The 56,272-nt window shown below is 72.6% G+C and carries 55 protein-coding genes and 1 pseudogene (1 of these 56 running past the window's edge); 32 read left to right on the top strand and 24 right to left on the bottom strand.

Annotated features, from left to right (window positions below):
- The 5 genes from R2740_RS15085 to R2740_RS15065 form a co-directional block, all read left to right on the top strand.
- Positions 1-158, top strand: partial view of an AAA family ATPase gene (locus tag R2740_RS15085; protein WP_371303511.1) — the final stretch only. It extends 1,726 nt beyond the left edge of the window; only the last 158 of its 1,884 coding nucleotides appear in the window; its start codon lies beyond the left edge, outside the window; it ends in the stop codon at positions 156-158.
- Complete coding sequence (locus R2740_RS15080; RefSeq protein ID WP_371303510.1) at positions 86-1,366, top strand: LuxR C-terminal-related transcriptional regulator; 1,281 nt, start codon at positions 86-88, stop codon at positions 1,364-1,366. The genes R2740_RS15085 and R2740_RS15080 overlap by 73 nt, the downstream gene beginning before the upstream one ends.
- A gap of 94 nt (positions 1,367-1,460) precedes the next feature.
- On the top strand, positions 1,461-2,306 hold the full coding sequence (locus R2740_RS15075) for a sucrase ferredoxin (protein WP_371303509.1): 846 nt from the start codon (positions 1,461-1,463) through the stop codon (positions 2,304-2,306).
- Positions 2,307-2,355: 49 nt separating this feature from the next.
- Positions 2,356-3,744: a cytochrome P450 gene (locus R2740_RS15070; protein WP_371303508.1), complete on the top strand. Its 1,389-nt coding sequence runs from the start codon at positions 2,356-2,358 to the stop codon at positions 3,742-3,744.
- Positions 3,741-3,983 carry a DUF2007 domain-containing protein gene (locus tag R2740_RS15065; RefSeq protein ID WP_371303507.1) on the top strand — a complete coding sequence of 81 codons (243 nt, stop codon included), beginning with the start codon at positions 3,741-3,743 and terminating at the stop codon, positions 3,981-3,983. Before R2740_RS15070 ends, R2740_RS15065 begins: the two co-directional genes overlap by 4 nt.
- Before the next feature lie 7 nt (positions 3,984-3,990).
- On the opposite strand, the gene R2740_RS15060 is transcribed toward R2740_RS15065, so the two are convergent.
- The gene (locus R2740_RS15060) at positions 3,991-4,263 is read right to left on the bottom strand and encodes a GNAT family N-acetyltransferase (protein WP_371303506.1); all 273 of its coding nucleotides are present in this window, start codon (positions 4,261-4,263) and stop codon (positions 3,991-3,993) included.
- Positions 4,264-4,315: 52 nt separating this feature from the next.
- Positions 4,316-4,699 carry a VOC family protein gene (locus R2740_RS15055; protein ID WP_371303505.1) on the bottom strand — a complete coding sequence of 128 codons (384 nt, stop codon included), beginning with the start codon at positions 4,697-4,699 and terminating at the stop codon, positions 4,316-4,318.
- Between the two features lie 172 nt (positions 4,700-4,871).
- Between R2740_RS15055 and R2740_RS15050 the strand changes: the two genes are divergently transcribed.
- On the top strand, positions 4,872-6,173 hold the full coding sequence (locus R2740_RS15050; RefSeq protein WP_371303504.1) for an MFS transporter: 1,302 nt from the start codon (positions 4,872-4,874) through the stop codon (positions 6,171-6,173).
- 392 nt (positions 6,174-6,565) lie between these two features.
- On the opposite strand, the gene R2740_RS15045 is transcribed toward R2740_RS15050, so the two are convergent.
- Positions 6,566-7,696 (bottom strand): EamA family transporter, encoded by a 1,131-nt coding sequence (locus R2740_RS15045; RefSeq protein ID WP_371303503.1) that lies wholly within the window; start codon positions 7,694-7,696, stop codon positions 6,566-6,568.
- A 39-nt stretch (positions 7,697-7,735) separates the two neighbouring features.
- Between R2740_RS15045 and R2740_RS15040 the strand changes: the two genes are divergently transcribed.
- From R2740_RS15040 to R2740_RS15025, 4 genes are all read left to right on the top strand, one after another.
- Complete coding sequence (locus tag R2740_RS15040) at positions 7,736-8,236, top strand: MarR family winged helix-turn-helix transcriptional regulator (protein ID WP_371303502.1); 501 nt, start codon at positions 7,736-7,738, stop codon at positions 8,234-8,236.
- Positions 8,237-8,954: 718 nt separating this feature from the next.
- Entirely contained in the window at positions 8,955-9,260 is a 306-nt protein-coding gene (locus R2740_RS15035; protein WP_371303501.1) for a hypothetical protein, read from the top strand.
- Between the two features lie 20 nt (positions 9,261-9,280).
- Complete coding sequence (locus R2740_RS15030) at positions 9,281-9,430, top strand: hypothetical protein (protein ID WP_371303500.1); 150 nt, start codon at positions 9,281-9,283, stop codon at positions 9,428-9,430.
- Between the two features lie 4 nt (positions 9,431-9,434).
- Positions 9,435-10,943, top strand: coding sequence for a hypothetical protein (locus tag R2740_RS15025; protein WP_371303499.1), 1,509 nt, complete (start codon positions 9,435-9,437; stop codon positions 10,941-10,943).
- Between the two features lie 15 nt (positions 10,944-10,958).
- On the opposite strand, the gene R2740_RS15020 is transcribed toward R2740_RS15025, so the two are convergent.
- The 3 genes from R2740_RS15020 to R2740_RS15010 form a co-directional block, all read right to left on the bottom strand.
- On the bottom strand, positions 10,959-11,423 hold the full coding sequence (locus R2740_RS15020) for a hypothetical protein (RefSeq protein ID WP_371303498.1): 465 nt from the start codon (positions 11,421-11,423) through the stop codon (positions 10,959-10,961).
- A gap of 4 nt (positions 11,424-11,427) precedes the next feature.
- A complete protein-coding gene (locus R2740_RS15015; RefSeq protein ID WP_371303497.1) occupies positions 11,428-15,357 on the bottom strand; it encodes an SGNH/GDSL hydrolase family protein in 3,930 nt (1,309 codons plus the stop codon).
- A 63-nt stretch (positions 15,358-15,420) separates the two neighbouring features.
- Entirely contained in the window at positions 15,421-15,891 is a 471-nt protein-coding gene (locus tag R2740_RS15010) for a peptidoglycan-binding protein (RefSeq protein WP_371303496.1), read from the bottom strand.
- A gap of 278 nt (positions 15,892-16,169) precedes the next feature.
- On the opposite strand from R2740_RS15010, the gene dnaK reads away from it, so the two are divergent.
- The 4 genes from dnaK to R2740_RS14990 are packed head-to-tail and all read left to right on the top strand — an operon-like array spanning position 16,170 to position 20,340.
- Positions 16,170-18,020, top strand: coding sequence for a molecular chaperone DnaK (dnaK, locus tag R2740_RS15005; protein ID WP_371303495.1), 1,851 nt, complete (start codon positions 16,170-16,172; stop codon positions 18,018-18,020).
- A complete protein-coding gene (gene grpE, locus R2740_RS15000) occupies positions 18,017-18,670 on the top strand; it encodes a nucleotide exchange factor GrpE (RefSeq protein ID WP_371303494.1) in 654 nt (217 codons plus the stop codon). Before dnaK ends, grpE begins: the two co-directional genes overlap by 4 nt.
- A 60-nt stretch (positions 18,671-18,730) precedes the next feature.
- Positions 18,731-19,900, top strand: a complete 1,170-nt coding sequence (gene dnaJ / locus R2740_RS14995) for a molecular chaperone DnaJ (protein ID WP_371303493.1) — start codon at positions 18,731-18,733, stop codon at positions 19,898-19,900.
- A complete protein-coding gene (locus R2740_RS14990; protein ID WP_371303492.1) occupies positions 19,900-20,340 on the top strand; it encodes a heat shock protein transcriptional repressor HspR in 441 nt (146 codons plus the stop codon). The genes dnaJ and R2740_RS14990 overlap by 1 nt, the downstream gene beginning before the upstream one ends.
- A 15-nt stretch (positions 20,341-20,355) precedes the next feature.
- Here R2740_RS14990 and R2740_RS14985 read toward each other — a convergent pair whose 3' ends face one another.
- The 7 genes from R2740_RS14985 to R2740_RS14955 all read right to left on the bottom strand — a co-directional run bounded on the left by R2740_RS14985 (position 20,356) and on the right by R2740_RS14955 (position 26,444).
- Positions 20,356-20,646: a hypothetical protein gene (locus tag R2740_RS14985; RefSeq protein WP_371303491.1), complete on the bottom strand. Its 291-nt coding sequence runs from the start codon at positions 20,644-20,646 to the stop codon at positions 20,356-20,358.
- A gap of 9 nt (positions 20,647-20,655) precedes the next feature.
- Positions 20,656-21,153, bottom strand: coding sequence for a hydrogenase maturation protease (locus R2740_RS14980; protein WP_371303490.1), 498 nt, complete (start codon positions 21,151-21,153; stop codon positions 20,656-20,658).
- Positions 21,154-21,214: 61 nt separating this feature from the next.
- Positions 21,215-22,672 (bottom strand): Ni/Fe hydrogenase subunit alpha, encoded by a 1,458-nt coding sequence (locus R2740_RS14975; protein WP_371303489.1) that lies wholly within the window; start codon positions 22,670-22,672, stop codon positions 21,215-21,217.
- A gap of 25 nt (positions 22,673-22,697) precedes the next feature.
- Positions 22,698-23,321: an NADP oxidoreductase gene (locus tag R2740_RS14970; RefSeq protein WP_371303488.1), complete on the bottom strand. Its 624-nt coding sequence runs from the start codon at positions 23,319-23,321 to the stop codon at positions 22,698-22,700.
- The gene (locus R2740_RS14965) at positions 23,318-24,019 is read right to left on the bottom strand and encodes a 2Fe-2S iron-sulfur cluster-binding protein (protein WP_371303487.1); all 702 of its coding nucleotides are present in this window, start codon (positions 24,017-24,019) and stop codon (positions 23,318-23,320) included. Before R2740_RS14965 ends, R2740_RS14970 begins: the two co-directional genes overlap by 4 nt.
- Positions 24,016-25,860 (bottom strand): NAD(P)H-dependent oxidoreductase subunit E, encoded by a 1,845-nt coding sequence (locus tag R2740_RS14960; protein WP_371303486.1) that lies wholly within the window; start codon positions 25,858-25,860, stop codon positions 24,016-24,018. The genes R2740_RS14965 and R2740_RS14960 overlap by 4 nt, the downstream gene beginning before the upstream one ends.
- A gap of 128 nt (positions 25,861-25,988) precedes the next feature.
- Positions 25,989-26,444, bottom strand: coding sequence for an aromatic ring-opening dioxygenase LigA (locus tag R2740_RS14955; RefSeq protein WP_371303485.1), 456 nt, complete (start codon positions 26,442-26,444; stop codon positions 25,989-25,991).
- Between the two features lie 220 nt (positions 26,445-26,664).
- Between R2740_RS14955 and clpB the strand changes: the two genes are divergently transcribed.
- Positions 26,665-29,256, top strand: a complete 2,592-nt coding sequence (gene clpB, locus R2740_RS14950; RefSeq protein ID WP_371303484.1) for an ATP-dependent chaperone ClpB — start codon at positions 26,665-26,667, stop codon at positions 29,254-29,256.
- A 61-nt stretch (positions 29,257-29,317) separates the two neighbouring features.
- A complete protein-coding gene (locus R2740_RS14945; RefSeq protein WP_371303483.1) occupies positions 29,318-29,776 on the top strand; it encodes a hypothetical protein in 459 nt (152 codons plus the stop codon).
- Between the two features lie 107 nt (positions 29,777-29,883).
- Here the strand turns inward: R2740_RS14945 and R2740_RS14940 are convergent, their stop codons facing one another.
- Positions 29,884-31,041: a pyridoxal phosphate-dependent aminotransferase gene (locus R2740_RS14940; RefSeq protein WP_371303482.1), complete on the bottom strand. Its 1,158-nt coding sequence runs from the start codon at positions 31,039-31,041 to the stop codon at positions 29,884-29,886.
- Between the two features lie 31 nt (positions 31,042-31,072).
- Here R2740_RS14940 and R2740_RS14935 point away from each other — a divergent pair, with 31 nt between their 5' ends.
- On the top strand, positions 31,073-31,777 hold the full coding sequence (locus R2740_RS14935) for a class E sortase (RefSeq protein ID WP_371303481.1): 705 nt from the start codon (positions 31,073-31,075) through the stop codon (positions 31,775-31,777).
- Between the two features lie 233 nt (positions 31,778-32,010).
- A complete protein-coding gene (gene pyrE / locus R2740_RS14930; protein WP_371303480.1) occupies positions 32,011-32,550 on the top strand; it encodes an orotate phosphoribosyltransferase in 540 nt (179 codons plus the stop codon).
- Positions 32,551-32,553: 3 nt separating this feature from the next.
- On the opposite strand, the gene R2740_RS14925 is transcribed toward pyrE, so the two are convergent.
- A complete protein-coding gene (locus tag R2740_RS14925; RefSeq protein ID WP_371303479.1) occupies positions 32,554-33,240 on the bottom strand; it encodes a DedA family protein in 687 nt (228 codons plus the stop codon).
- 136 nt (positions 33,241-33,376) lie between these two features.
- On the opposite strand from R2740_RS14925, the gene R2740_RS14920 reads away from it, so the two are divergent.
- Entirely contained in the window at positions 33,377-34,024 is a 648-nt protein-coding gene (locus R2740_RS14920; RefSeq protein WP_371303543.1) for a TrmH family RNA methyltransferase, read from the top strand.
- 16 nt (positions 34,025-34,040) lie between these two features.
- Here R2740_RS14920 and R2740_RS14915 read toward each other — a convergent pair whose 3' ends face one another.
- Positions 34,041-34,793: a septum formation family protein gene (locus R2740_RS14915; protein ID WP_371303478.1), complete on the bottom strand. Its 753-nt coding sequence runs from the start codon at positions 34,791-34,793 to the stop codon at positions 34,041-34,043.
- A gap of 253 nt (positions 34,794-35,046) precedes the next feature.
- Between R2740_RS14915 and fbaA the strand changes: the two genes are divergently transcribed.
- Both fbaA and R2740_RS14905 read left to right on the top strand, forming a co-directional pair.
- Positions 35,047-36,081 (top strand): class II fructose-bisphosphate aldolase, encoded by a 1,035-nt coding sequence (fbaA, locus tag R2740_RS14910; RefSeq protein WP_371303477.1) that lies wholly within the window; start codon positions 35,047-35,049, stop codon positions 36,079-36,081.
- Positions 36,082-36,308: 227 nt separating this feature from the next.
- On the top strand, positions 36,309-37,343 hold the full coding sequence (locus R2740_RS14905; RefSeq protein WP_371303476.1) for a hypothetical protein: 1,035 nt from the start codon (positions 36,309-36,311) through the stop codon (positions 37,341-37,343).
- Between the two features lie 164 nt (positions 37,344-37,507).
- On the opposite strand, the gene R2740_RS14900 is transcribed toward R2740_RS14905, so the two are convergent.
- Complete coding sequence (locus tag R2740_RS14900; protein ID WP_371303475.1) at positions 37,508-37,921, bottom strand: DUF3151 domain-containing protein; 414 nt, start codon at positions 37,919-37,921, stop codon at positions 37,508-37,510.
- 167 nt (positions 37,922-38,088) lie between these two features.
- Here R2740_RS14900 and R2740_RS14895 point away from each other — a divergent pair, with 167 nt between their 5' ends.
- On the top strand, positions 38,089-39,486 hold the full coding sequence (locus R2740_RS14895) for a DHA2 family efflux MFS transporter permease subunit (protein WP_371303542.1): 1,398 nt from the start codon (positions 38,089-38,091) through the stop codon (positions 39,484-39,486).
- A 16-nt stretch (positions 39,487-39,502) separates the two neighbouring features.
- Here the strand turns inward: R2740_RS14895 and lysS are convergent, their stop codons facing one another.
- Positions 39,503-41,203, bottom strand: a complete 1,701-nt coding sequence (lysS, locus tag R2740_RS14890; protein WP_371303474.1) for a lysine--tRNA ligase — start codon at positions 41,201-41,203, stop codon at positions 39,503-39,505.
- A gap of 131 nt (positions 41,204-41,334) precedes the next feature.
- Positions 41,335-42,249 carry a diacylglycerol kinase family protein gene (locus tag R2740_RS14885; protein ID WP_371303473.1) on the bottom strand — a complete coding sequence of 305 codons (915 nt, stop codon included), beginning with the start codon at positions 42,247-42,249 and terminating at the stop codon, positions 41,335-41,337.
- A gap of 81 nt (positions 42,250-42,330) precedes the next feature.
- On the opposite strand from R2740_RS14885, the gene R2740_RS14880 reads away from it, so the two are divergent.
- Positions 42,331-43,614, top strand: coding sequence for an adenylosuccinate synthase (locus R2740_RS14880; protein ID WP_371303472.1), 1,284 nt, complete (start codon positions 42,331-42,333; stop codon positions 43,612-43,614).
- A gap of 62 nt (positions 43,615-43,676) precedes the next feature.
- Positions 43,677-44,930 (top strand): phosphoribosylamine--glycine ligase, encoded by a 1,254-nt coding sequence (purD, locus tag R2740_RS14875; RefSeq protein WP_371303471.1) that lies wholly within the window; start codon positions 43,677-43,679, stop codon positions 44,928-44,930.
- A gap of 2 nt (positions 44,931-44,932) precedes the next feature.
- On the opposite strand, the gene R2740_RS14870 is transcribed toward purD, so the two are convergent.
- Positions 44,933-46,354: an MFS transporter gene (locus R2740_RS14870; protein WP_371303470.1), complete on the bottom strand. Its 1,422-nt coding sequence runs from the start codon at positions 46,352-46,354 to the stop codon at positions 44,933-44,935.
- Between the two features lie 45 nt (positions 46,355-46,399).
- Positions 46,400-47,056 (bottom strand): nitroreductase family protein, encoded by a 657-nt coding sequence (locus R2740_RS14865; protein WP_371303469.1) that lies wholly within the window; start codon positions 47,054-47,056, stop codon positions 46,400-46,402.
- Positions 47,057-47,075: 19 nt separating this feature from the next.
- On the opposite strand from R2740_RS14865, the gene R2740_RS14860 reads away from it, so the two are divergent.
- Positions 47,076-47,357 (top strand): acylphosphatase, encoded by a 282-nt coding sequence (locus tag R2740_RS14860; protein ID WP_371303468.1) that lies wholly within the window; start codon positions 47,076-47,078, stop codon positions 47,355-47,357.
- 16 nt (positions 47,358-47,373) lie between these two features.
- Here R2740_RS14860 and R2740_RS14855 read toward each other — a convergent pair whose 3' ends face one another.
- The gene (locus R2740_RS14855; RefSeq protein ID WP_371303467.1) at positions 47,374-47,934 is read right to left on the bottom strand and encodes a TetR family transcriptional regulator; all 561 of its coding nucleotides are present in this window, start codon (positions 47,932-47,934) and stop codon (positions 47,374-47,376) included.
- A 23-nt stretch (positions 47,935-47,957) separates the two neighbouring features.
- On the opposite strand from R2740_RS14855, the gene R2740_RS14850 reads away from it, so the two are divergent.
- From R2740_RS14850 to R2740_RS14840, 3 genes are read left to right on the top strand one after another with little or no spacing between them, the layout of a single operon-like run.
- On the top strand, positions 47,958-48,401 hold the full coding sequence (locus R2740_RS14850; protein ID WP_371303466.1) for an SRPBCC family protein: 444 nt from the start codon (positions 47,958-47,960) through the stop codon (positions 48,399-48,401).
- 48 nt (positions 48,402-48,449) lie between these two features.
- Complete coding sequence (gene purB, locus R2740_RS14845; protein ID WP_371303465.1) at positions 48,450-49,868, top strand: adenylosuccinate lyase; 1,419 nt, start codon at positions 48,450-48,452, stop codon at positions 49,866-49,868.
- Positions 49,865-50,530 carry a hypothetical protein gene (locus tag R2740_RS14840; RefSeq protein ID WP_371303464.1) on the top strand — a complete coding sequence of 222 codons (666 nt, stop codon included), beginning with the start codon at positions 49,865-49,867 and terminating at the stop codon, positions 50,528-50,530. Before purB ends, R2740_RS14840 begins: the two co-directional genes overlap by 4 nt.
- Positions 50,531-50,536: 6 nt before the next feature.
- Here the strand turns inward: R2740_RS14840 and R2740_RS14835 are convergent, their stop codons facing one another.
- Entirely contained in the window at positions 50,537-51,154 is a 618-nt protein-coding gene (locus R2740_RS14835; protein WP_371303463.1) for a hypothetical protein, read from the bottom strand.
- Between the two features lie 22 nt (positions 51,155-51,176).
- On the opposite strand from R2740_RS14835, the gene R2740_RS14830 reads away from it, so the two are divergent.
- On the top strand, positions 51,177-52,298 hold the full coding sequence (locus R2740_RS14830) for a glutamate--cysteine ligase (RefSeq protein WP_371303462.1): 1,122 nt from the start codon (positions 51,177-51,179) through the stop codon (positions 52,296-52,298).
- A 216-nt stretch (positions 52,299-52,514) separates the two neighbouring features.
- Here R2740_RS14830 and R2740_RS14825 read toward each other — a convergent pair.
- A pseudogene (locus R2740_RS14825) lies at positions 52,515-53,555 on the bottom strand (aminotransferase class III-fold pyridoxal phosphate-dependent enzyme); the annotation flags it as partial.
- 152 nt (positions 53,556-53,707) lie between these two features.
- Here R2740_RS14825 and R2740_RS14820 point away from each other — a divergent pair.
- The 3 genes from R2740_RS14820 to R2740_RS14810 all read left to right on the top strand — a co-directional run bounded on the left by R2740_RS14820 (position 53,708) and on the right by R2740_RS14810 (position 55,834).
- A complete protein-coding gene (locus R2740_RS14820) occupies positions 53,708-54,607 on the top strand; it encodes a phosphoribosylaminoimidazolesuccinocarboxamide synthase (protein ID WP_371303461.1) in 900 nt (299 codons plus the stop codon).
- A 61-nt stretch (positions 54,608-54,668) separates the two neighbouring features.
- A complete protein-coding gene (locus tag R2740_RS14815; RefSeq protein ID WP_371303460.1) occupies positions 54,669-55,076 on the top strand; it encodes a hypothetical protein in 408 nt (135 codons plus the stop codon).
- 68 nt (positions 55,077-55,144) lie between these two features.
- Positions 55,145-55,834, top strand: a complete 690-nt coding sequence (locus R2740_RS14810) for a hypothetical protein (protein WP_371303459.1) — start codon at positions 55,145-55,147, stop codon at positions 55,832-55,834.
- Positions 55,835-56,272 lie beyond the last annotated feature (438 nt).

Raw genomic sequence — 56,272 nt, 5'->3', positions numbered from 1 at the left:
GGCGCGCATCCTGGCGGCCCACGGCCACCCCGAGGCCGCCCGCGAGGCCGGGCTGGAGGCGCTCGGCCTGGCCGAGAAGCTCGACATGCCGCGCCTGGTCACCGACGTCCGCACCACCTTCGCCGGCCTCGACCGCGACCGGCCACCGGCCGAGGTGACGGCCACCCTGACGGCCGCCATCGAGCAGGCGCAGTCGGCCGGTGCCGACGGGGCCGAGCTGCGGGCGCGCTACGCCCTGGGACGCCACCTCCAGGACGTGGGCGAGTTCGCTGCCTCGGCGGAGGTCTACGCCGCCGGGGCGGCGCGCGGGGTGGAGCTCGGCACCCCGTGGGCGCCCTACGCCTTCGAGAACCGGCTGATGCGCGGCGTCGTGCTGTTCGCCGCCGGCGAGTGGGACCAGGCGCTCGACGAGCTCGACGCGACCGGTGAGCAGGCGCCACCGGTGTCCGCGGCGCTGCTCGACGCCCAGCGCGCGGTGGTCCTGGCTGCCCGCGGCGAGCCGGAGGCCCTCGACGTGGCCCGGCGGACCGGTGCCCATTGGGACGTCGAGGGGCTGGCCGCGCTGTTCGCCTTCGGCGCCGAGCTCGCGGTCCACGAGCACCGGCTCGACCCCGACGCGGCGATCGCGGCCTACGACGAGGCCGTCTCGGTCATCACCCGGCTGTGGCGGCCCTGGTTCGCCGCTCGGCTGCGGCTCGCGACGACGACCGTGGGGGTGTTGGCCAGCGCGGCCGGGCGGCTGCCCGCGGAGGAGCGGCACCGGCTCGACGCCGAGGCGACCCGGCTGCACGCCGACGGACGCCGCGTGCTCGACGAGAGCCGCGAGGCGGGGGTGGTGTTCGGCCTGGAGGGCCAGGCCTGGGCCGTCCGGCTGGAGGCCGAGCACCTGCGGTGGCGCTGGGCCGCCCAGCTCGACCCGCCGACGCTCGAGGAGCTGACCGACGCGTGGCGGCGGGCCGAGGAGGCCTTCGCCACGCTGGGTCACCTGCCCGAGCTGGCCCGCACCCGGCTCCGGCTGGCCACCGTGCTCCGAGGCGTCGGCGACGCCGCCGGGGCGCGGACGCTGCTCGACGGCGTGCGCCGCGACGCCCACGCCTGGCGGGCCGTCGCGCTGCTCGACGAGATGGTCGCGCTCGGCAGCGAGGCCGCGCCACGGGCCGAGGGTCCGGCCGGCGAGCTCACCCCCCGGGAGGCCGAGATCCTGGCGCTGGTCGCCGAGGGCCGCACCAACGGCGAGATCGGCAAGCAGCTGTTCATCTCGACCAAGACCGTGTCCGTCCACGTCTCACGGATCCTGGCCAAGCTCGGCGCCTCCGGGCGCACCGAGGCCGCCGCCATTGCCCGCCGGCGGGGTCTCGTCGGCTGACCGCTGGTTGCCGCCCCCTGGTTGCCGCCGGTCGACCGTCCCTCCGCGGGAGTGGCCGAAGGGCGACGACCCAGGCTCCGGCAAACTGGCGCATGTGGACGACTTCCGCTGCGCGGCCGCCAGCATCGACGACCGAGAGCCGCTGGCCGGCACCGCGCCCACGGAGACCGCGTGGCTGTTCGTGGAACACCCCGGGCCATGGGGTCGGCAGGCGGTCGCGGAGGCCCGCTGGCCCGAGTCGGTACGGGCGGCCCTGACGGGCCGGGACGACCTCCGGGTGCAGCTGGTCCGACGACCGACCCGCTCCACGGGTGGGCTCCGGGTGTTCGCAGCGACCGCCTCGTCGACCGGGTTCGACGTCGGCGCCACGGTGCTCGGCGATCCCGAGGAGCTCCTCGGGCTGGAGCTCGACTCGGCGCGGCCGGCCCTCGGCCTGCCGGCGTACGCCGACCCGCTCTGGCTGGTGTGCACCAACGGCCGGCGCGACCGCTGCTGTGCCGAGCTGGGCCGGCCGGTGACCTCGGCGCTGGCCGCGCGCTGGCCCGAGCACACCTGGGAGACCACGCACCTGGGTGGACACCGGTTCGCCGGCACCCTGCTCGCGTTGCCCAGCGGCGTGACCCTCGGCCGGCTCGGCGCCGACGACGCGGTCGGGGCCTGCGAGGCCGTCCTCCGCGGCGACCTCCCGCCCGAAAGGGTGCGCGGTCGGGCCGGGCTCGCCCCGGCGGCCCAGGTCGCGGAGCTCGCGGTGCGTGCGCTGCGCTCGGGGCCGACGTCCGTCGCCGAACGCGGCCACGGCCGGTTCGAGGTCGCCGCAGGCGCCGAGACCTACGACGTCTCCGTCGCCGCCGCGCCCGGCCCCGCCCGGAGGCAGAGCTGCGCCGCCGAGCGCACCAAGGCCACCACGTTGCTGAGCGTGGAGTCGCTACAGGTCCGGTGACCCTGGCGGCAGGTTCTACCCTGGTAGAAACCCGCGCCAGGAGGTGGCCATGCCCGACGACGAGATCGCCCGGCTCAGCCAGCAGCGCTTCGCCCGGATGCGGCCGTTCGGCGCGGGGCGGTCACGGTCGGTCGACACCGCCGGTCTGCCACCCGGACCGCGCTGGCCGGCGCTCGTGCAGAGTGCCGCCCTGCTCCGCTTCCGGCACCGGTTCGTGCCCTATCTCCGGCGGCGCTTCGGTGACACCTTCACGGTGCGGCTGATCCCCGAGGGACGCCCGCTGGTGATCTTCACCCGCCCCGAGGCGATCAAGGAGATCTTCGCCGGCGACCCCGACCTCTTCCATGCCGGCAAGGGCAACGGCATCCTCGGGCCGATCATGGGCGAGCACTCGCTCCTCCTCGTCGACGGCGCGGAGCACAAGCGGGCCCGCAAGCTGCTGATGCCCGCGTTCAGCCCGCGGGCGTTGCAGGACTACCAGGACCTCGTCACCGGCGTCGCCAAGGCCGAGGTCGGCTCCTGGCAGACCGGGCGGCCCTTCCGGTCACTGGACCGGATGAACGCGCTCACCCTCGAGGTGATCCTGCGGGTCGTCTTCGGCGTCACCGACGAGGGCCGGCTGGCCCGGCTGCGGCCGCTGGTCAACGCCACCGTCGACGTCAGCCCGACGGTGCTGCTCGGGTGGGGGATCCCACGACTGCAGCGGTTCGGCATGTGGAAGCGCGCCGTCGAGACGTCGTACTCCCTGGACCGGCTGATCTATGCCGAGATCGCCGAGCGGCGCGCCTCGCCCGACCTGGAGCACCGCACCGACGTGCTCTCCCAGCTGATCCGGGTCGACGACGGCGGCGACCGGCTGAGCGACCCGGAGCTGCGCGACCAGCTGGTCACCCTGCTGCTGGCCGGGCACGAGACCACGGCGACCGCCCTCGCCTGGGCGCTCTACGAGGTCGGCCGTGACCCTGCCCAGCGGGCCCGGGCCCGCGCGGCCGCGGCGGCGGGTGACGACGAGTGGCTGGAGGCCATCGCGCAGGAGTCGATGCGACTCCATCCGGTGATCCCCATGGTGGTCCGCACCCTGATGGGGCCGGCCACGGTGGCCGGCATCCACCTGCAACGTGGTGCGACCGTCGGGGCCTCGATCCTGCTCTCGCACGCACGCGCCGACAACCACCCCGAGCCGGAGCAGTTCCGGCCGGAGCGGTTCGTCGGCCGGAGTCCGGCGCCGAACACCTGGATCCCGTTCGGCGGCGGAGTACGACGGTGCATCGGTGCCGGCTTCTCGCTGATGGAGGCGGTGGCGGTGCTCCGCGAGGTGTTCACGACCTATGACGTCGAGGCGGTCGGCGACGACGAGCCGCGGGTCCGCAACATCACCAGCGTCCCCCGTCGCGGAGCCCGGATCACGGTGCGCGACCTGGTCGGCTCCCCGCGATGACGACCTATGCCGGCGGCCGCCGGATGACCGAGCTGATCCGCAGCAACGACCACGTGCTGCTCAGCTTCGTCGCGGCGCTGTGCGAGGACCACGGCATCGTCACCGCACTCGTCGACTCCAACATCTCGGTGATGGAAGGCTCGATCGGCGCTTTCCCGCGCCGCCTGCTCGTCGACGCGGAGCGTCACGACGACGCGCGGGAGCTGCTCGCCGAGGCCGAGGCGGACCCGGTCGGCTGAGGCGTCGTCACCGAGCCAGCTCGTAGAGGTGCTCCACCACCTCGCGGCCCGCGCCCGCGGCGAAGCCCGCGTCGCTCCCGACGCGGACGAAGCCTGCCCGCTCCAGGACTCTCGCCGAGCCCAGGTTGTGGGCCGCGACCCGCCCGCACAACGGTCGCGTGGTCTCGATCTCGAGGAACGCCCGCAGGGCCGCCGAGGCGATGCCGCGCCCCCAGCGCGACGGCGGCCGGGTGCTGCTCCCACCCGAACATCCGGTCGAGGTCGGTGGTGTGGAGCTCACGCAGCGTGACAGCCATGCGGGCCACGAGTCCCCCGACAGCAGGCAAGGTCGGTCAGGCGCTCTCCCAGAGCCCCATCAGGTTGCCCTCGGTGTCGGTGAAGTAGCCGGTGAAGCCCATGTCGCCGACCTGCATCCGCGGGGTGACGACCGCGCCGCCGGCTTCCTCGACCTTGCGGAGCGCCTCGTCGATGCTCGCCACGTCGATGACGATGTTGGGGCCCTTGCCGGGGAACTGGTCGGAGCGCTCGAACATGCCGCCGTTGACGAAGCCGGCCTCGGTCGGCCCCTGCTCCGGGTCGGTCGGTCCGGTCATCACGATCGTGTAGCCCATCTCCGGCATGGCCATCAGCTGCCAGCCGAACACCTCGCCGTAGAAGCCTCGCGCGCGGTCACCGTCGTCGAACGGGATCTCGAAGTGCACGACCTTGCCTGACATGGGAACCTCCCTGGCCTCGGACCGGATCCTCCAGTCAACGACGCGGCCGGGCGCCCGTCAATGGGTGCGCCGTCGGTGGGGCCGCCGACCGCGGGACCCGCGCTCGCTCGACGCGACCGCCCCTCGATAACCAGGTGACCCGTCGGGCGTTCGCCTGCGACGATCAGCACTCGTGACCTGGCGCGACCGACTGCGGGCGATCCGCGTGGACGTCACACCGCTGCGCACCTCGCGCGACTTCCGGCTGTTGTTCAGCGCCGGGACGGTGTTCTACCTCGGCGGGATGGTCAGCTATGTCGCGATGCCGTTCCAGGTCTACCGGCTGACCGGGTCCAACATCGCCGTGGGTGCGCTGGGGGCGGTCGAGCTGGTGCCGCTGCTGGTCTTCGGGCTGTACGGCGGCGCCCTGGCCGACCACGTGGACCGGCGTCGGCTGCTCGTGCTGACCGGCATCGCCCAGCTCGTGCTGACGGCCGGGCTCGCGGTCAACGCGTTCCTCGAGGACCCCCAGGTGTGGGTGATCTTCGTGCTGGCCGGGCTGCTGGCCGCCGCAGGCTCGATGCAGCGGCCCTCGCGCGAGGCACTGATGCCGCGCACGGTCCGGCACGACGAGATCCCGGCGGCCAACGCGCTGACCAGCCTCGGCATGCAGCTCGGTCTGCTCGTCGGTCCGACGATCGGCGGGCTGCTCGTGAGCCTCGTCGGCGTCGGCTGGTGCTTCGTCGTCGACGTGGCGGGCCTGGCGGTCGCGTCCCTGCTGTTCGCGGCGATGCGGCCCTACCCCCACCAGGAGGAGACGACGCCGCCCAGCCTGCAGGGCATCCGCGAGGGCCTGAGCTATGCGCTGGGTCGTCGCGACCTGCTGGGCACCTACCTCGTCGACATCGCCGCGATGCTGCTGGCCTTCCCGGTCGTGCTGTTCCCCGCGCTCGCCGAGAAGGTCTTCCAGCGGCCCGAGCTGCTCGGCCCGCTCTACTCCGCCGAGACCGTCGGCGCCCTCCTCGCCACCGCGCTCAGCGGCTGGACGGCTCGGGTGCACCACCACGGACGCGCGATCGTCGTCGCCGCGTCGGCGTACGGCGCGTGCATCGCGCTGGCCGGTCTCAGCCCCAGCTGGGGCCTGGTGCTGCTGTTCCTCACCCTTGCCGGCGCCGCCGACATGGTCTCCGCGGTGTTCCGCGGGATCGTCTGGAACCAGACCATCCCCGAGCGGATGCGAGGGCGGCTGGCCGGGATCGAGATGCTGTCCTACTCCCTCGGCCCGCTGGGCGGACAGGTCCGGGCCGGCGTGGTGGCCGACCTGTGGTCGGTGCGCGGCTCGATCGTCAGCGGCGGCGTGGCCTGCGTCGCGGGAGTGGTGGCCACGGCGGCCTGGCTCCGCGACTTCTGGGCCTACGACGTCCGCACCGACGAGCACGCCCGGGCGGAGCGGACCGCGCGTGCCGCCCGAGGGGAGCCGTCCGCCGACGCCTGACGGACGGACCACCCTTTGGGGCGATCGGCGACCATGGCAGGGTTCGTGGTGGTGGACAGTTCGGCGTCGACCGAGAAGGGGGAGCGGTGGCCGATCGCAAGGAGCATCCTGTGCTCTGGGGGATGGTGGCCCTGGTCGTCGTCTCCGCGCTGCTCGGGCTGCTGGTCGGCGTCGGCACGCTGGCCGGGTCGCGGTTGGTGGGTCTCGGCGGGAGCACGGGCGACAGCACCGGCGACGGCGGGGACACCCTCTATCTCCCCGACGTCTCGCTGTCGAAGACCCCGGTGTCCGACAGCTCGTCCGGCTCCGACGGCAGCAGTCAGCCGGGCACGCCCACGAAGACCAAGAAGCGCAAGGCCAAGACGGCGATCTCGCTCACCGCGGGACAGCGGTCAGTCGCGCCGATGCAGCAGATCGACCTCACCGGCACCTACCCCGGCGGCGACGGCGCGATCCTGCAGGTGCAGCGACTCGACGGTGGTCAGTGGGTGGCGTTCCCGGTGACCACCCAGGTCTCCGGCGGCAGCTTCTCGACCTACATCCAGACCGGTCGCCCGGGGCCCAACCGGTTCCGCGTCGCAGACACCGCCAAGGGCAAGTTCTCCAACCGCGTCACGGTCACCATCGGCTGAGGTCGTGCCGCTGCGGGTCCACCGCGGCCGCGAGCGGAGCATCGACGTCGCGGCGGGCTGTCCGGCGAGCACGCCTCCGAGCACCATCGCCATCCCCGCGAGCTGGCTCCAGCCGAACGCCTCTCCGGCGACGGCCACGCCGAGCAGCGTGCCCACGACCGGGTTGACCAGCCCGATCAGGGCGGTCGGCCCCGCACCGAGCCGGCGTACGCCGGTGAACCAGGCGAGGTAGGCCAGCCCGGTGCCGACCAGGCCGAGGTAGGCGAAGCCGACCAGTGCCCGGCCGTCGATCTCGGGTGGCGCGCCCTCCACCAGGAGCGCGACCGGCAGCAGCACCAGGCCGCCGGCGACCAGCTGCCACGAGGTGAAGGTGAGCAGGTCGGTCGGTGGCGTCCAGCGGCGCACCAGCGTGAAGCCGACCGCGGAGGTGGCCACCGCCCCGAGCGCGGCCGCCACGCCGACCGGGTCGGCCGCGAAGCCGGCCTCGCGCACCAGCAGGGCCACGCCCACCAGGCCCACGAGCCCCCCGAGCAGGCCGGCGGGGCGGGGCCTCTCGGCCGCCCACCACCAGGCGAGCAGCATCACGACGATGGGGGAGACGGCCGTCATCGTCGCGGCCAGCCCGCCGGGCAGGTGGTAGGCCGCGAGGAAGATCAGGGCGAAGAACGCGCCGATGTTGAGGACGCCCAGCAGCCCCGCACGCCACCACCACGAGCCGCGCGGGAGCTCGCGACGCCAGGCGAGCAGGAGCAGCCCGACCGGCAGGGCCCGCACCAGCCCCGCGAACAGCGGCCGGTCGGGCGGCAGCAGGGTCTGGGTGACCAGGTAGGTCGAGCCCCAGGCGATCGGGGCGATCATCGTGAACAGGGTGACCCGACGAATATCTTCCATGGAAGATATAATACCTTCCGGAGAAGATATATTCCAGACATGGCCACCGAGAACCTCGACCACGTGGGACGGATCATGGCCCAGTGGGCGGTCGAGCGTCCCGACCTCGACGTCTCGCCCCAGGGCATCATCGGCCGGCTGCACCGGCTCTCCCAGCATCTCCACGACGAGCTGCGCCCGGTGTTCGCCGAGGCCGGGCTGAGCGATGGCGACTTCGACGTGCTGGCCGCGCTGCGGCGCTCGGGCTCGCCCTACGAGCTGTCCCCGGGCGCCCTGGGTGCCACCACGATGGTCACCTCCGGGGCGGTGACGAAGCGGGTCGACCGGCTCGAGTCGGCCGGCCTGGTGCGCCGCACCGTGGACCCCGACGACGCCCGGGCGCGCCGGGTGCGACTCACCGACGACGGGGTGGCGTTGATCGACCGGCTGTTCGGGGTGCACATGGCCAACGAGCACCGACTGGTGTCCGGGCTGACCGACCTCGAGCGCACCCGGCTGGCCGGCCTGCTCGAGCACTGGGGTCGTCAGCTGGGCGTCTGAGCCCGCGTCGACCAGCCCCGCCCGCGAGCTCCCCCCGTTGCCGTTCGGCGGGAGATGGGCGAGGATCGTCGGCGGCGGCCGCTCTCGGACGGCAGTTCGGACAGCGACACGGACATGGGGAAGGGACGCGCTGTGGGCGGCGATCCGAGTCACGACCCTGGGCTGAGTGCCTCGCCCTGGGTCTCGGTCGAGCTCACGGCCGGGGCGGTGTCCGTGGACGGCGTACCCGTCCAGGCGGACGGCACCGCCGAGGGTCGCTACCTCGCCGCCCTGCAGCAGGTCGCCGACGAGGTCGCGGCTCCGCTCGGCCGCCAGGTCGGCGTGACCGTGACCGGCGCCGGCGGCGTCGTCAACCACCTGGCCGTGCACCCCGACGGCACGGTCGACTCGATCGAGGAGCTGGTGCGCGACGCGCATGCGCCCGCGGCCGTCGTGGTCCCGATCGCCCGCAGCGAACCCGGTCCGGCCGCGTTGCCGCTCCCTCCCGCCCCACCCGCCCCGCCCGCCCGCCGTCGCCGCAGCTCGCTGGTGGCAGCGACCGCCGTGCTGCTGGCCGCCGGCGCGGTCGTGGCCGCGCCGCTCCTCAACGGCCGTGACGGTGAGCTGGCGGCGTCGAGCACCGAGGACCCCGGCGCCGGCGCCGCGGTCGACGAGGCCGCGGCCCCGGTGGTGCCGACGCCGCGCCGAGGCAGCGGTGCCGGAGGAGGCGGCCCCGGCGGTGGCTGCCCTGCCGGCCCAGGAGGTGCTCGCCGCGCCGACGCTCCTGCACCGGCCGGTCCTGGCCGCGGCCGCCGCGTCCACGGCGCCGTGCGAGGTCACGCTCCGGGTCGCGGCCCCGTCCAGGGTGGTCCACGCCGAGGTCCGGGTGCGCACGGCCGACGGCAGCAGCGTCGTACGCCGGCTCCGGCTGCGCCCCGGCCACCCGGCCGTCGTCGTGCTGACCGACCTCTACCCCGGCACCGCCACCTGGGTCGTTCGCGGCCGTCAGGGGCTGGCGATCGCCGACCGGGGCGGCTCGAGGTGATGCCACCGCCGCCCGAGCCGATGAGCCCGCCCGCGACCTCCACCGGGTCCAGCACGTCGACCGCGCCCAACAGCGGTGGTCAGACGTCCGGAGGCGGCGGCAAGTCCGGCGGCAAGTCCGGAGGGTCGACCATCGGCCCGATCGTCCCCATCGACCCCGACGACCAGTGAGCCGATGACCCCTCCACGCCGGACGGCGCTCGTCGTCGCTGCCCTCCTCGCTGCGGTCTCGCTGGTCGCCCTCACCCCTGGCCAGGCGGCCGCCGACGGACCCCGCACCGGCTATCGGCTCCGCGCCGACGGCACCGCCGCCGGTGGCTGGTTCGGCTCCCGCACGGCGTCCCACCGCGCGGTCTACCGGATCGACCCCGCAGCCCGGCCCCGCACCGGCGGCTTCCGCGACGGACACTGGGCGAGCACGCTGCGCGGCAGCGGTCCCGTGACCGTGGATCGCTCCCGGGTCCGTCGGGCGGCCTGGCTGGTGGCGAAGTACGGCACCTACGACTCCGATGCGCAGGCCGCCGCCGTCGAGGCCGCGCTCGACCACCTGCTCCACGGCGGCCGCTACCGGCTGACCGGTCGCGGCACCGAGCGGCGGCTGCGACAGACCGGGCGCGCGACACGATCCTCGGGATGGCGCGCTACATGCTCGACACCTCGCGAGCTGGCCGGCCCCTATCGGGTCCGGGTGACCACGACGGGCGCGGTGCTCGGAGGCAGCGTGCAGGTGCAGGTGCGGGTGACCACTCAGAGCACCGGACAGCCGGTCGCGCACCTGCCGGTCCGGATCGGCTTCGACGGGCGCACCCTCGCCGGCACGACCGACGCCGACGGGACCGTCGTCGAGACCGCGGCCGCCCGGGTCGCCGGCCCGCGCCCGGTGGTGGTGCAGGTGCAACGGGTGCCCTCCGACCGCCTGTTCGTACGCCGGCCGGTGCGACCCGGCGGGTCGCGGGTCGTCGTCGCGGGCCGCAAGATCGTGCTGACCGCGCGCTCGCGGGTCGCCGTCCAGGCCACCCCGCGCGCGTGGGTGACCACGCCCGACCAGCGCACCACCTCCTCTCCGGTGCCGGGCGTGACCCACCTCGCCGATGGCTACGCCTCGCCCCGGGTGGCCACCCTCAGGCTGCACGGGCCGTTCGCCCCGGGGGAGCAGCCCACCTGTGACACTGCCTCGGAGGTCGCTCGGGTCACCGAGCAGGTGGCCGCGGACGGCAGCTATCCCGTGCCCGAGACGCGCGTCGACGTGGCCGGGGTCTACCGCTGGTCGGTGCGCGTCCCGGCCGACGCCTACAACGTGGCGGCCGGCGGCTGCGGGCAGTCGGTGCTCCTCAAGGCGGTGCCGACGCTCTCGGTGCGGCCCACGAAGACGCCCGTGGCCCGCGGTCAGGCGGTCTTCGCCCGGGTCGCGGCGGCGGGCCTGCCCCCGACGTTCTCGCGTGACGCGATCGCCAGGCTCTACGGCCCGTTCGCCTCGCGTGACGCGGTGCGGTGCACCACCGCCAAGCAGGCGCGCTGGCGGTCGGTGACCCTGACCGGCCCCTCCTCGTCGGTGCGCACCGACTCCGTCAGCCTCGGTCAGAAGGGGTTCTACGGCTGGCGTGCCGTGCTCCCCGGCACTCCCCTCACCACCAAGGTCAGCACCCGCTGCGGAGCCTCCGGGACCATCCTCCGCATCCAGTAGCCGCCAGCCGGACCGTCAGTAGTCGACGGTGGCGTCGACGTCCATCCCCGAGGGATCCGGGATGTCCGGGCAGGCACGTCGCTCGACGGTGACCTCGGGGTCGGCGGCTCCCTCGGCCACCAGGGTGACGCACATCCGGATCGTCCAGTGCCCGAAGGGGTCGCCGTCGCGAGACCCGCCGGCCTCGCTGTAGACGGCCATCCCGATCTCACCGCTGGTCGGCGTGGCGTCCCGGGACAGGACGACGACCTGGAGGCTGCCGGAGTCCTCGGTGGCCAGGCGGTCGGCGAACTCCTCGACGCCCCGGCGGCCCGGCGCGCCTCGGAAGGCGTCCGCGAAGCCCGACGCGGCCTCGTCGACATAGCTGCGCGCGGTCGCGGCGGGCGCGTCGAGCCCCTGCTCCTCCGGGGTCGAGCATCCGGTCGCGGCGAACAGTGCGGTGACCGTCGCCAGCCCCGCCGCTCGTCCCGCGATGCTCACCCGGTCATTGTCCGATGCTCCGCAAGGCACGGTTCAGTGCATCGGCATACAGTCCCGTGCCGTCGTAGTTCGGATGGAACGACTGCTGGCTGACCGGACTGCTGGTGCCGAACGGCTCGTCGCCCTCGGTGCGGCTGAGCACCTCGTCGGTGATGGCGGCATCGGGGGCGCACGCGCCGCGACCCGCGAAGTCCCCGATCGGGTCGGCGAACGTGGTGGGGGCTCCGGCGGCCGTCGCGTGCTGCGCTGCCAGCGCCATCTGGTCGCGCATCACGTCGGTCATGTCGCTGATCCAGTTGACCTCCGCCATGGTGACGTCGACGGTGCAGCTCCCGTCCTGGATCAGCCGGGGATAGCCCATCAGCACGATCTTGGCGTTGGGCGCGAAGTGGTGGATCTCGGCGAGGGTGGTCTCGATCGACAGCCGAACATCGGTCTGGATGATGCTCGGCTCGGCCGTGGTCAGCGGCCCGCTGTCGCCGTCGAGGGTGGTGTCCTGGCAGCTGGTGAGCGGGTTGTGCACCGGGTTGTCGCAGACCGCCATGATCGGCCCGAAGCGCGCGTCGTTGCCACCGATGCTCATCGTCACCAGGGTGGTGTTCTCGTCGAGGTAGCCCTGGTCGAGCTGCGGGAGCGAGTTGGCCGCCTGGCCCTCCCGTTGGCCCTTCTGGCCCCACTCGTTGGTGGCCGCTCGGGACGCCGAGAGGATGTTCTCGGTCTGGGCCCCGCTGCAGGCGATCAGGTGATAGTCCAAGGTGGGGTCCCATCGGTCCTCGCGGCTGCCGATGGACTCGTTGAGGTTGCCGGCCAGGACGGCGCGCCGGGACCAGGCGAAGCGTGACCGGTGGCAGGCGTTGCGCCGCAGCGGGTTGCTGCCATCGACGTTGGTCTCGTGGAAGTAGTCGCTCTCGTCGTTGACCCCCGCCTCGCCCGAGGAGTAGGAGTCGCCCAGGGCCACCACGAACTTGGTCGGCTTCTTGGACAGCGGCACGATCGCCACCGCGTCCCAGGCGATGTCGTTGTCGCCGACGCCGTACTTCGTCAGGTTGCTCAGCTTGATGTTCGGCTTGCCGGCGAACTGCAGCACCCCGAGGGACACCCAGCCGTTGCGCCCGATCCGCTGGGCGGCCACGCGGGTCTTGGTGCGCGTGCCGCCCTGGAGCGTGCCGGCGCCCCGGTAGATCTGGTACGACGCCTCGCTGGTGTGCGCACCATGGTCGGGCATGTGCACCAGCACCCGGCCCCAGCCGTTGACCGCCGTCGTGAACGTCCACTTGCCGGTGACCCCCAGCGCCGGGTTGGCGGTCTGGGAGCGGGTGTGCGCGAACCAGAAGTGACCGTTGAAGCCCCCACCGATCTGGTGGGTGTCCACCTTCGACGGGAACAGGCCCGCACTGTCGCTGGCGAAGGTGAAGCCGAACGTGCCGGCGGAGGCGGCGGCTCGGGTGCACCCGTAGAAGGACGCCTGAGGGGTGACACCCGAGGCGGCGACATCGTCGATCACCAGGGCGCCGGCCGGCAGGTCCGACAGCGAGCAGTGTGGTGGGTAGGCCCAGCCGTCTCCCTGCTCGGGATAGGTGGTGTTGAACCGGGAGTAGCCGTTGCCACAGCTGTAGGAGCAGTCGGACTTCCAGGTGGCGGAGTAGTGGACCCAGCACTTGGAGCCGACGAAGCTGCACGTCGCCTCGCTCGCCCCCGAGGCCATCCCGCAGGAGTTGCGCGAGTCGCAGAAGGTCAGCAGCGGCGGCTTCTGCGCCGTGCGCGCGTAGACGTCGTTCCACCAGGCGACCCCGGTGAACGCCACGCCGTAGGTGTCGTGGACGACGACGCCGCTGGCGTTCTTGTAGTCGTACTCCGGGACGCCGAGCGACTGCGAGGCGAACCCGAGCACCTTCTCGGGGTAGGGCCACCGCGCGGGGTCGGCCGCGTCGGCGGGGCTGCCCCCGCTGTTGGCGTCGAGGAAGGTCCAGCGGTTCTCGTCGTAGCGCGGGTTCGCCGGGTTGTTCAGCCAGCCCAGGCCCCAGGCGCCGTCGGGGTCCGCACCCTGGGCGTGGAAGCCGGTGTTGTAGGCCCACACGGCGTAGAACCAGTTCTCCAGCTTGGTGGAGTCGCCGTTGTTGATGGTCAGGCCGGCGGCGCTGACCTCGTTCCACTTCTGGGCGAGCAGGCGGACGCCGGCGGCGATGTTGCTGGCGTAGTCGTGGGCGATGGCCCGCTGCTGGTTGATCGGGAGGGCGGCCACCTGGCCGGGCTGCTCACGACCGGCGAGCACCATGCCGTCGGTCATCTGCGAGATCCCGTAGCCGCAGTCGGCGTCGTCCCACACCACGTCCCAGTCGTTGGCGGAGCTGGCGTCGTAGATCGGCCGGCCGTAGTAGTTGCCGACCAGCGGGTTGCCGGTCTGGCCGTAGACCGCGTGGTTGGACGCCTGCCAGAGGTTCGACTCCTGGGCGAAGACGCCGAGCACCAGCGGTGCCGGGATCGTGGTGCCGCCGGTCAGCGTCGGCAGTGGGAACATCCCCTGCGGTGTCCAGGAGGCGGTGGTGTGGGAGTCCTTCCAACCCGCCGGGCGGGTCATCTTCAGGTTGTTCTGCACCGCCTGGTCGACGGCCCACTCCACCTGGCGCGGCGTCGGCTGGTAGATCTGCTGGGTCGGGTCGTTGCGCGGGATCGAGCAGCTGCGCTCGGCCTCGACGGTGGCGGTGGCCGTGCCGGCGGGTCGCGCGAGGAGCGGGGCCGCGGCCCGGGACCCGGTGCGGGCCGCGCGGCTGACGGATCCGCTCGTGCCGACCCTCCCGCGGAGGGTCTTGCCGGTGTCGCGCACCGCCACGGTGGTGGCGACCCGCAGCGAGGCGTCGAGGTCGGGCGAGGAGGCTGCCGGGGTCGCGGCGGCCGTGGCGACCGTGCGGTCCAGCGCCGAGAGGGCCTTCGTCACGGCGGCCTCGCCGGCGCTCGAGACGACCGACCCGGCCTTGACGGCCCAGGTGCTGACCGGGGCGGGCATCGGCCTCAGCGCCGTCACCTCCGTCCCGGTGATCACCGCGCCGCCGGTCAGCGGTGTCCGGCGGACGTCGATGCGGCCGACCGGCGCCTTGGCCAGGGCGGTCGTCCGGCCGCGCGCGAGACGGGACACCCGGCTCCTGGTCGCCGTCGTGTCCATGAAGACGATCGACCCGTCCGGCAGGGGGCTCACCCGCGAGATCCGGCCGGCGCTCGTCGCCAGCGTGCGGGGCTTGGCGCCGGGGCGGAACGCCAGGACTGCCGAGCCGCGCACGGCGGCGAAGCCGTTGCCGTAGGGCACGGCGGAGGTGACCTGACCCTTCACGACGCGGGTCGTCGTCACCCGGCCGCGGACGCCGTCGACGGTCAGCAGGCGGGTCTTCCGCGCGCCGCCCTCGGCGCCCTCCTGGGTGAACACCGCGGTCTCGCCGGTGCCGCAGCCCGGGCTGAAGTAGGCCAGCGACGCGTGCTCGGGCAGCGTCCGGACCCGCCCGGTCGCCATGTCCACCACGGCGGTGAACCCGCCTCGGGTGGTCAGCGTCTCGTCGTTGGTGAAGGTGCGCGGTGCGTAGACGACGAACAACCGCGTCCCCGAGCCGCTGAGACACGCATTGCCGATCCAGCGGTCGGTCTCGATCGAGGAGTCACCCAGCGTGGCCAGCGTCGACCACCCGTAGCCCTCGGACTTCCGGGCGACCAGGACGTGCAGACCCGACGCGTCGCCCCGGACGGTCCACGCGAGGTCGCGCGAGCGCTGCCAGTCCGGGCCGAGCAGCTTGGTGCGCGACGCCACCGCGACCCGGCCGTTGGGGGCGATCCGCCGAACCCCGTCGCCGGCGCTCGTGGGCGGCGGGCCCGCCGCCGCGGGTGACGCGCCCGCGCCGAGCGGGGGCGAGGCCAGCAGGATGCCGACCACGGCGATCGCCGCGACCATGGCTCGTGCGTGGGCCTGGTGGAACCTCCGGCCAGGCCGGACCCGCTCCATGCTCGACACGACCTAGTCGCAGCGGTTGTCGTAGGTCCGCGAGCCTCCGGCGCGGTAGGGATAGGCGTAGACCGGCCAGGCCATGGCCGTCCGGGTCTGGTTGCCGTAGGCCCCGTCGACGGCGATCTTGAGCTTGCTCTGGACCTTCTTCAGGGCCGACTCGGTGAGCGGACCGAAGCTGCCGTCGACGACGAGCGGGGTGCCGATGGTCGACGCGTAGCAGCGGTTGAGCGCCAGCTGCAGGGCCTTGACATGGTTGCCGGACGCGCCTCGCGACATGTAGCAGTTGGTCTGGTAGTCGCCGTTGGCGATCGGGAAGTACTTCTCGTAGCTGATCCAGTAGGTGGAGTAGTACGAGATGTACATGGCCCGCTGGCACGGACCGGCATAGGCAGCGGCCTGGGCCGGCGGCGCCGGTGTCAGCATCAGGCCCGCCAGCATGGCGATGGCCACCAGGGACGCGCGCGCAGATCGGTGGTGCATGTTTCCCCCTTGCCCGAGATCGGGGCAGCAGCACCTGCCCTCGGAGCGCACGCTAGCGCCGCGCGGTCACGCCGTAAACCCTTGACTTCTGCCGGGCGTCGGCGGCGGGAACAACCCCGGATCCTCCTGCGTTGAGCACCATGAATAGACTTGAGCGCAAGCGACTCAACTTCGCCCACAGTCACCCCGGCCGCGGCCCGCGGCCGGTCGTCAGCAAGGTCCGCGCGAGCGGGCACACCCCAGGCCCCGCAGGGCCGATCACCGGAGGTATCACACACATGGCACGTGCGGTCGGCATCGACCTCGGTACGACGAACTCCGTCGTCGCCGTCCTCGAGGGCGGCGAGCCCACCGTCATCGCGAACGCAGAGGGCTCACGCACCACCCCGTCGGTGGTCGCCTTCGCCAAGGCCGGCGAGGTGCTGGTCGGCGAGGTGGCCAAGCGTCAGGCGGTCACCAACGTCGACCGGACCATCCGGTCGGTCAAGCGCCACATGGGCACCGACTGGACCGTCGCGATCGACGACAAGCAGTTCACGCCCCAGCAGATCAGCGCGTTCGTGCTGCAGAAGCTCAAGCGCGACGCCGAGGCCTACCTCGGCGAGCCGGTGACCGACGCGGTGATCACCGTGCCGGCGTACTTCTCCGACGCGCAGCGCCAGGCCACCAAGGAGGCCGGTGAGATCGCGGGCCTCAACGTGTCCCGCATCGTCAACGAGCCGACCGCGGCCGCCCTGGCCTACGGCCTCGACAAGGGCGAGGACCAGACGATCCTGGTGTTCGACCTCGGTGGTGGCACGTTCGACGTGTCCCTCCTGGAGATCGGCGAGGGCGTCGTCGAGGTCAAGGCGACCTCCGGTGACAACCTGCTGGGCGGCGACGACTGGGACGCCCGGGTCGTCGACTGGATGGTCAAGAAGTTCAAGGACAACAACGGCGTCGACCTCGCGGCCGACAAGATCGCCAAGCAGCGCCTCCAGGAGGCCGCGGAGAAGGCCAAGATCGAGCTGTCGTCCTCGAGCGAGACCACGATCCACCTGCCCTACATCACCCACGGCGAGTCCGGCCCGCTCCACTTCGAGGAGAAGCTGACCCGCTCGGAGTTCCAGAAGATGACCTCCGACCTGCTCGACCGCACCAAGGCGCCGTTCCAGCAGGTGCTCAAGGATGGTGGCGTCGAGGTGGCCAAGATCGACCACGTCGTCCTGGTCGGCGGCTCCACCCGGATGCCCGCTGTCACCGACCTGGTCAAGGAGCTGCTCGGCGGCAAGGAGCCCAACAAGGGCGTCAACCCCGACGAGGTCGTCGCGGTCGGCGCGGCCCTGCAGGCCGGCGTCCTCAAGGGCGAGGTCAAGGACGTGCTCCTGCTCGACGTGACGCCGCTGAGCCTCGGCATCGAGACCAAGGGCGGCGTGATGACCAGCCTGATCGAGCGCAACACCACGATCCCGACGAAGCGCTCGGAGATCTTCACCACGGCCGACGACAACCAGCCGTCGGTGGAGATCAAGGTGGCCCAGGGCGAGCGGCCGATGTGGGCGCAGAACCAGCCCCTCGGCAACTTCGAGCTCACCGGTCTGCCGCCGGCACCGCGCGGCGTCCCGAAGATCGAGGTGACCTTCGACATCGACGCCAACGGCATCGTCCACGTCTCCGCCAAGGACCACGCGTCCGGCCGCGAGCAGTCGATGACGATCTCCGGGGGCTCGGCGCTCGGCAAGGACGAGATCGACCGGATGGTCAAGGAGGCCGAGCAGTACGCCGCCGAGGACGCCAAGCGTCGAGAGTCGGTCGAGGCCCGCAACCAGGCCGACCAGCTCGTCTACACGACCGAGAAGTTCCTCGACGACAACGGCGACAAGATCCCCGACGACGTCAAGACCGAGGTCCGGGCCGATGTCGATGCCCTCAAGGCCTCCCTGGCCAACGAGGAGGCCACGCCCGAGGAGCTGCAGGCCGGTGTGGCCAAGCTCAACGAGTCCAGCCAGAAGATGGGCGCCGCGATGTACGCCGCCGCCGAGGCCGACTCGGCCGCGGCGGGCGGCTCCACGGGCTCGACCGGCGAGGCCGACGACGACGTGGTCGACGCCGAGATCGTGGACGAGTCCGGGGAGGGCGGCGAGCAGTGACCGACCAGCCTCGCGACCCCCAGGAGCTCGACGAGGCGACCGCTGCGGAGGTGGGCTCCTTCGGCGACGCTGCCGGGGAGTCCACCGACGCGACGGAGGTCGAGGCCGGGCTCGGGACCGGTGCCGTCGACGGTGCGCAGGCGCCCGTCGGCGCCGAGATGGGAGACGACCTTGCTCGCGCCCAGCGCGACGTGGCCGCGCTGACGACCGACCTGCAGCGCCTCCAGGCCGAGTACGTCAACTACAAGCGCCGCGTCGAGCGCGACCGCGAGCTGGTGCGTGAGAACGCGACCTACGCCTCGCTCGCGCCGATCACCGAGGTCCTCGACACCATCGACCGCGCCCGCGAGCACGGCCCTCTCGACGAGGGCCTGCGCGCGGTGGCCGAGCAGCTCGAGCGGATCGTCTCGACCCTCGGGCTGACCAAGTTCGGCCAGCCCGGCGACCCGTTCGACCCGCGCATCCACGAGGCCCTCTCCCACGTGGGCGAGGACCCGACGGTGCTGGTCACCACCTGCAAGGTGGTCGCCAAGTCGGGCTACCGGCTCGGTGACCGGGTGCTGCGGGCCGCGCAGGTGCTGGTCGTCGACCCGGCCCCGCTGCGGGAGGAGCGGGCCGCCGCCGAGGCGCCCGCCGAGGACGCCGACTAGCGCCGGCTGGCACCACCGCGCCGCCCCGGCGCCCGACGACGAGGAAGGGAGGGGAAACGGATGAGCACCACCGACGGCTTCCGGGCCGACTGGGCGACCAAGGACTTCTATGCCGAGCTGGGCGTCGGCAAGGACGCCTCGGCCGAGGAGATCAAGAAGGCCTACCGCAAGCTCGCCCGCGCCAACCATCCCGACTCCAACCCGGGCGACGACGCCAAGCACGAGAAGTTCAAGGCGGTCGCCGAGGCCTACGACGTCGTGGGCGACCCCGAGAAGCGCGCGAAGTACGACGAGATGCGCTCGCTCTACGGCAGCGGTCGCTTCCCCGGCGGCTTCGGCGGTGGGGGTGGTGGCGGCTTCGACCTCAACGACCTCCTGCGCGACCGCGCCGGTGGCGGGGGTGGCGGCTTCGGCGACATGTTCGGCGACCTCTTCGGCGGGGGCTTCTCCCGCGGCCGCGCCCAGCCGCGACCCAGCAAGGGCCCCGACGTGGAGACCTCGGCGACGATCAGCTTCACCGACGCCATCGACGGCGTCACCATCTCGCTGCGGCTGACCTCCGACTCCGCCTGTCCCGACTGCAAGGGCAGTGGCGGCAAGCCGGGCACCAAGCCCAAGGTCTGCCCCGAGTGTGACGGCGCCGGGTTCGTCGTGGCCTCGGTCGGCGGAGCGTTCTCGCTCAACGAGACCTGCCCCGCCTGCGGCGGCCGGCAGCTGATCTACGACGAGCCCTGCCCGACCTGCCACGGCAGCGGGCGCGGGATGTCCGCGCGGACCATCTCCGCCCGCATCCCCGCCGGCGTCAAGAACGGCCAGAAGATCCGGCTTCGCGGCAAGGGCGGCGCGGGGGAGAACGGCGGCCCCGCCGGCGACCTGTTCGTCACGGTCAAGGTGACGCCGCACCGGCTGTTCGGCCGCAAGGGCGACAACCTGACCCTCGACGTGCCGATCTCGTTCGACGAGGCGGCGCTCGGGGCCGAGGTCAAGGTCCCGACGCTCGGCGGTGGGCCGGTGACCCTGAAGGTCCCGTCGGGCACGCCCAACGGCCGCACCTTCCGGGTGCGTGGCAAGGGGGCCCAGAAGTCCGACGGCACCCGCGGTGACCTGCTGGCCACCGTGGAGGTCCAGGTGCCCGCGGTGCTCGACGAGGCGGCGCGCCGAGCGGTCGAGGACTACCGGGCCGCGACCGCCGGCAAGCCGTTGCGCGGCAACCTGTTCGAGGACTCGTGATGGTCAGCTCCGGCCCGACCCCGCCCGCCCCCGACGCCGCCGTCTACGTCATCAGCGTGGCCGCCGAGCTGACCGGCCTCCATCCGCAGACGCTGCGGTCCTACGAACGGCTGGGGCTGATCACGCCCGGCCGCACCGGTGGCGGCGGCCGCCGCTACTCCCACCGCGACATCGAGCTGTTGCGGCTGATCTCCGACCTGACCTCGTCGGGCATCGGCATCGAGGGGGTGCGCCGGATCCTCGACCTCGAGAACCAGGTCGACGCGCTGCGGCTGCGCAACCAGGAGCTGGTGGCCGAGATCGAGGCCACCCGCGAGGCGCTGCGGCAGGCCCTGTCGCGCCGGCCGGCCGACCCCGCCGCCCGGCCGAGCAACCTCCCGGTGCTCCGGCAGCCGCTCACGGGTCAGTCGATCGTGGTCTGGCGCCGCAACCGGGGTTGACCGTGGCCGGCCTGCTCAGCGCTGCAGGCGGGCGCGCGCCGCGGCGTACTCGGGGCGGTCGAGGTAGACGATCGTCACCGCGACGATGCTGTCGTTGCTGACCGAGGGCACGATGCCGTAGACGTCAGCGGGCGCGAGCCCGACCCAGCCGATGTACCACGCGATCACGGCCTCGACGGGGCCCCGCACCGGGATCTCGTCGGCGACCGCCCGCGGTGCCTCCGGCGGCAGCTGCGCATGGACGGCGGCCACCGCCTCCGCGGCCTGCTGCCGGCTGCGCGCCTGCATGTCCTCCAGCCAGCCCACGCGGGGATTCTAGGGAAGGTCGGGCCCGGAGGTTCGCGACACCCCCGCCGCCGCCAGGCTGCTCCGGGCCCCCTCGCTGAGCCCGACCTGCAGGTCGAAGGAGTGTCCGCGCAGCGCGAGCAGCCAGGCCTCCGGCTCGGCGTCGAAGCACAGGCGTGCGGTGGCGAGCACGGTCGGCACGGTCAGGGCGTGCGAGCTGAACGGCACGTCGTACGCCGGCTCCGGCCGGGACAGCGCGACCCGGTCGACCCCGACCTCCTTGGTCGCGTCGACGAAGAGCACGCGGGCGAACCGGCTGACCAGCTCCGCGTCCTCGAGCACCAGCTGGTAGCCCCGGTGCAACGTCGCGGCGCCCGCCCGACCGGTCGACTCGAGCCAGTCGACCACCGCCCAGCCGAGTCCGTCGTCCTCGCGACCCACGTTGCCGATGCCGTAGACCAGACAGTCGGCACCGGCGAAGTGGTCCCAGTCGATCGCGGCCGGTGCCGGGTCGGGTGATCCGCTCACGCCGGCACCACGACGGCTCGGACACACAACCCCGTCGGCCGGGGCCGCAGCAGAGACGCGCTCACCCGCGCACCCGCTCGGCCACCAGCTCGCCGGCAGCGTCGTAGACCGACACCACCAGCGGCATCTGCCCCATCGCGTGCGTGGCACACGACAGGCACGGGTCGTAGGCCCGGATGCCGACCTCGACGGCGTTCATCATGCCCTCGGTGATCTCGGCCTTCCCCGACAGCTCCTGCTCGGCGACCGCGCGGACGGTGCGGTTGAGCACCTCGTTGTTCTGGGTGGTGGCGACGATCAGGTTGGCGAAGGTGATCGCCCCGTCGTCGTCGGCGCGGTAGTGGTGGATCAGCGTGCCGCGCGGCGCCTCCACGACGCCGATGCCCTCGCCGGTCCACGCCTCCCGGCCGGGGTCGACCACCAGGTCGGTGCCCTGCAGGTCGGGGTCCTCCAGCAGCCCGCGGACCACCTCAGCGGCGTGCAGCAGCTCGATCGCGCGGGCCCAGTTGCCGTGCAGGGTGCGGGCGTTGGCGAGGCCGTCGCTGTAGTCGTGGAACCGTCGCAGCTCCGCGTCGGCCAGCGGCGTGGGCAGGTGCCGGGTGACGTTCATCCGGGCCAGCGACCCGACGCGCACCGACCCCTGCTGGCGACCGAACGCCTTGAGGAAGGGGAACTTCAGATAGCTCCACTCCTCGACCGCCTCGGAGAAGTGGTCGAGGTAGTCGTGGTCGTCGAGCTCGGTGACCACCTCGCGCGCCGGGCCGACCACCCGCAGCCGGCCGTCGTAGTAGTCGACGTCGCCGTCCGGCCCGACCAGCCCCATGTTGAGCATCGGCACCGGAGCGAAGGAGTCGACCATCTCGCGGTTCCGCTCGTGGAAGTCGGCGAAGAGTCGCAGCCCGTCCTGGGCCTGGTCGAGCACGGCGTCCATCGAGGGCACGCCGTCGCGGCCGAGCAGGAACCGGTCGCGCTCGGCGATCGTGAGCCCCTTCTGGACGCCGCCCGGCACCGCGCTGATGCCGTGCATCCGCTTGCCGTAGATCGTCTGCAGGATCTCCTGGCCCCACTTGCGCAGCATCACCACGCGGGTGACCAGGTCGCGGTCGGCCTCGACCAGGCCGACCACGTTGCGCACCTCGGGCGGTGCGTCGATGCCGAACAGCATCTCCGGGGCGGACAGCAGGAAGAAGGCCGCGGTGTGCGACTGCAGCATCTGGGCGTAGTGCCCCAGCCGACGCATCTTCAGGGCCGTCGGGGTGATCGCCCGGCCGACCCCGACCATGTCGTCGAGGGCCTTGGCGCCGGCGAGGTGGTGGCTCACGAAGCAGATGCCGCAGATCCGCTGCAGCAGGACCGGTGCCTCCCAGTAGGGGTGTCCCTGCACGAACCGCTCGTAGCCGCGGAACTCGACCACGTGCAGCTTGGCGTCGGCGACCCGGTCGTCCTCGTCGAGGGTGACCACGACCTTGCCGTGGCCCTCGATGCGGGTCACCGGGTCGATGACGATCCTGCGTGACATGGGTGCTCCTGGTGGCGTCGGGTGGTCAGTCGAAGTGGGTGAGCGAGGTCGGCAGCTCGATCGGCCGCCCGTGCGCCACCGCGTCGAGCACCGCGAAGACGGCGTCGTTGGACGGCGGGCAGCCGGGCAGGAAGTAGTCCATGTGGACGACCTCGTGGCAGGGATAGACGCGGTCGGTGAGCTGCGGGATCTCGGGGTGCAGCGGGATCGTGGGCCGGTCGCCGGGGACCGCGGTGGGGGAGTCGAGGAACGCCGTGGCGAGGCACTCGCCCAGGCCGATGCTGTTGCGCAGGGACGGGACGCCGCCCCAGTTGGCGCAGGCGCCGACCGAGACCAGCACGTCGCAGTGCTCGCGGAAGTGCCGCAGCGTCTCGATGTTCTCCTCGTTGGCCACCCCACCCTCGACGAGGCCGACGTCGCAGCGGCCGGTGATCCGCTTGATGTCGGTGAACGACGACCGGTCGATGGTGACCCTGTCGAGCAGCGGCAGCAGCCGTTCGTCGAGGTCGAGGGTCGAGAGGTTGCAGCCCCAGCACCCGCACAGCGAGATGGTGGCGACCTTCAGCTTGCCGCGCCGGGCTTCGAGGGTGGCCTCGTCGGCAGGGGTGCGCGGGAGGTCGTGGGAGAGCTCGCGTGGGCCGTCGGTCATCGTGGCTCCCCTCGCAGGGCCCGCTCCCGGATGCTGGCCGTGTCGTAGCGGCGGGCGCCCATCGGGTCGTCGTACCCGACTCCCTTGCGGAGGATGGCGCCGACCGGGCAGAGGTCGACGGCCGCGTCGACCTGCTCCTCGCTCAGCCCGTCGGCGCGCTCGTGGTCGAGCTCCACGCGGGCGCCCGGCCCGCGACCGCTCAGCGTGAAGACCGGCTGCCCGGCGTCGTCGCGGACCAGCTCGACGCAGCGCTGGCACAGGATGCATCGGTCGCGGGCCAGCCAGAGTCGCGCATCTCCGGGATCGGTCTCCCGCCGGGGGTAGCGGTAGGGGAACTCCGAGGCCAGCATCCCGGTCTCGGCCGCCACCGCCTGCAGGTCGCACCGCCCGCTCTTCTCGCAGCTGGGGCAGACATGGTTGCCCTCGGCGAACAGCAGCCCGACCACCTGCCGCCGGAGCGCGGCGACCTCCTCGGTCGCCACCTCGACCACCGCCCCGTCGGGGGCCACCGTGGTGCAGGCGGCGACCAGCCGTCCGTCGACCCTTGCGGTGCAGACGCGGCAGGTCCCGAGCGGTGGATGGTCGTCGTGGAAGCACAGCGTGGGCACATAGACGCCCGCCGCCGTGGCGGCCTCGGCCACCGTCGCTCCCTCCTCGACGGTGACCGGGATGCCGTCCACGGTCAGCGAGATGCTCACGCCTCGGCTCCTTCCGTGTGCGCCGCCTCGGCGCGGGTCCGGGTCAGGTCGGCGGCCATCGGTGCGTACGCCGACACCGCGGCGTCCTCGTCGAATGACGCCAGGAGCGCCGACTCCGGCGCGGCCGTCGCGAGCTCCGGGAACTCGCGCAACGTCGTGGTCAGCGGCTTGGAGGAGCTGACGCCCAGGCCGCAGCGGCTGGTGCCGCGCAGCAGCGCCGCCCACGACTGCACGTGCTCGAGGTCCGCGGCGTCGGCGTGGCCGACGGCGATCCGGTCGGAGAGCTGGAGCAGCGCGGGGTTGCCGGCCCGGCAGGGCACACAGATGCCGCAGGACTCGCCGACGAAGAAGCGCAGGTGCTGCCGGGCGATGTCGAGGAGGTCGCGGCTCGCGTCGAAGACGGTGAACGCCCCGTTGCAGCCGAGGTCCTCGTAGGCCAGCCGCCGGTGGCCGTTGCGGGCCACGGAGACCAGCTCCCCGGCGGGGCCCGAGACCTGGACGGCGTGTGCGTCGGGGGCGCCGACCCGGGTCAGCACGTCGTGCAGCGTGGTACCCCAGGCGACCTCGTGGACCCCCGGGATCTCGCAGTCGCCGGCGACGCTCAGCAGGCGGGTGCCGGCGGAGTCCTCGGTGCCCATCCGGCTGAACCACTCCGGTCCCTCCTCCAGCACCCGGGTGACCACGGCGAAGGTCTCGACGTTGTCGACGATCGTCGGGTGGCCCTGGAAGCCGACCTGGGCGGGGAACGGCGGCTTGAGCCGCGGCGTCCCGCGCTTGCCCTCGCAAGACTCGAGCAGCGCCGACTCCTCGCCGCAGACGTAGGCGCCCGCGCCGAGCTGGATCCGGATGTCGAAGTCGAAGCCGGCCCGGCCGCCGATGTCGGTGCCCAGGGCTCCGTGCTCGCGCAGCTCGTGGAGCTGGTGGGCCAGGTAGTGGCGCAGGTAGGCGTACTCCCCGCGCAGGTAGATGATCCCGTGCCGGGCGCCGACGGCATAGGCCGCGAGCACCATGCCGGCGATCACCAGCTCGGGCTGGCGGGTGAGCAGCACCCGGTCCTTGAAGGTCCCGGGCTCGCCCTCGTCGGCGTTGCAGACGACGTAGCGGATGTCGGCCGGCGTGGTGGCGGTGAGCTTCCACTTCAGGCCGGTGTCGAAGCCGGCGCCGCCGCGGCCACGCAGCCCGGACAGGGAGACCCGCTCGCGCAGCGTCTCCGGCGGACGCGAGACCGCCTCGCGGATGATCTCGGCGACGTCGGTGCGCGGTCGGAAGAAGACGGGGCCGTGGGTGCGGACGTTGGTCTCGACCAGCGCGTCGACGTACTCCCGCAGATGCGTGGGGATCCCGTCGGGGTTGGCGATCTCGCGCGGCGTTCGGCCGTCGCGCAGCCCACCGACGATCTCGCTGACCCGCGCCGGGGTGAGCCGGGTGAACACCACGTCGTCGAGGAGCATCGCGGGCTCCTGGTCGGAGAGCCCGAGGCAGGGCGTCGAGCGCAGTCCGAAGGTGCCGGTCGGGTCGATCCCGCCGAGGGGGGCGCCGGTCTCCTGCTCGAGGGCGGCCAGCACGTCGGCGTACCCGTGCATCCGGGCGAGCACCGTGTCGGCGAGGTAGAGCACGTGACGTCCGGCCGGCCGCTGGCGGAAGAGGTGATAGAACGACGCGGTCTGCCGGACGTCACCGAGCGTGGTCCCGAGGCCCTCGGCGACCGCCGCGAGCTCGGCCTCGGGCAGGTGTCCGTGCCGGCGCTGCAGCTCCCAGAGGATGTCGAGCAGCCGGCTGCGGTCTCGGCCGTGCACGGCGAGCAGGGTCGGAGCCACCAGGGTGGCCGCCGCGACGTCCATGCCGACCTCCGCGTCGAGGGTCCGGGCGCGAGTCCCGCTGCTCTGACGCTAGTCGTCGCGGGCCTGATCCGCAGCGTGGGCGTGGTCACCGGGGTGCGGGCGCCGAGGTGACCCACTGCACGCGGACGTCAGGGCGAGAGGCGACGCAGGGCCAGGCCGATCAGGACCAGCAACCCCCCGAGGGCGATCACCAGGACGGCGACCCCGAAGGCGACCACCGAGGTGAACAGGCTGGCCTGCAGGAACGACGCGGTCATCACGGTGTCGCGTGCCGGGTCGTCCTGGGCCAGCTCGGCGTAGGTCTTGCCGCCGCCGATCTCCTCGGCGTGCTTGCCGATCACCATCGCCTGGGCGTAGGCGCTGAACGGGCCGTCGACCTTGTCGCCGGCCAGGAAGTCGGCGTCGTCGGCGACGGTGATCTTCTGGTCGGCCAGGGTCTGCTGCACGGTGACGTAGGTGACGACACCCGCGACGGCCATCAGCAGACCGACGAGGATGACGACGAGCCCGAGGCCGCGCACCCCGCGCGCGGGACTGCTGGCGGTGGTGGCCGGGGGCGGCGACGAGTCGGAGGAGTGGGACATGGGACACCTCGGTTCCGAGCCGGAGATGGTGGCGGTCGACCTCCAGCGTTCGCCATCGGCCGGCGCTGCGCAAGCCCCGTCCGGGGAGGGATGAGATCCGTGCCACACCGTCGAAGTTGAGTGGAACAGACTCAACTTTGGCGGTGTTGAATGGAGAGCGGGCCGAGGAGTCCGTGTCCGTCGACGGCCGTCGGCGGACAGCAGGTGAGAGAGGACGACGTTGAGCCAGTTCGGAGCCGAGAAGTTCACCACGCGCAGCCGTGAGGTGATCGAGGCCGCGCAGGTGTCGGCGACCACCGCCGGCAACACCGCGACCGAGCCGATCCACCTGCTCGTCGCACTGCTCCAGCAGGAGGAGGGCACCGCCCGCACCCTGGTGGCCAAGGCGGGTGTCGACACCCGTGCGCTGACCGCTCAGGCCGTGAGCGTGCGCGACGCGCTGCCGCAGGCCAGTGGCAGCACCGTGCAGCAGCCCGGGGCGTCGGCCGCGCTGACCCGGGTGCTGGCCGCGGCGCTCGACCTGGCCTCCTCGATGAAGGACGACTACGTCGCCACCGAGCACCTGCTGATCGCGACGGCCACCGTCGAGTCCTCCGCGCAGAAGGTCCTCACCGACGCCGGGCTGAGCGCCGACGGCCTCCGCGAGGGGCTGACCGCGGTCCGCGGCAACCGCCGGGTGACCAGCCCCGAGGCCGAGTCGACCTACGAGGCGCTGGAGAAGTACTCCGTCGACCTGACCCAGGCCGCGGAGGAGGGCAAGCTCGACCCGGTCATCGGTCGGGACGCCGAGATCCGCCGGGTCGTGCAGGTGCTGAGCCGGCGTACCAAGAACAACCCGGTGCTGATCGGCGAGCCGGGGGTCGGCAAGACCGCCGTCGTCGAGGGGCTGGCCCAGCGCGTGGTCGCCGGCGACGTGCCCGACTCGCTCAAAGGCCGGCGGGTGCTCTCGCTCGACCTGGCCGCGATGGTCGCGGGGGCGAAGTACCGCGGGGAGTTCGAGGAGCGGCTGAAGGCCGTCCTCGAGGAGATCAAGGACGCCGGCGGCCAGGTGATCACCTTCATCGACGAGCTGCACACGGTGGTCGGCGCGGGGGCCGGCGGCGACTCGTCGATGGACGCCGGCAACATGCTCAAGCCGATGCTGGCCCGGGGCGAGCTGCACATGATCGGCGCCACGACGCTTGACGAGTACCGCGAGCGGATCGAGAAGGACCCTGCCCTGGAGCGGCGCTTCCAGCAGATCTTCGTCGGCGAGCCGTCGGTCGAGGACACCATCCAGATCCTGCGCGGCATCCAGCAGAAGTACGAAGCCCACCACGGCGTGCGGATCACCGACGGCGCGCTGGTGGCCGCGGCCACGCTGTCCGACCGCTACATCACCGGCCGCCAGCTGCCCGACAAGGCGATCGACCTGATCGACGAGGCCGCCTCGCGGCTGCGGATGGAGATCGAGTCCTCGCCCGAGGAGATCGACCAGCTGCGGCGCTCGGTGGAGCGGCTGAAGATGGAGGAGTTCGCGCTGGCGAAGGAGACCGACGCCGGGTCGGTCGACCGGCTCGACAAGCTGCGCGCCGACCTGGCCGACCGCGAGGAGGAGCTGCGCGGCCTGGAGACGCGGTGGGAGCAGGAGAAGGCCACCCTCGAGGGCGAGGGCGAGCTGCGGCGCGCGCTCGACCAGCTCCGCGTCGAGGCCGATCGCTACGAGCGCGAGGGCAACCTCGAGGCCGCGAGCAAGATCCTCTACGGCTCGATCCCGGAGCTGGAGAAGAAGATCGAGGCCGCGGTCGCCGCCGAGCGCACCGAGACCGAGCCGCTGGTCGGCGAGGAGGTCGGTGCCGAGCAGGTCGCCGAGGTCGTCGAGGCCTGGACCGGCATCCCGACCGGCCGGCTTCTGGAGGGCGAGACCGCCAAGCTGCTGCACATGGAGGAGGTCATCGGCGAGCGGCTGATCGGCCAGCGCTCGGCGGTCAACGCCGTGAGCGACGCCGTACGCCGATCGCGGGCGGGGATCTCCGACCCGAACCGGCCCACCGGCTCGTTCCTGTTCCTCGGCCCGACCGGCACCGGCAAGACCGAGCTGGCCAAGGCGCTCGCCGACTTCCTCTTCGACGACGAGCGAGCGATCGTGCGGATCGACATGAGCGAGTACTCCGAGAAGCACGCCGTCGCGCGGCTGGTGGGCGCGCCCCCTGGCTACGTCGGCTACGAGGAGGGCGGCCAGCTGACCGAGTCGGTGCGCCGCCGGCCCTACTCCGTGGTGCTGCTCGACGAGGTCGAGAAGGCCCACCCGGAGGTCTTCGACATCCTGCTGCAGGTGCTCGACGACGGCCGGCTCACCGACGGCCAGGGCCGCACCGTCGACTTCCGCAACACGCTGCTGATCCTGACCAGCAACCTGGGGTCCATGTTCCTGGTCGACCCGACGCTCGACACCGAGGCCAAGCGCGACGCGGTGATGGGTGTGGTGCGCCAGGCGTTCAAGCCGGAGTTCCTCAACCGGCTCGACGAGGTCGTGATGTTCGACGCGCTCAGCAAGGACGAGCTCGCGCAGATCGTCGACCTGCAGCTGGCGCTGCTCGAGCACCGGCTGGCGGCCCGCCGGATCACCATCGCGGTGTCCGAGGCGGCGCGCGCCTGGCTGGCCGAGCAGGGCTTCGACCCGGCGTACGGCGCCCGCCCGCTGCGGCGGCTGATCCAGACCGCCATCGGCGACCCGATGGCCAAGCTGCTGATCAGCGGCGAGGTGGGCGACGGCGGCACGGTGTCGGTCGACGTCGGCGACGCCGGACTGACCCTGACGCCGCAGGGCTGAGGCGTCACGCGAGCCCCGCACGGCAGGTCGCCGTGTGGGGCCGCGTGGTTGCATGGGGCCCATGGATGCGCCCGGAGGTGGGTCCGGCGGAGCGGCCGGGGGTGGTGCCGCGACGCGACCCCGACAGGTGACGGCCGCGGCCTGGTTCATCGTGCTCGGGTCGGGGCTGCTGGTGATCGGTGCCTTCGAGACCATCGCCCACCTGCGCAGCCTGGAGACCCGCGCGAGCATCGAGCAGGTGCTGGCGGACCCACCGTTCAGCGACTCGGGCATCGGGCTGGAGTCGGTGCGCGCGGCGATGCACGCGGCGGCGATGGTGCTCGGTGGCTGCGCCACGGCGACCGCGATCCTGGGCTACCAGCTGCTGCGCCGCGATCGCACCGCGCGGATCGCGCTCACCGTGCTGGCCGTCCCCCTCGTGGTGGCCGGCCTGGTCACCGACCCGTTCCTCACCGCCATGGTCGCCGTCGCGATCGCGATGCTCTGGGTGCACCCCGCCAGGGACTGGTTCTCGGGGTAGGGCGGGTGGAGGTTCATCATGTGAAGCAGGTGAAACCTCACTTCTCACGGTGAGTTCACCAGGAGAAGTGTCAGCTCACCTGCTTCACATGATGAAGCGCCAACCCCTCACGCCCGCAGGTCGGCCTCCGCCAGCCGGCGTACGGCGTCGACGAGCACCGGCTCGTCCTTGCAGAACGTCCAGCGGACCAGGTGCCGGCCGGCGTCGGGGTCGTCGTAGAACGGCTGGATGGGGATCGCGACGACCCCGGCGCGCTCGGGCAGCGCCCGGCAGAAGGCGACGGAGTCGGGCCAGCCGAGGTGGGAGACGTCGCTGATCGTGAAATAGCTGCCCTCGCTCCGGTGCCCCGGGAGCCCGGCCGCGGCGAGGCCGTCGAGCAGCAGGTCGCGACGGCGCTGCAGGTCGGCCGCGAGCGCCGCCGGCCAGTCCGGTTCCTGGTCGAGGCCGAAGGCCACCGCCGGCTGCAGCGGTGCGCCCGAGGTGAAGCTGAGCCACTGCTTGGCCGCCAGCAGGTCGGCGACGAGCTCCGCGGGCCCGGTGCCCCAGCCCACCTTCCACCCGGTCATGGAGTAGGACTTACCGACGCTCGACAGGGTCAGCGTCCGATCGAACATCCCCGGGAGCGTCGCCAGCGGCCGGTGCCGGACGCCGTCGAAGGTGAGGTGCTCGTAGACCTCGTCGGTGATCGCGATCAGGTCGTGCTCGAGCGCGAGCTCGGCCAACGCGCCCAGCTCCTCGTCGTCGAGCACCGCGCCGGTCGGGTTGTGCGGGGTGTTGACCAGCAGGAACCGGGTGCGTGGCGTGATCGCCGCGCGCAGCTCGTCGAGGGGCAGCCGGAAGTCCGGGGCGCGCAGGGTGACCGGTCGTCGTACGGCACCGGCCATCTGCAGCATCGCGACATAGGAGTCGTAGTAGGGCTCCAGCACCACCACCTCGTCGCCCGGGTCGACCAGGCCGAGGATCGCGCCGGCGATCGCCTCGGTGCAGCCCGTGGTGACCACGACCTGCGAGTCGGGGTCGAGCTCGAGGCCGTAGTGGCGCCGCTGGTGGCCGGCGATCGCCTGCCGCAGTTCGGGGATGCCGATGCCGGGCGGGTACTGGTTGACGCCGCTCTCCAGCGCCTTGACCGCCCGAGCCACCATCGAGGCCGGGCCGTCGGAGTCGGGGGAGCCCTGCCCGAGGTTGATCGCGCCGGTTCGGACGGCGAGCGCGGACATCTCTGCGAAGATCGTGGGCGGGATGCCGCGGAGTCTGTCGGCTCGCATGCGGCCCACCGTAACGGGAGGAAGCACCACCATGCCCACGCAGCAGGAGGAGGCGCCCGAGGCGCCTCCCGCCCAGCCGCCGCGCCGCCGCAGCCCGGCGCAGCGCGCGGTGACGGTCGCGGGCGTCCTGCTGGTGCTCGGCGGGGTGGGGCTGCTCGGGTGGGTCGGCTGGGAGATGTACGGCACCAACTGGGTCTCGCACCGCAAGCAGGCCGCCGCCGTCGAGGACCTCGACATCGCCTGGGAGCAGGGTCGGACCTTCGTCGAGGTCGACGGCGGCACCGCCAGCGCGGTGGTGCGCATCCCGCGCTTCGGCAAGGACTACCAGGTGCCGCTGCTGCAGGGCACGAGCGACGAGGCGCTCGCCTCCGGCTTCGGGGAGTACGACGGCTCCGCGGCGCCGGGCGCGCGCGGCAACTTCGCTCTCGCCGGCCACCGGGTCACCCACGGAGAGCCGCTGCGCCGGATGCCCGAGCTGCAGCCCGGTGACGAGGTGATCGTGGACACCGCCGAGGCGACGTACACCTACGTGCTCGACACCGGAGGCGACGACCTCGAGGTGCCGTTCACCGCCACCTGGGTCCTCGACGACCAGCCGGTCAACCCCGACGGTGGCGTCGAGCCACCCGCCGACGCCGGCCGGCGGCTGCTCACCCTGACCACCTGCTCCGAGCTGTTCCACACCGACAACCGACTCGTCGCCTTCGGCCATCTCGTCGACACCCAGCCCCGCTGACCGCGAGATGCGCGAAATGGTCGCGCGAGATGCCGGGAATGGTCGCGCGAGATGCGCGAAATGGTCGCGCGAGATGCGCGAGACGGCAGACCCACACGCGGGAGCGTCCCTCGGCCCACCATCCCCCGCATGTGGCGGCACCATTCCCCGCACGTCGCGCAGCCATTTCCCGCATGTCGGCCGACCATCTCCCGCATGTCGCGGGGCGACCGGCCGTCGATAGGGTGCCGCCCATGACCGACGCCGCCCCCGATCCCGAGCTCGCCCGCGACATCGACAGCACCTGCCGGCTGACCGGGGAGTTCACCCTGCGCTCCGGCCAGCTGGCGACGGAGTACTTCGACAAGTACCTCTTCGAGGCCGAGCCGGCGTTGCTGGCCCGGGTGGTCGCCCAGATGGAGCAGCTGGTGCCGGAAGGGACCGAGCTGCTCGGCGGGCTGGAGCTCGGCGGGGTGCCGATCGCGACGATGCTGTCGGCGCGCACCGGACTGCCGGCGCTGTTCGTCCGCAAGAAGGCCAAGGACTACGGCACCTGCAAGCTGGCCGAGGGCAGCGACGTCGCGGGTCGCCGGGTGACGCTGGTGGAGGACGTCATCACCACCGGCGGCGCGGTCCGCGACGCCACCCGGGCGCTGCGCGACGCCGGGGCCGTGGTCGAGGTCGTGGTGTGCGCGATCGACCGGTCGCCAGCTGGCCAGAACCCGCTCGCCGACGTCGGCCTCGAGGTCCGGCCCGTGCTCACCAAGGCCCAGCTCGACGCCGTCCGCGGCTGACCGTCAGGCGGTCGCCTTGCGCCGGTGCCGCCACCACTCGAACATCACCGGGAGCAGCGAGAACGCCACGATCACGATGGCGATCGCGTCGATGTTGTCGCGCAGGAACGCGATGTTGCCGAGGAAGTAGCCCAGCAGCGTGATCGAGAGCACCCACAGCGCGGCGCCGACCAGGCTCCAGTACCAGAACCGCTGGCGCGGCATCTCGGTCACCCCGGCGACCACCGTGACGTAGGTCCGCACGAACGGCACGAAGCGACCGAGCACCAGGGCCCGCCCGCCGTGCCGGGTGAAGAAGTCGTCGGTCTGCCGGACGTGCTTCTGCTTGATGATCCGGCCGTCGTGATCGTGCAGCCGTGGCCCGATCAGCCGGCCGATCTCATAGCCGGACACGTTGCCCAGGAACGCCGCGACGAGCAGCGCGACCACCGCCGCAGCGAGCTCGAGATGCGTGCTCCCGGGGATCAGGTCGAGAGTGCCGGCGGCGATGAAGATGCCGAGCGAGAACAGCAGGGTGTCGCCGGGGAGGAAGGGGAAGAGCAGGCCGCACTCGATGAAGACGATGATCAGGCTGATCCAGAACAGCTCGGTGCCGAACCGCGCCAACAGCCACTCGGGGTCCATCCAGCTGATGCCGAACAGCAGCGGTGAGAGGGCGGCGTCGAGGGCGGCGGCCGGCAGCAGGGTCACGGCGGAAACCCTAACGGGGCGCGCCTGAGAGTTCGCCTACCCTTCCCCCATGCCCGCCACCCCGACCGGCACCGGGCCCGGCCACGACGCCGGCCCCCACCCGGGCCCCGACGACGAGCGGGCGCCGTACGACCCGATGCCGCACGGGCCGGCCGAGGTCGGCGTCGGACCGTGGCCGGGGGAGTGGCCCACCGGGCCGGAGTACGACGCCGAGCTCCTCGCGCACGGCGACCGTCGCAACGTCGTGGACCGCTACCGCTACTGGCGGCTGGAGGCGATCGTCGCCGACCTCGACACCCGTCGTCACGACTTCCACGTCGCGATCGAGAACTGGCAGCACGACTTCAACATCGGCACCATCGTCCGCTCCGCCAACGCCTTCCTCGCCGCGGAGGTGCACATCGTCGGCAACCGGCGCTGGAACCGGCGCGGCGCGATGGTGACCGACCGCTATCAGCACCTGCGCCACCACGAGACGGCCGCCGACCTGGCGGCGTACCTCCACGAGCACCCCGGTGGGCCGGTCCGCCTGCTCGGCATCGACAACCTGCCCGGCTCGGAGCACCTCGAGACGATGGCGATGCCGCGCCGGGTGTGCTTCCTGTTCGGTCAGGAGGGGCCTGGGCTGTCCGAGGAGGCGCGCCGCGTCTGCGACGGCACCTTCTCGATCGCGCAGTTCGGCTCCACGCGGTCGATCAACGCCTCGGCGGCCGCGGCGATCGCCATGCACGCCTGGGTCCGGGAGTACGCCGACCTCGGCGACGAGGCCGCCTGGCGGGGCTGAGGTCCCGCCGCCGGCGTCAGTGCTTGGTCTTGTTGAAGCACGCCATGGCTCGGTAGCCGTACTTCCAGCGGCTCTTGGTGGGCGGCGCCCACGCGAACGTGCCAGTGGTGACCAGGGCGGGGCACTTGGCCAGGGCCTGGCGGCGGATCTGCTTGTCGGTCGGGTACGTCTTCTGCTTGCGCAGGTTGAAGGAGCCCTTCGCCCTCCATGCGTGCCTCGCGTTGCAGCTGGTGTAGGCGAAGTCCTTGCCCTTCATGCACTTGCGGACGAAGTTGGTGAGCGGGTCCGGGACCAGCGGTGCGGCGTCGTACTTCAGCGGGGTCAGTGCCGACGAGCCCGCCGGGACGTAGACGTCGCATCGGAACCAGCGTGCACCGGCGTTGCGCTCGGCGACCGTGGGCATGAACCACGCGAGGCCGTAGGCGGTCATCGCCTGAGCGCGGTCGTTGACGCCCAACAGCGTCTCCCATGCCGGACGGCACTGCGTCTCGTAGAGCTTGCCGAGCTTGGCCCAGTTGTTCGCCTTCATGGTCGCCCAGGTCTCGCCGTCCGGGATCTGCGGCACGGCCACGATCTTCGTCGTGTGCCGACTGCCGCAGTCGATGGGTGCCGTGGTGTCCGACTGCTTGCCCAGCTGGTCGGAGGTGAGGTTCCGGCACTCGCCCACGGCGGGCTCGTGGTAGTGCGGGTCGAGCGTGCCGGCGTCGGCCGGGAGCGGCGCGGCCAGGGCGGCCGCCAGGGCGGCGATGGTCAGCAGGCGGCGCAGCACGAGAACGGTCCCCCGATGGAGTCGGTCAGAGCCGCCGGTCGGCCCCGAGGCGCGAGGACCGTAACACGCAGACCACGTCGATCGGACCGCTTCGCGGGTGCTCGGGTGCCGTCTTACGGGCCGGGCGTGGGATCCGGCCGTCCACGGGTTGTCACCGGCCGTCGGGTGACCCGGGCCTAGCCACTAGGGTGGAAATCGAGCCGGTCGGAGAACCCGAAGGACCGGTGCCCGTCGTCCGAGGAGCTGCACGGATATGCCCATCGCCACCCCCGAGGTCTACGCCCAGATGCTCGACACCGCCAAGGAGCGCGGCTTCGCGTTCCCGGCCATCAACGTGTCGTCGTCGCAGACGCTCAACGCTGCCCTCAAGGGCTTCGCTGACGCCGGTTCCGACGGCATCATCCAGGTCTCCACCGGCGGCGCGGAGTACTTCTCCGGTCCGTCCGTCAAGAACATGGTGACCGGCTCGGTCGCCTTCGCGGCCTACGCCGCCGAGGTCGCCAAGGCCTACCCGGTCAACGTCGCGCTGCACACCGACCACTGCCCCAAGGGCAAGCTCGACGGCTTCGTGCGGCCGCTGCTCGACATCTCCGCCGAGCGGGTCGCCCGTGGCGAGGCCCCGCTGTTCCAGTCGCACATGTGGGACGGCTCCGCCGTACCGCTCGCCGAGAACCTCGAGATCGCCCAGGAGCTGCTGGCCAAGGCGGCCGCGGCCAAGATCATCCTCGAGATCGAGGTCGGCGTCGTGGGTGGCGAGGAGGACGGCATCGTCGGCGAGATCAACGAGAAGCTCTACACCACGCCCGAGGACGCGCTGGCCACCGTCGAGGCGCTCGGCGTCGGTGAGAACGGTCGCTACATGACCGCGCTGACCTTCGGCAACGTGCACGGCGCCTACAAGCCCGGCCACGTCAAGCTCCGCCCCGAGATCCTGCAGCACGCCCAGGAGGCCGTCGTCGAGAAGCTCGGCCTGCCGGCCGGTTCCAAGCCGTTCGACCTGGTCTTCCACGGCGGGTCCGGCTCGCTGCCCGAGGAGATCGCGGCGGCCGTCAGCTATGGCGTGGTCAAGATGAACGTCGACACCGACACGCAGTACGCCTTCACCCGGCCCGTCGCCGACCACATGTACCGCCACTACGACGGTGTCCTCAAGATCGACGGCGAGGTCGGCGACAAGAAGACCTACGACCCGCGCTCGTGGGGCAAGGCCGCCGAGGAGGGCATGGCCGCCCGCGTCGTGGAGGCCTGCGAGAACCTCAGCTCCACCGGGCACACGCTCGGCGCCTGACGCTTCCTCCGCCTCACGCACGCCCCGCTCCGGGCCCGCTGGGGTTGCGGTCTTTCCCATCTGGTGCGCCGTTGTTGGGGGTTAGTGCGTCCTCGAGGGCGCACTAAGGCCCCACAACGGCGCGGGGGCTGGGCCAGACCTCACCGGCGGCCCCAGCCCGATCGCCCTTGTCCACAGGGTGCCGCGCCCAGGGTGTACGCCGCCTCCGCGAGGGGCACCATCGGGCCATGGATCGTGCAGCGCTGCGCCCCGCCCTGGCTCACCTCGCCGAGGCACATGACGGCCTGTTCACGCGCACCCAGGCCCTCGCTGCCGGCTACTCCGAGGCGGAGATCCGCGCCCGGCTCGGCAGCCGGACGCCGGACTGGCGGTCGGTCCGGCGTGGCGTCTACGTCCTGTCCGCTCGAGCCGAGGGCGCGTCCGTGCCGCAGTGGCGCTGGTGGGGTGACCTCGCCGCGCACCTGACGATGGCTCTTCCCCATGCGCTCAGCCACGACTCCGCGGCCAGGGCTCTGGAGATCCCGCTGCTGGACCTGCACGCCGGGCTGAGTCATGTGACCCGGACGGGGGTCGGAGGCTCGCGCACCCAACACGGAGTCAAGCACCATCTCGGCCGCGAGCGGCCCGCACGCATCCTGCGCGTGCAGGACGTGCCGGTGACCGGTCGGGCGCGGACGGCCCTCGACCTTGCTCGCGAGCACGGGTTCTCTGCGGGCGTCGTCGCGATGGACCATGTGCTCGCGCGCGGGGCCACGATGCGCGAGTTCGAGCTCGAGCTGGCGCGGATGACGAGCTGGCCGTACGTCAAGACCAGCCGGGCCGCGCTGGCGTTCGCGGACCCTGGTGCGGAGTCGGTCGGGGAGTCCCTCACCCGGGCCCTGCTGGCCGAGCTCGGGTGGGGGCCGTTGGTCACCCAGTTCCCGGTCCCGGTCGCGGGTGGCGTGCGGTGGTGCGATCTCCGGGTGGGGCGCCACCTCGTCGAGTTCGATGGAGCGGCGAAGTTCCGGAGCGTCGATGACGGAGGCTTCGCGATCGTCGATCCTGCGCAGGTGGCGTTCCTCGACCGTCAGCGCGACACCGACGTCGGCCAGCTGGGCCTGGGGATCTCCCATGTGACGTGGCGGGATCTCTTCTCCGGCCGACGCGAGGCGAAGGCCCGGCTGCGGCGGGAGGAGGCACTGACGCGCGAGCGCTACGGAACCAGACTCCCCGACGAGCTCGTGCGCTTCGCCGTCGAGCACCGCCGCTCGCGCGCCGCCTGACCGTCCCGATGCCGCTCCGGGTCGGCGGGTGGCCGCGTTTGTCCCATCTCCCGCGCCGTTGTGGTGGGTTAGTGGGCGCTCGACGAGGCACTCACCCACCACAACGGCGCACCAGATGGGAAACCACCGCAACCAGAGGCGGCGCGGAGGCGCCGCGGCAGTGGTCAGGCCAGCAGGGCGTCGGCGGCGGCGGGGCTGGAGTCGCGGAGGAAGGAGGAGCAGCGCTCCCACTCGTCGGCCTCGCCGATCGCCCGTGCCGACAGGGCCAGCAGGCCGAGGCAGCGCAGGAAGCCGCGGTTGGGCTCGTGCTCCCACGGGACCGGTCCGTGGCCCTTCCAGCCGTTGCGGCGCAGCAGGTCGAGGGAGCGGTGGTAGCCCACCCGGGCGTAGGCATAGACGGTCACGTCGTCGGCCCCGCCGTCGCGGGCCGACTCGGCCAGCGCGGCCCAGGCGGCGGGCGACGCCGGGTGCCGGCGTACGACGGCCACGGGGGCGTCCCCGCCCGCGAGCTCGGCGGCCGCGGGGTCCGCGGGCAGCAGGGTGGGCGGGGGACCGGCCATCAGGTCGACATGATCCATGGGATCAGCCTGCCAGGTCGGGAAGACGTGTCGGCGGTCAGGTGTTGACTCTCCACGTGACCCAGAGCTCCCCGCCTGCCGCCTCAGCCGCCATCTCGCCCCTCCCCGAGGAGCCGCAGCACGACCGCCCGTGGCCGGCGCTCTTCGCCCTCTGCCTCGGCTTCTTCATGATCCTGGTCGACTCCACCATCGTCACCGTCGCGACCCCCGCGATCATCGAGGACCTCCGTGCCGATGTGAACTCCGTGGTCTGGGTGACCAGCGCCTACCTCCTGGCCTACGCCGTCCCGGTGCTCATCACCGGCCGCCTCGGCGACCGCTTCGGCCCCAAGCGGCTCTACCTCACCGGCCTCACGGTGTTCACGCTCGCGAGCCTGTGGTGTGGGCTCACCGGCACCGTCGAGGCGCTGATCGTCGCGCGCGTCTTCCAGGGCCTCGGCGCCTCGATGATGACCCCGCAGACGATGGCGATCATCACCCGGATCTTCCCGGCGGCGCGCCGCGGTCAGGCGATGGCGCTGTGGGGAGCGACCGCGGGTGTCGCCACGCTGGTCGGCCCGATCCTCGGTGGCCTGCTGGTCGACGCCCTCGGCTGGGAGTGGATCTTCTTCATCAACGTGCCGGTCGGGCTGGTGGCCTTCGCGCTGGCGTGGCGGCTGGTGCCGCAGCTGCCCACCCATCCCCACCGCTTCGACTGGCTCGGTGTCGCCCTGAGCGGGGTCGGCATGTTCCTGCTGGTCTTCGGCATCCAGGAGGGCCACCAGTACGACTGGTCCACGATCACCGGTGTCATCACCGTGCCCGAGGTCATCGGGGCGGGGGTCGTGGTGCTGGCGATCTTCCTGCTCTGGCAGGCGCGCAACACCCGCGAGCCCCTGGTCCCGCTGAGCCTCTTCCGCGACCGCAACTTCTCCCTCGCCAACGTCGCCATCTCGGTGATGGGCTTCGCGATCACCGCCTTCGCGTTCCCGTTCATGCTCTACGCCCAGCTCGTCCGCGGGCTCTCACCCACGCGCAGCGCCCTGCTCCTGGTGCCGATGGCGGTGATGACGATCCTCCTGGCTCGCGGCGTCGGGCAGCTGACCGACCGGGTCCACCCCCGGCTGCTGACCGGGTTCGGCTTCGTGGCCACCATCGTCAGCTTCGGGTGGCTCGCCGTCGCGATGACCCCCGACTCGGCCACCTGGCAGCTGCTGCTCCCGATGACACTGCTCGGCATCGGCAACGCGTTCATCTGGGCGCCCAACAGCGCCACCGCGACCCGCAACCTCCCCCTCCAGCAGGCGGGGGCGGGGGCGGGCGTCTACAACGCCACCCGCCAGGTGGGCGCCGTCCTCGGCTCGGCCGCGATCGCCGTGCTCATCGACGCCCGGCTGGCCGCCAACGGGCTGGCCTTCACCCCGGGCGAGGGGGGCGGCAACGGCCTGCCCGCGCAGGTGATGGAGCCGTTCAGCAAGGCCATGTCCGAGGCGATGCTGCTGCCCGCGGTGGTCCTGGTGGTCGGGCTGGTCGCGGCCGTGTCGTTCGCCCGGCCACGACACCAGCAGGCGGCCCGCGCCGACTGAGGCCCGACCCGCGCGGTCACCCGGCCGTCAGCAGGGAGCGCACCTTCTCGGCACCCAGCGCGACCACCAGGGTCGGCAGCCGGGGGCCGCGGTCGGCGCCGACGAGCAGCTGGTAGAGCAGCCGGAAGAAGTCCTTCTGGTCGGCCTTGACCTCGTCGGTCGGGTCGTCGGACACGTCCATGCCGAGGGCGAGCTTGGGCACGCCGTAGACCAGCGCCGTGACGTGGTCGAGGTCGTCGGCGCTTCCGAGGCGGTGGAGGAAGAGCATCAGCCAGCGCTGCTCGTCCTCGGTCAGCCGGCCCAGCCGGTCGGCGTCGGCGACGTCGCGCACCAGGGTGCGGTCCTCGGCGGGGACGAACTCCTCGATCCACCCGATCGCCTTGGACAGCCGCGGCTCGAGCTCGGCGACGCTGGCGTGCGGGTGTCCGACGTCGGACACGATCCGGCTGATCTGCTCGCCCGACCCGGCGGTCACGTCGGCGACCGACGACAGCACCCGGAACGGTACGACGACCTCCGGGGTCGGCAGCCGACCGGCCGTCGAGGTCGCCGCCGCACGCTCGAAGGCCAGCACGTGGGCGTCCCGACGGGACGGGTCGGCGGCCTTGCGACCGAGCGCGTCCCACTCGTCGTAGAGCCGGATGATCTCGGGCCCGAAGTCGATGTCGAAGGCCTGCCGCGGCTGGCGCCGGACATAGAGCCAGCGCAGGATCGGCGCCTCCAGCACTCGGAGGGCGTCCTCGGCGGTCGGCACGCCACCCTTCGACGAGGACATCTTCGTCATGCCCGCGAAGCCGACGAAGGAGTAGCCGAACCACGACGGCCGCGGCCAGTCCCAGAACTTCTCGACCAGCTCGTGGCCGACGGTGAACGACGAGCCCGGGGAGGAGTGGTCGGCACCCGCCGGCTCGAAGTCGACCTTCTCGTAGGCCCACCGCATCGGCCAGTCGACCTTCCACACCAGCTTGCCCTCGTCCGGGGTGGCGAGGTTGGTGACGAAGGAGTCACCACAGCTGTCGCAGACGTAGGCCAGGTCGGTGGTCTCGTCGTCGTAGCCGGTGATCGTCACCGTGTCGCGCCCGCAGCCGCGGCAGTAGGGCTTGAACGGGAAGCGCGCGAGGTCGCCGCTCCCGGAGGACTCGTCGTCGAGCGCCACCGAGTCCTCCAGGGCCGCGGCCTCCTGGGCGTTCTCGGTGTCGGGCGCCTTGGTGCGGTAGCGGCCGAGCACCTCGTCGATCTCGTGCCGGCGGCGGACCACGCCGAGGATCTGCTCTCGGTAGGCGCCCGCGGTGTACATCTCGGTCTGGTTGACCTCGTGCATCTCGCAGCCCATCTCCGCGAGCGCGTCGCGCAGCGGCTGCTTGAAGTGCTCGGCCCACGAGGTGTGGCACTCCCACGGGTCGGGCACCGCCGAGAGCGGCCGGCCGATGTGGTCGTTCCAGGACTCGTCGACGCCGAACGGCACCTTCCGGAACCGGTCGTAGTCGTCCCACGAGTGCAGGTGCCGGACCTCGACGCCGCGCCGGCGTACCTCCTCGACGACGAAGTGCACCGTGAGGAACTCCCGCAGGTTGCCCAGGTGGATCGGCCCCGAGGGGCTGATGCCGGACGCGCAGGTGACCAGGTTGCCCTCGCCCGCGTGCCGGATGGCGTCGTCGGCGGCGCGCGTCACCCAGTCGGTGGGCTCGCCCTGCTGCCCGCGTCCGCCTCGTGCCATGGTCGTGCCGCTCCTGCCGTGCTCTCGGACGGCGACCCTGTGGCCGCCTGCAGCGGCCACGCTAACAACGACGACCTGCCGGTGCCGACCGGGTTGTCGGCCATGGACGGGCCGCGCCGTGACGGAAGGGGTCAGGCCGGCAGCAGCAGGGAGTACGCCGCCGGCTCGACGCGCCAGGTCCGGTGCCGCTCGGGACCGTCGACCTCCCCGTCGGCCGAGCACCAGAAGGCCTCGCCGGACACCGAGACCTGCTTGGCCCGGCGGTAGGTGACGCCGGCGTGGTCGGGGTGGCTGCCGCGGGCCAGCCGGGCGGCGTACCCCAGCCGCGACAGCGGCCCGACCGCGCGCGCGATCATCACGTCGAGCCGTCCGTCGGCGGCGTCGGCGTCGGGGGTGAGGGGCGCGCCGCCTCCGACGGTGCGCCCGTTGCCCGCCGCCACCATCAGCACCGGTTGGTCGAGGTCGTTGACGACCTCGCCGTCGAGCTCGACCCGCAGCCGCAGCGTCGGCGGCGAGATCGCGGTGCGCAGCGCGCCGATCGGGTAGCCGAGCCTGCCGAGGTTGAGCCCGCCGATCCCGATCGACCCGAGTCGGTGCTTCCAGCCGGAGGCGTGCCGGGACGCGTCCGCGCCGGCGCCGACGTGCACGCTGTTGACGACCACGCCGCCGAGCTCGTCGACCACCAGGTCGACGCGGCTCGGCGCGCCGCGCACCACCAGCAGCGCGGCCTCTTCGATGTCGAGCGGGATGCCGACGCTGCGGGCGAAGTCGTTGCCGGTGCCCAACGGCAGCAGGCCCAGGGTCGTGCGGTCCAGGTCGTGGCGTCGATGCAGCGCGGACACCACGGCGTGCAGGGAGCCGTCGCCGCCGGCGACCACGATCGTGCGCGAGCCGGCCCGGTGGAGCACGCTGTCGAGCTCGCCGAGGGTGCCGGTGGTGGCCACCTCCACCGAGCCGTGCCGACGCAGCACGGCCAGCCCACGCTCCAGGGTCTCCTCGTCCGCCGTCCCGGCGGCGGCGTTGGAGATGACGAGGAGCGGGTCCACGCCTCGGACCCTAGCGAAGGCCCCCTGGGGTCTGTACGCCCTTTTGGTAACGTGCGTCCGCCGACGAGGAGGGGGGCTGCGATGCCCGCGATCGTGATCCTGGGCGCCCAGTGGGGCGACGAGGGCAAGGGCAAGGCCACCGACCTGCTCGCCACGACCGACACCATCGACTACGTCGTCCGGACGTCGGGCGGTCACAACGCCGGTCACACGATCGTGATCGACGGGGAGCGGTTCGCCACCCACCTGCTGCCGACGGGCATCCTCACGCCGGGCTGCACCGCGGTGATCGGCAACGGCGTGGTGGTCTCGGTGCCACAGCTGTTCAACGAGCTCGACGGGCTGCGCGCCAAGCGCCCCGAGCTCGGCGAGCTCGTCGTGTCCGCCAGCGCCCATGTGATCGCGCCCTACCACCAGACCATCGACAAGGTGACCGAGCGGTTCCTCGGCCACAACAAGATCGGCACGACCGGCCGCGGCATCGGGCCGACGTACGGCGACAAGGTCAACCGGCTCGGCATCCGGGTCGCCGACCTGTTCGACGAGAAGATCCTCACCGAGAAGGTCGAGGCGTCGCTCGAGGTCAAGAACCAGCTGCTCGCCAAGGTCTACAACCGGCGCGCCGTCGAGGTCGACCAGGTCGTCGAGGAGCTGCTCGCCTACGTCGATCGATTGCGGCCGCTGGTGGCCGACACGTCGCTGCTGCTCAACCAGGCGCTCGACCGGGGCGAGACCGTGCTCTTCGAGGGCGCCCAGGCCACCATGCTCGACGTCGACCACGGCACCTACCCGTTCGTGACGTCGTCCAGCGCCGTCGCCGGCGGCGTCTGCACCGGCGCCGGCATCGGCCCGACCCGCATCGACCGGGTGATCGGCGTGATCAAGGCCTACACCACCCGGGTCGGCTCGGGGCCGTTCCCGACCGAGTTGTTCGACGAGGACGGCGAGAAGCTCTGGAAGATCGGTGGCGAGGTGGGTGTCTCCACCGGTCGCGACCGCCGCTGCGGCTGGTACGACGTCGTGGTCGCCCGCTATGCCGCGCGCGTCAACGGCCTGACCGACCTGTTCCTCACCAAGCTCGACGTGCTGTCGTCGTGGGAGAAGGTGCCGGTCTGCGTGGCCTACGAGATCGACGGGGTCCGCCACGACGAGATGCCGATGACGCAGACCGACTTCCACCACGCGAAGCCGATCTATGAGCACCTCGACGGCTGGTGGGAGGACATCTCCGGCTGCCGCACCTTCGACGAGCTGCCCACCAACGCGCAGCGCTACGTCCAGGCGCTGGAGGAGCTGTCCGGCACCCGGATCTGGGGGGTCGGCGTCGGCCCCGGTCGGGAGCAGACGCTGGTCGTGCACGACTGAGGGCCAGCCACCTCAGGTGCCGCACCCGGCGCGGGTCAGGACCCCCGCTAGGCTCACGACCCGTGAAGACCCTGGTGATCGGCACGGGCGGCCGCGAGCACGCACTCGCGTGGGCGCTCGCCAGAGACCCAGGGGTCACCGAGGTGCACGCGGCGCCCGGAAACCCGGGCATCGCCGAGGTGGCCACCCTCCACGACGTCGACCTGATGGACGCCGAGGCCGTCGCGGCGCTCGCCGAGCGGCTGGAGGTCGACCTGGTCGTGGTCGGCCCCGAGGCCCCGCTGGTGGCCGGCGTGGCCACGGGGGTGCGCGCCCGCGACATCGCCTGCTTCGGCCCGAGCACCGAGGCGGCGCAGCTCGAGGGCTCCAAGGCGTTCGCCAAGGACGTGATGGAGGCCGCCGGGGTCCCCACCGCCGCCGCGCGCGTCTGCACGACGCCGGAGCAGGTGGCGGCGGCGCTGGACGCCTTCGGGGCGCCGTACGTCGTCAAGGACGACGGCCTCGCCGCCGGCAAGGGCGTGGTGGTCACCGACGACCGCGACGCGGCGCTGGCCCATGCTGCGGCCTGCGAGCGTGTGGTCGTCGAGGAGTTCCTCGACGGCCCCGAGGTGAGCCTGTTCGCGATCACCGACGGCCGCACCGTCTATCCCCTCCAGCCCGCTCAGGACTTCAAGCGGATCTTCGACGGCGACGCCGGCCCCAACACCGGCGGGATGGGTGCCTACACGCCGCTCCCATGGGCCCCGGCCGACCTGGTCGACGAGGTGACCCGCACGGTTCTGCAGCCGACCGTCGACGAGATGGAGCGCCGGGGCACGCCGTTTCGCGGGCTGCTCTACGCCGGCTTGGCGATGACCTCGCGCGGCGTGCGGGTGGTGGAGTTCAACGCCCGCTTCGGCGACCCCGAGACGCAGCCGCTGCTGGCGCTCCTGGAGTCACCCCTCTCCGAGCTGCTGTACGCCGCCGCGACGGGCACGCTCGCCGACGTGCCGCCGCCGAGGTTCCGCGAGGGAGCCGCCGTGGCGGTGGTGATGGCCAGCGCCGGCTATCCCGAGTCGAGCTCCAGCGGCGACCTGATCAAGGGCGCCGAGACGCTGGACCGTGAGCCCGACGTGCACGTCTTCCACGCGGGCACGGCCCGCCGAGCCGACGGCCAGCTGGTCACCGCCGGTGGCCGGGTGCTCGCGGTCGTGGCGGTCGGCAGCGACCTGGCCGACGCCCGTGCCAAGGCCTACGAAGGCGTCCACACCATCACCTTCCCCGGCGCCCAGGCGCGCACCGACATCGCCCGCGCCGCCGCCCGCGAGCAGCAGTAGGGCTACCCGCCCGCGGTCCCGGCGGGCACCGGGCGGTCACCACGCCGCCAGTCGAGGACCGCGAGGGCCAGCGCCGCGGCGATCAGCACCCCGGCCGACACCAGGGTGACGCGCAGCGCGAGCTGGGGGGCCCAGCCGCGTCCCAGCCCGACCCGGAAGACGCTCATCAGCAGCGCGGCGCCGATCGCGGAGCCGATCCGCTGCCCCGTCTGGAGTGCCCCGCCGGCCGCGCCGCCCATCCGCGGCGGCACGTCCCGCAGGGTGAGCGTGAAGTTGGGGGAGACGACCGCCCCGCCGCCGAGCCCGGCGACCAGCAGCGGCGGCACCAGCAGCCAGACGGGGCTGGTGCCGTCGGGGGCGACCGCGACCACGCCGGCCAGCCCGACCAGCATGGTGCTCAGCGCGATCAGGGTGATCCTCCGGCCGATCACCGAGACCAGCCGGCCGGCGACCGGCGCCGCGACCGCCGACCCGGCGGCGAACGGTGTCACCAGCAGCCCCGCCTCGAGCGCCGACAGGCCGAGCTGCTCCTGGAAGAAGACCGAGAGCACCAGGAACACGCCGGTGAAGCCGGTGAAGTAGATCGCGCCGACCGCCATCCCGTTGCCGTAGCCCGGCGTGTGGCGCAGCAGGGCGATGTCCAGCAGCGGGGCGCCACCGCGGCGTACGACCCGCCGTTCCCAGGCCACGAAGGCCCAGCCGAGCGGCGGCGCCAGGGCGACCAGCAGCAGCACCCACCAGGACTCCCCGATCACGCCGACCAGGGGATAGAGCACCGCCAGCACCATCAGCCCGAGCAGCGCGGCGCCGACCAGGTCCAGCCCCTGCGCCCCGCCGTCGTCGGACGGTCGCCCCGGGACCATGCGGGCGATCAGCACGAGGGCGACCAGGCCGATCGGCACGTTGACCAGGAACAGGTAGCGCCACCCCTGGTCGGCCCCGAAGATCGCGATGATCAGCCCTCCCAGCACCGGTCCGATCGCGGACGAGACCGACACGGTGAAGCCGAACGCCCCGAAGGCCCGACCCCGTTCGTCGCCGGAGAACAGCTGCTGGATCAGCCCGGAGTTCTGCGGGGTCAGCAGCCCGGCGCTCATGCCTTGGGCCAGCCGCGCGGCCACCGCCACCCACGCGGTGGGCGCCAGGCCGACCGCGGCCGAGGAGACGATGAAGCCGGTCAGCCCGATCAGCATCATCCGTCGGCGGCCGTAGGCGTCGCCCAGCCGTCCGCCGGTGACCAGGGTCAGCCCGAAGGCCAGGGCATAGCCGGACACGATCCACTGCACCGTCGCCGCGGTGGTGCCGAGCCCGGCCTGGATCGAGGGAAGCGCGACGTTGACGATGGTCACGTCGAGCAGCGACATGAACCCGACGACGAGGGTGACGCCCAGGATGCGCCACCGGCGCGGGTCGGGCTCGCTCACCCGGCCGAACCTATCGAGCCGCCCCCAACCCGGCCGCACCGAGGCTCAGACCCGGACCAGCACCTCCTCCAGCGGCTTGCGAGTGAGCGCCGGCACGGTGGCTCCGGGTGCGGGGTAGCCGACCGGGACCACGACGAACGGCCGCTCCTCGGCGGGTCGACCGAGAATCGGGCCGAGGAATCGCATCGGGCTCGGGGTGTGCGTGAGCGTCGCGAGCCCCGCGCGGTGGAGGGTGGCGAGCAGCAGGCCGACGGCGATGCCCACCGACTCCTTGACGTAGTAGGGCCGGGGTGTGCTCAGGCCCTGGTGGACCTCGAAGACGACGATCAGAGCGGGGGCGTCGGTGAGGAACGGCTTGTGCCAGTCGGTGCCCAGCGGCTCGAGGGCGTCGAGCCACTCCTCCGAGGCACGCCGCGCGTAGAACTCCCGCTCCTCGGCCTCGGCCGCCTCCCGCAGCTCGCGACGCCGCTGCGCGTCCTCGACGATGACGAAGCGCCAGGGTTGCACGTGTGCGCCGCTCGGCGCCGACGCCGCCGCCCGGACCGCCCACTCCAGGACGCCGTCGGGGATCGGCGTCGGCGCGAAGTCGCGGACGGTCCGCCGCCGCGCCAGGTCGCGCGCGAGCTCCTCGGCGCGGGCCGGCGCCTGGTCCGGCGGGACGCCGTACGTCGGGGCGGGCACGCGGTCGACAGGCTCGGGCACGGTGTCCAGGATAGGAGGGGTGAGCGAGACCGAGCTGGCCGTCGACGTGGTGGCCTCCGGGGTGGTGCAGGGCGTGGCGTTCCGGTGGCACGCGCAGGAGCAGGCGCTGCGGCTCGGGCTGCGCGGCTGGGTGCGCAACGAGGTCGACGGCACGGTGCACGCGTACGCCGTCGGCGAGGACGTCGCGGTCAACGACTTCGTCGCGTGGTGCCGCCACGGCCCGCCCTCGGCGGTGGTCCGCGACCTGCGCGTCTCGCTGGCCGCGCGGCAGCCGGTGCGCGGCTTCGAGATCACCGGCTGACCCTCGCCGGACCGGTTCAGGCCGACCTCGCGGACTCCCAGACGGCCAGGTAGCGCTCGAGCGCCTCGCCCGGACCGGACGGGTCGCCCGAGGCCACCGCGTCGAGGAGCAGCCCCCGCAGCAGCGCGACGCCGAGCCGGACCTCGGCGACGTCGAGCTCGAGTCCGAATCGCTCAGCCGCGGCCAACCCCACGGGGAGCCAGGTGTCCGTCAGGCTGTCGAGGAAGCCTTCGGTGCCGGGTCTCCCGTGCAGCGCCAGCGCCGACGCCTCGAAGAACAGCCGGAGGTAGGGCCACATCTCCGGCGCGCTGAGCAGCGCCCACTGGCGCCGCACCAGGTCGGAGGGGGACGTGGCCTCCTCGGCCAACGCGGCCAGCACGGCCCGTTGGTCGGACTCGACCCGGCTCACGACGGCCGCGACCACACCCTCGCGGGAGCCGAAGTGATAGAGCAGCATCCGGTGGCTGGTGCCCACCGCGGCGGCCAGCTCGCGGAGCGAGGCGTCGGCCAGGCCGTGCGCCGCGGCGTACTCGACCAGTGCGGTGAGCAGGCGGTCGCGTGGGCTTTCGCTCGACATGTACCAAATGGTACACTCGCGGCATGCGCTGGGAGCACACCATTGAGATCGACACGCCGGCCGAGACCGTCTGGGCGGTCACCCTCGACGTCGAGGCGCTGCCCATGATCAGCCCGACCACGATGACGCGGGTGGAGCGGCTCGACCCCGGGCCGTTGCTGCCCGGCAGCCGGGTGCGCATCAAGCAGCCGGGTCAGTCGGCGCGGGTCTGGACCGTCACGGAGACCGAGGCGCCGACCCGCTTCGTCTGGGGGACCCGGGTCGGGTTGGCGCGGATGGTCGCCACCCACCTCGTCGAGCCGACGGCGTCGGGGTGCCGCAACACGCTCCGGCTCGAGCTGACCGGTCGGGGGGCCGGTCTGCTCGGACGGTTCGTCGGCCGCACCCTCGAGCGGGTCCTGGCCACCGAGAACGCCGGGTTCAAGCGGGTCGCCGAGGCACGGGTCGGCCCGCCGCCCGTCGGCTGACGGCGGGCGACGGGTCGATCGCGGGTCCGGCCCCCTAAAATCGGCCGGGTGAGCGTCCCCAACGTCCTGGCCACGCGGTACGCCGCGCCCGACCTCGCCGAGATCTGGTCGCCGGAGCACAAGATCGTGCTCGAGCGGCGGCTGTGGATCGCCGTGCTCCGGGCGCAGCGCGACCTCGGGGTCGAGGTGCCCGACGGGGTCGTCGAGGCCTACGAGCAGGTCGTCGACAAGGTCGACCTCGCCTCGATCGCCGCGCGGGAGCGGGTCACCCGCCACGACGTGAAGGCGAGGATCGAGGAGTTCTGCGCGCTGGCCGGCCACGAGCACATCCACAAGGGGATGACCTCGCGCGACCTCACCGAGAACGTCGAGCAGCTGCAGGTCCGCCAGTCGCTCGCGCTGATGCGCGACCGCGCGGTCGCCGCCCTGGCACGGCTCGGCCGGCTGGCCGCCGAGCACGAGCTGACCGTGATGGCCGGCCGGTCCCACAACGTCGCCGCCCAGGCGACCACGCTGGGCAAGCGCTTCGCGACCGTCGCCGACGAGCTGCTGATCGCGGTGCAGCGGGTCGAGGAGCTGCTGGCGCGCTATCCCCTGCGCGGCATCAAGGGGCCGATGGGCACCAGCCAGGACATGCTCGACCTGCTCGGCGGCGACGAGGCCGCCCTCGCCGAGCTGGAGGGCCGGGTCGCCGCCCACCTCGGCTTCGACCGGACCCTCGCCAGCGTCGGTCAGGTCTATCCCCGCAGCCTCGACTTCGAGGTGGTCTCGGCGCTCGTGCAGCTGGTGGCCGCGCCGTCCAACCTGGCCACCACGATCCGGCTGATGGCCGGCCACGAGCTGGTGACCGAGGGGTTCCAGGAGGGTCAGGTCGGCTCGTCGGCGATGCCGCACAAGATGAACACCCGCTCCTGCGAGCGGGTCAACGGCCTCGCGGTGGTGCTGCGCGGCCATCTCTCCATGGTCGGGGAGCTGGCCGGCGACCAGTGGAACGAGGGCGACGTCTCGTGCTCCGTCGTACGACGGGTGGCGCTGCCCGACGCGTTCTTCGCCACCGACGGTCTCTTCCAGACCTTCCTGACGGTGCTCGACGAGTTCGGCGCCTTCCCGGCGGTGATCCAGCGCGAGCTCGACCGCTACCTGCCGTTCCTGGCGACGACCAAGGTGCTGATGGCCGCGGTCCGGGCGGGGGTCGGTCGCGAGACGGCCCACGAGGCGATCAAGGAGGCGGCGGTCGGTGCCGCGCTCGACCTGCGCTCCGGTCGGCCCGACAACGACGTGTTCGACCGCCTGGCTGCCGATCCTCGGCTCGGTCTGGGCCGGGACCAGATCGACGCGCTGGTCGCCGCGCCAATCACCTTCACCGGCGCGGCGGTCGCGCAGACCGAGCAGGTGTGCAGGAGGATCGGGGATGTCACCGCCCGTCATCCGGACGCGGCGGCGTACTCCCCGGGGAGCATCCTGTGACCGACGAGCAGCAGACCGAGCCCATGGGCGCGCCTGCCGAGCCCGCACCTGAGGCCGCGGCGGCCGAGCCTGCGGTGGCCGAGCCCACGGCGGAGACCTCCGCGGAGCCGACGGCGGACGCCCCGGCCAAGCATGCCGCCGAGGCCCCGGAGGTCGAGCAGCCCGCGGCCGAGACGGCGGCGGCGCCGGCGAGGCACCTGGCCGACGACCCGACCGAGGAACGGGTCACCACCGCCGAACGCGCGCCCCGCGGCCCGGGAGACACCGCCGAGCGGCAGCCGGTCAACGCCCAGCCACCGGCCTACGTCAAGCTCCACCTGCAGGGCAACATGCTGCTCTCGATGATCACGCCGAAGGTGCAGATCGACGGCTACCCCGCCCCCGCGAAGTACGGCGAGAACCTCTTCCCGGTCGCCCCCGGCCAGCACGTCGTCTCCGCCCACGCCCAGTGGATGTGGCAGTACGGCAAGGCTCAGCAGCCGGTGGCGTTGGCGCCGGGGGAGACCGCGGAGCTGTGGTACGCCACCCCCGTGCTCACGTTCCTGCCCGGCGCGATGGGCGCCTCCAAGCAACGGCACCCCGGCATGATGATCCTGCTGCTTCTCTGCGGGGTCGCGCTGGCCTTCGTGGTGGCGCTGGTGATCTTCGCCCTCGGCACCTGAGGCGACTCAGACCAGCGACCAGCCGTCGTGGTGGGCGAGCCGGGTGGCGACGTAGCGGAGATCGTCACGCCAGACGTCCTCCGGCACCGGAGGCAGCATCTCGTTCCACTCGATGACGAGTGACCCCAGCAGGTGCGGCAACCGTGCCGGACGGGCGAAGAACCACACGTGCAGGTGCTCCGAGCCGTCGCCGTAGCGACAGACGTGGACCCGGCCGACGTGCTCCATCCGCTCGATGATCCGGCACAGCCAGACCGAGAGCCGGCCGTACTCCGCCGCGAGCTCGTCGCTCATGTCGGCGTAGTCCATGTGCTCCTTGCTCATCAGCCAGAGCACCAGCGGCAGGCCGCCCGGCCGGGGCGGGTGCACCAGCTTCCAGCGGTCGTTCTCCCAGATCCGGACGGCGTCGCCCTCGCCGGCGCAGGGGACACAGTCGACGCCGTCGACACCGCGGCGCGGCTCCTCGGCCGCCAGTGGCGGCTCCACCACCCGCGGCGCCAGCCGGCCGTCCACCACCTCCCACGGGAAGATGTCCCACTCGTCGACCGGTGGCATCGGGAGGCGTCCCCCCGCGCCCACGGCCGCGACCACTCGGGCGTAGATCTCCTCGGCTGACTCGGGCATGGCTCCACCCTAGGCTGGTCCGGTGCGGATCGACTTCCACCCCTCGACGACTCCCACGCTCGGCGTGGAGTGGGAGTTCGGCCTCGTCGACCGCACCAGCCGCGACCTGGTCAGCGCCGCCGGCGAGCTGATCCGCGCCTCCGGCGAGCGGCTGCCCGACCCGTCGCGGCTGCACGGCGAGCTGCTCCGCAACACCGTCGAGCTGGTCACCGGGATCTGCGACACGGTGGGGGAGGCGATGACCGACCTCGGCCGGCTGCTCGACGTGGTGCTCCCCGAGGCCGACCGGCTCGGCGTCGACCTGTTCGGTGCCGGCGCCCATCCGTTCGCGGCCTGGGACGCCCAGCAGCTGACCGAGGGCCACCGCTACGAGGAGCTGATCAACCGCACCCAGTGGTGGGGCCGGCAGATGCTGATCTGGGGGATGCACGTGCACGTCGGGATGCCCGACCGCGACCGGGTGATGCCGGTGCTGTCGGCGCTGCTCACCTGGTTCCCCCACCTGCAGGCGCTCTCGGCCTCCTCGCCCGTCTGGGCAGGGACCGACACCGGCTACGCCTCCAACCGGGCTCTGATGTTCCAGCAGCTGCCGACCGCGGGCCTGCCGTTCCAGTTCGAGACGTGGGCGGAGTTCGAGTCCTTCGCCGAGGACCAGATCGTCACCGGGGTGATCGAGGAGATCAACGAGATCCGCTGGGACGTGCGCCCGGCGCCCCGGCTCGGCACCATCGAGAACCGTGTCTGCGACGGCATCAGCAACCAGGCGGAGCTCGCGTCGCTGGTGGCGCTGATGCAGTGCCTGGTCGTCGACCTCGACGCGCGTGCCGCCGCCGGTGAGCGGCTGCCGACGCTCCCGCCGTGGCACGTGCAGGAGAACAAGTGGCGCGCCGCGCGCTACGGTCTCGACGCGATCGTGATCCTCGACGCCGACAACACCGAGCGGCTGGTCACCGAGGACCTCGCCGACCTGCTGGTGAGGCTGGAGCCGACCGCCGCCCGCCTCGGGTGTACGACGGAGCTCGCCGGCGTGGCCGACATCGTGGCCGGCGGGGCGTCGTACCAACGGCAGCGGGAGGTCGCGCAGCGCACCGGCGGCGACCTGGTGGCCGTGGTCGACTCGGTGGTCCGCGAGCTCACCCGCTGAGCCGTTCCCCGCACGTCGGGCGACCATTTCCGGCATGTCGGGCGACCATTTCCCGCATGTCGCGGTCAGGTCAGGGCGGCGGCGAACCGGCGGGCCAGCTCCTCGATCTCTTCGGCGCTCATCACCAGGGCGGGGAGACCTGCAGGCCGCCGCCGGCGAGCCCGCGGTCGAGACCCCGTGGACGCGCAATGCGCGCACGGCGTCCTCGACGCCGGCCGGGTCGGCGAGCTGGACGGCGGCGAGGTAGCCGGGCGCGGTCCGCACCTCGGACACCGCGGGCACGCCGGCGAGTGCGTCGGCGAGCGCCGCGTGGAGGAGCGGAGCATGGTCGGCCACGTGCTCGGGCAGCCGCTCGTCGCGCATGATCGCCAGGTTCGCCAGCCCGGCGGCCGCGGCGACGGCGTGCGCGCCGTAGGTGTAGCCGTGCCGCCACACCCCGGCGCCCTCGGCGTAGAACGGGCCCCAGACCCGCTCGGAGGCGAGCACCGCCCCCATCGGGGCATAGCCCGACGTCAGTCCCTTGGCGCACAGCACCAGGTCGGGCTCGAGCCCGAGCAGGTCGGAGCCGAACCAGGCGCCGGTCCGGCCGAAGCCGGTGATCACCTCGTCGGCGACGAACAGCGTGCCTCGCTCGGCGCAGGCCTTGCGCAGTCCGAGCAGGAACTCCTCGCCCGCGAAGCGCACACCGCCCGCGCCGGTGACCGGCTCCGCGAACACCGCGGCGACCCCGCCCGCCTCGTCGAGCCGGGCGATGGCGGCCTCGAGGTCGCCGTGGGTCAGCTCGACGACGTCGGTGTCGAGGTCCGGGACCCCGTCGCGGTTGACCGGGATGCCCGCCAGCGCGGTGCCGCCCTGGTGCATGCCGTGGTAGGCGTGGGTGAGCACCGCGATGGTGGTGCGGGGCGCACCCTCGGACGACGTGAGCTGCGTCCAGCGGCGCACCATCTTGATCGCGGTGTCGACGGAGTCCGAGCCGCCGGAGGTGAAGAACACCCTCGCGTTCGGGACGGGCGCGAGCGCGGCCACCTCGTCGGCCAGCCGGACTGCCGTGTTGACGGCGACATCGCCGAAGGAGCTGTAGGCGGCCAGCCGGGCGGCCTGCTCGGCCATCGCCTCGGCGATCTCGCGACGGCCGTGGCCGACGTTCGCGAACCACAGCCCGGCGGTGGCGTCGAGGTACTCCCGGCCGGTGTCGTCCCACACCCGGCAGCCTTCGCCGCGGGTCAGCACGAACTCCTCACGGCTGACCACCGACATGTCCGCGAAGCCGTGCCACAACGCGCTTCCGCTCACCTCGCCACCTCTCCCTGACGGCGTTCGAGCCGACATCGGTGAGCCTAGTGCGACGGCGGGGTCTGGCGGCTGGACAGGGACTGCGGCGCTCACCGGTACGGCGCTAGGCTCCACGCATGCCGGACCTCGTGCTCCCGCCGGCCCCGGTGCTGCCGGGCGCCACCCACCTGCACTCGGGCAAGGTGCGCGACCTCTACCGCCTCGATGAGGGGGCCGACGCCGGCAAGCTGCTGATGGTGGCCAGCGACCGGATCTCGGCGTTCGACTTCGTGCTCAGCCCGGGCATCCCCGACAAGGGAGAGATCCTGACCCGGATGTCACTGTGGTGGTTCGACCAGCTGGCCGACCTGGTGTCGAACCATCTGGTCTCCCTCGACGTACCCGTGGAGGTGACCGGTCGAGCCGTGGTCTGCGAGCCGTTGGAGATGTTCCCCGTCGAGTGCGTGGCGCGCGGCTACCTCACCGGGTCGGGTCTGCTCGACTACCGCGCGACGGGTGAGGTCTGCGGCATCCCGCTCCCCGAGGGCCTCGAGGACGGCTCCCGGCTGCCCGAGCCGGTCTTCACCCCCGCCACGAAGGCGGCGTTGGGCGACCACGACGAGAACGTGTCCTTCGATGCCGTGGTCGCCACCGTCGGGGCCGGCGACGCGGCGGCGCTGCGGGAGCTCACCTTGACGGTCTATGACCGGGCGGAGCGGATCGCCCGCGAGCGGGGCATCATCCTGGCCGACACCAAGCTGGAGTTCGGGCGCCACAGCGAGTCCGGGGAGATCGTGCTCGCCGACGAGGTGCTCACCCCCGACTCGTCCCGGTTCTGGCCGGCCGACCGGTGGGAGCCAGGTCGCTCGCAGCCGTCCTACGACAAGCAGTTCGTGCGCGACTGGCTGCTCTCGCCCGCGTCCGGATGGGACCGCGCCTCCGGGGAGCCACCGCCCGCGTTGCCCGACGACGTGGTCGCCCAGACCCGGGCGAAGTACGTCGAGGCCTACGAGCGCCTGACCGGCGAGCGCTGGTAGTCCCGTGGTCTCGGGGTCGGCCGGTCGCGCCCACAACCTCGTGGTCCGGATGCACCACCCCGTGGCACCCCTGTTCGCCTACCTCGCCGACCCGCGGCACCGCCCCGAGTGGCAGTCGAGCCTGCGCCGGGTGGAGCTGCTCTCCACCAAGGTCACCGGGGTCGGCACCCGGTGGCGGGACCACACCTGGGCGGGGATGGCGCCCGAGATGCGCGTCATCACCCACGAGCCGCAGCAGGCCTGGGCCGAGGAGGGGAGCTGGCGCGGGCTGCGCGCCTTCCTGCTCATGGTCTTCGTCGACCAGGGCGATGAGACCGATCTGGAGATCTCGGTGCGGATGCGCGGCACCGGCATCTGGCGGCTGCCGGCCGCCGGCTGCCGGGATGCTGACTCCCGCCGCGCTGCGCGGCGACCTCGCACGCGCCGACCGGATCCTCACCCAGCGGGCGACCTGACGCCCGCGCCATGACCTGTTCGGATCATCTGCGCGAGGGTCGCCGGGCTGGTTGACTGTGCTCCGCCACCCAGGAGGTCACCATGCTTCGTCGTCTCGCGCTCGTCGCCCCGCTGCTCGCCGTCACCGCCCTGGTGGCCGGCTGCTCCGGGGCCTCCGACAAGGCCACCGAGAAGTCCATCGAGAAGTCGATCGAGGACGCCACCAGTCAGGACGCCGACGTCAACGTCGACGGCGACAAGGTCAAGGTGGAGACCTCCGACGGCACGTTCGAGGCCGGCGGCAACAAGCTGCCCGACGGCTACCCCGCCGACGACGTGCCCGTGGTCGACGGGAAGATCCTCTTCACCGCCGCGGCCAACGAGGGCTTCAGCGTGACCGTGCAGTACGACGGCACCCCGGCGGAGGCGATCGCGGCCGCGAAGCAGGCCCTCACCGCCGCGGGCATGGACGAGCAGAAGGACGTGCCCGTCATCGGCGACCACGGTGGCCTGTTCACCGGCCACGGCTACGGCGTGGTCATCAGCGCCGACGACTCCACCGGCGGCACGGTGATCGCCTACATCGTCACCCCGGAGGACCTGACCCGAGTCGGATCCGGCTCGGCCAGCCGGGCCAGCCAGGCGTGGTCGCCGTACGCCTGCCGGAGGGCGTCGTGGAGCCAGCTCCGCTGGTCGGCGCCGAGCAGCGGGAGGCAGCTGGCCAGATCGAGCTCGTCCTTCGGACGCTGGAGCCTGGCCTTGAAGAACAGCACCAGCTCCGGGTTGAGGTAGCGGATCCCGTCGCGGGTCCAGGTCACCTCGTCGAGGGGCGCCTCCAGGTCGAGGTCGCGCCGGGCCCGCCAGACGCCGTCGCCGACGGCGTTCAGGATCACGTCCATCACCCACGGCGCACCGGCATGCTCCCGGACCCACGTCTGGGCGAGCGGGTCGAGCGGTTCCGGCCGCTCGTCGGTGACCACCCGGAACGTGCCGCCGTGGTTGCTCCACAGGTGGAACCGATCCCCGAGCTGGCGTCGGAGCTCGGGGAAGTCGGAGGTGAAGATGCCCAGGTCGATGTCCTCGTGGTCACGGGGACACCGGTGAACGCCTCGATCGCCCACCCACCGACCACCCACCACGGGGCCGCGAACCCCTGCATCGCCGCGGCGGCCTCGGCCGGCGTGTAGGGCTCCCAGGGACCGTAGGTCCGGAAGAACTCCCTGTCGCTGT

Source organism: Nocardioides sp. (genome assembly GCF_041393715.1).
GTDB lineage: Bacteria > Actinomycetota > Actinomycetes > Propionibacteriales > Nocardioidaceae > Nocardioides.
Note: the sequence above shows the minus strand (reverse complement) of the source record. Positions and strands in the feature narration are given on the sequence as shown.

Coding starts and splice junctions, on each gene's coding strand:
- R2740_RS15080 (WP_371303510.1), top strand. CDS start 86: ATGCCGCGCCTGGTCACCGACGTCCGCACCACCTTCGCCGGCCTCGAC.
- R2740_RS15070 (WP_371303508.1), top strand. CDS start 2,356: ATGCCCGACGACGAGATCGCCCGGCTCAGCCAGCAGCGCTTCGCCCGG.
- R2740_RS15065 (WP_371303507.1), top strand. CDS start 3,741: ATGACGACCTATGCCGGCGGCCGCCGGATGACCGAGCTGATCCGCAGC.
- R2740_RS15055 (WP_371303505.1), bottom strand. CDS start 4,699: ATGTCAGGCAAGGTCGTGCACTTCGAGATCCCGTTCGACGACGGTGAC.
- R2740_RS15045 (WP_371303503.1), bottom strand. CDS start 7,696: ATGGAAGATATTCGTCGGGTCACCCTGTTCACGATGATCGCCCCGATC.
- R2740_RS15040 (WP_371303502.1), top strand. CDS start 7,736: ATGGCCACCGAGAACCTCGACCACGTGGGACGGATCATGGCCCAGTGG.
- R2740_RS15030 (WP_371303500.1), top strand. CDS start 9,281: ATGAGCCCGCCCGCGACCTCCACCGGGTCCAGCACGTCGACCGCGCCC.
- R2740_RS15025 (WP_371303499.1), top strand. CDS start 9,435: ATGACCCCTCCACGCCGGACGGCGCTCGTCGTCGCTGCCCTCCTCGCT.
- R2740_RS15015 (WP_371303497.1), bottom strand. CDS start 15,357: ATGGTCGCGGCGATCGCCGTGGTCGGCATCCTGCTGGCCTCGCCCCCG.
- R2740_RS15010 (WP_371303496.1), bottom strand. CDS start 15,891: ATGCACCACCGATCTGCGCGCGCGTCCCTGGTGGCCATCGCCATGCTG.
- dnaK (WP_371303495.1), top strand. CDS start 16,170: ATGGCACGTGCGGTCGGCATCGACCTCGGTACGACGAACTCCGTCGTC.
- dnaJ (WP_371303493.1), top strand. CDS start 18,731: ATGAGCACCACCGACGGCTTCCGGGCCGACTGGGCGACCAAGGACTTC.
- R2740_RS14990 (WP_371303492.1), top strand. CDS start 19,900: ATGGTCAGCTCCGGCCCGACCCCGCCCGCCCCCGACGCCGCCGTCTAC.
- R2740_RS14975 (WP_371303489.1), bottom strand. CDS start 22,672: ATGTCACGCAGGATCGTCATCGACCCGGTGACCCGCATCGAGGGCCAC.
- R2740_RS14970 (WP_371303488.1), bottom strand. CDS start 23,321: ATGACCGACGGCCCACGCGAGCTCTCCCACGACCTCCCGCGCACCCCT.
- R2740_RS14960 (WP_371303486.1), bottom strand. CDS start 25,860: ATGGACGTCGCGGCGGCCACCCTGGTGGCTCCGACCCTGCTCGCCGTG.
- R2740_RS14955 (WP_371303485.1), bottom strand. CDS start 26,444: ATGTCCCACTCCTCCGACTCGTCGCCGCCCCCGGCCACCACCGCCAGC.
- R2740_RS14945 (WP_371303483.1), top strand. CDS start 29,318: ATGGATGCGCCCGGAGGTGGGTCCGGCGGAGCGGCCGGGGGTGGTGCC.
- R2740_RS14940 (WP_371303482.1), bottom strand. CDS start 31,041: ATGCGAGCCGACAGACTCCGCGGCATCCCGCCCACGATCTTCGCAGAG.
- R2740_RS14935 (WP_371303481.1), top strand. CDS start 31,073: ATGCCCACGCAGCAGGAGGAGGCGCCCGAGGCGCCTCCCGCCCAGCCG.
- pyrE (WP_371303480.1), top strand. CDS start 32,011: ATGACCGACGCCGCCCCCGATCCCGAGCTCGCCCGCGACATCGACAGC.
- R2740_RS14920 (WP_371303543.1), top strand. CDS start 33,377: ATGCCGCACGGGCCGGCCGAGGTCGGCGTCGGACCGTGGCCGGGGGAG.
- fbaA (WP_371303477.1), top strand. CDS start 35,047: ATGCCCATCGCCACCCCCGAGGTCTACGCCCAGATGCTCGACACCGCC.
- R2740_RS14905 (WP_371303476.1), top strand. CDS start 36,309: ATGGATCGTGCAGCGCTGCGCCCCGCCCTGGCTCACCTCGCCGAGGCA.
- R2740_RS14900 (WP_371303475.1), bottom strand. CDS start 37,921: ATGGATCATGTCGACCTGATGGCCGGTCCCCCGCCCACCCTGCTGCCC.
- R2740_RS14895 (WP_371303542.1), top strand. CDS start 38,089: ATGATCCTGGTCGACTCCACCATCGTCACCGTCGCGACCCCCGCGATC.
- lysS (WP_371303474.1), bottom strand. CDS start 41,203: ATGGCACGAGGCGGACGCGGGCAGCAGGGCGAGCCCACCGACTGGGTG.
- R2740_RS14880 (WP_371303472.1), top strand. CDS start 42,331: ATGCCCGCGATCGTGATCCTGGGCGCCCAGTGGGGCGACGAGGGCAAG.
- R2740_RS14855 (WP_371303467.1), bottom strand. CDS start 47,934: ATGTCGAGCGAAAGCCCACGCGACCGCCTGCTCACCGCACTGGTCGAG.
- R2740_RS14850 (WP_371303466.1), top strand. CDS start 47,958: ATGCGCTGGGAGCACACCATTGAGATCGACACGCCGGCCGAGACCGTC.
- R2740_RS14835 (WP_371303463.1), bottom strand. CDS start 51,154: ATGCCCGAGTCAGCCGAGGAGATCTACGCCCGAGTGGTCGCGGCCGTG.
- R2740_RS14820 (WP_371303461.1), top strand. CDS start 53,708: ATGCCGGACCTCGTGCTCCCGCCGGCCCCGGTGCTGCCGGGCGCCACC.
- R2740_RS14810 (WP_371303459.1), top strand. CDS start 55,145: ATGCTTCGTCGTCTCGCGCTCGTCGCCCCGCTGCTCGCCGTCACCGCC.